We start from the raw sequence: 57,671 nt of genomic DNA, 5'->3' as shown, positions 1-57,671 counted from the left end.
ATCTTACATAATCTAAGCAAAATTTACTTATAGTTGGGAAAAACCAAGCAATAGCAAGTCCTATGCTTAAAAACGGAATAAATGGAACTTGAATGTTTTCTTTGCCTTTAAGTCTTAAATACATAAACACAGGTAAGGATACTAAAGCTCCTAAAAATATCGCAACAAAGCCTTCTAAAATGCCTAATAAAGCACCTATTAAAGCCATTATCTCAATATCAGCTTCTCCCATTACTTGAACGCATTCTTCTTCGCTTTTTGCCTTTATATTCATAATACTTTCAATTAAAGCTTTTAATAAATACGCCCCACCTGCAAACAACAAGGCATTTTTAAAGCTATCTAGTGAATGAGTATAAATTAATGCAAAAATAAGCGTAAGCATAAGCGTAAAGCTAGGAACTGCTAAATAACGAACATCAATAATACAAAGTGCAAAAAGTAAAGAAAAGCTAAGTGCTAAGAATATTGAATAAATAAAAGCATCAAGTGAATAAACATCAATGGTATATAAAAAAATAAAGCCAACAATAAGCTCAATTAATGGATATTGACAGCTTATTTTACTTTTGCAAAATCCACATTTGCCACCAAGCACAAGCCAAGAAATAACAGGAATATTATGATAAAATTTAAGTTTATTATTGCAAGCTGAGCAAGAGCTTGGTGGGTAAAATAAGCTTTTATTTTCTGGTAATCTTAAAATAAGCACATTTAAAAACGAGCCGAAAACAAGCCCAAAAACAAATATTAATATATCAAACTCCACCGAAATTCCTTTTACAAATTCTAAAATCATTTATTATTTTTCTTAATTCTGTATCGCTAAAATCAGGAAAAAGCGTAGGTGTAAAAACAAACTCAGCATAAGCACATTGCCAAAGCAAGAAATTTGAAATCCTAAAATGCCCACCTGTTCTAATGAGTAAATCAACATCTTCTTTAATATCTAAATGCTTAGTTAAATTTTCTTCATTAATTTCTTTATTAGAATTACTAAGCTTTTTAAAAGCTCTTATTAATTCGTCTTTTCCACCATAATTAATACCTAGATTAAAAACTAATCTTGAATTATTTTTAGTTTTTTCTTCAAATTCTAAAATCAATTCTTTAGTAACTTCATCTAAAACGCTAATATCTCCAAAGCTTACGAATTTAATTTGATTTTCTATAAAATTATTTAATTCACTGCTTAGATATTCTTTTAAAAGTTTAAAAATAAAATCAACTTCTTCTTTAGGTCTTTTCCAATTTTCAGTAGAAAACGCAAACAAGCTAAGTGATTTGATATTTTCTTCTATACAAACTTTTGCTAATTTTTCTATTGTTTTAGCACCTGCTTTGTGACCGAAACTTCTTAATAATCCTTGATTTTTAGCCCATCTTCCATTACCATCCATGATAATGGCTAAATGATTTAAATTATTCATAATTTTCCTTTAAAACTAAGGCTAAAAAAATCGTCTTTATAAGGTGAAATTTCCACATTGTTTGAATAATTTAAGCAGATTTCTTTAACTTTAGAAAAACTAGTTATTATTTTATTAGTATTTAAATTTAAACTTAATTTAGCAAAAACATCATAATAAATCGCTAATTCATTCTTTTTCTTCCTATACTCAATTAAAATAGGCTTATTTTCAAGTAAGCATGGAAGATACAAAATATCTTCATTTAATGCAAAAAGCATGGTTTTATAGCAATCATAATCAGCTTTTTTGTTAGTTTGAAGTAAAGAATTAATAAGAGTATATTTAAAATCATCTCTAAAAGCGATTTTTAACAACTCAAAACAATCATAATCAATATAAGCAAAAACCTTATCAGCTTGAAGATTTTTAAAAACTAATTTATCATAAATTTCAGCCAAATAATAAGTATTTGGCTCAAGCTCTATGCTTGATTTTGTTGTTAATTCTTTTTTACCGATTAATAATTTATAGCGATTAAACACCATCTTGTCTAAGACTTTAAATTTAATCGGCAAAACATCATTAAACATCAGCTTTTACTCTATCAAAAATAATTTTTGCTAAGTTTTCTTTAGTATCGTAAAATCCTTCGCTAATACCTGAATAATCGCAGAAAAATATTTCATTTTTACTTGAGCCAAATTGAGTATGTTCTCCTAAAATATTAAGACATAGCAAACTTAAACCCTTATTTACAAGAGCTTTTTTTGCATTCAAATAAGCTATTTTTTCATCACATTCAAGCTTAAAGCCTATTTTTTTACCTGTGAAATTATAATTAGCAACTAAATCTATATTAGGCTTAATTTTAATGCAAAGCTCATCGCTAAACTCATCTCTTTTTAGTTTTGTTTCTTGCTTAATCGGAATAAAATCACTAACAGCAGCACACATAAATAAATAATCAAATTCTTTATATTCTTGCATTAATTCCCAAAGCTCAGCACTAGTATCATAGCTTAATTGTGTGAAGTTTTCTTTATTAATAGCTTCGCATCTAGCTTTTAAATAAACAACATTAGCACCCCTTAAATAAGCTTGTTTAGCAAGTGCATCAGACATAGTTCCACTTGAATAATTTCCTACATTTCTAACTAAATCTATGCTCTCTCTAGTGCCACCACCTGTGATTAATATATTTTTTCCTATATAGAATTTATCTTTATAAATCTCTTTTAAAGTAGCTAAGAAAATATCTTTTGTATTAGCTAAAGCTCCTATTCCAAATTCCCCACACGCTAAAGTCTTAGAAATAGGCTTAATTATCTTAGCTCCACAACTTTTAAGATATTCTAAACTTTTTTGAGTTTGGCTTGATAAATACATATTAGTATTTGCTGCTGGTGCTATTATTAAAGGTTTATTTGATGCAATCAATGTGCTTAAAAATACATTATCACAAATACCATTTGCAAGTTTGTTTATACTATTTACGCTAGCAGGTGCAAAAACCACAACATCACAATCTTTAGAAAAAGCTATATGATTTTTATCATTTTCCCAGCTTTCATTATCACTTGTTAAAACGCTTTCACATAAAGCTTCATAAGATATAGGGTTTACAAATTTTAAAGCTCCATCGCTTAATAAAACTTTTACTTTAATATCAGCTTCTTTAAACATTGAAATAAGCTCAAAGCTTTTATAAAAGCTAATGCTACCACTAACGCATAATAATACTCTCATTAAAAATCCTTAAAATTATTAAAAATCACGCCCTTGCTACGCTCTAAAAATAAATCTTTTGCCACTAATTTCTTAGCATCTTTATTACTTATCGTGCTACCTGCTGCAATTAAAGTATCATCAGGAATACTAATAGGCGCTATTAGATTTGCATTTGAGCCTACGAAAACATTTTTACCGATTTTGCTTATATGTTTAGCCTTTCCATCGTAATTACAAATAATTACACCGCAGCCAATATTTACCCCACTACTAATCTCACAATCACCTAAATACGCTAAATGCCCTGCTTTTACTTCTTCAAGTTTTGCATTTTTACATTCTACGAAATTACCGATTTTACTTTCTTTTATAACGCATTTTGGACGAATTCTTGCCATTGGTCCTATGCTTGAGTTTTCTATTATGCTATTTTCTATAATACTATTTGCTAATATTTTTGAGTTTTTAATCTTAGAATTAGCTTTAATAACAACACCGCTTTCAATCTCACAATCATTACTAATCTCACAATCAAGTTCAATAAAAATACTTGATTTATTATGCATAATAACACCATTTATTAAAAGCTCATTTTTAATTCTATCTTGCATAATATTCTCAGCTAGTTCTAAATCTAGCTTATTATTAATTCCTAAAAACTCAAGCTCATCAAATACACATTCACAAAGCATTAAGCCATCATCAATTGCCATTTTTATAACATCTGTTATGTAGTATTCTTTTTGAGCGTTGTTATTATTTAGCTTTGGAATATATGTTTTTAATACATTTTTACTCATTTTATATATTCCTGCATTGCATAAAGTGCATTTTAGCTCTTCATCGTTTGCATCTTTTGTCTCTACTATTTTTGTGATTTTGTTATTTTCTTTAATTACTCTTCCATAAGCATTTTTTTCAAATTTATTAAAAGTGCTAAGAACAATATCTGCTTTTGTATTAGCTATTATTTCTAAGCTTTTTAGTGTAATTAATGGCATATCAGCATTTAAGATTAAAACCTCATCATTTTTTGGCTCATAAGAAATTAAAGCTCCACCTGTTCCTTTATGATTTGTCATATCTTGATAGATGTAATTTAGATTATTAAAGTCTTTTAAATGCTCTTTTATGTTTTCAGCTTGATGATGAAGTATTAGCGTTACATCATCTGCTAATTTTAAAGCATTTTCAACGATGATTTTTATTAAAGATTTTCCACAAATTGTATGCAAAGGCTTTGCAAGATTTGAATTCATTCTAGTTCCAAACCCAGCTGCTAAAATAACAACACTTTTTTTCATATTTTTCCTTTTGATTTTAAGAAAATGTTAGCAAGTTTTGGATAATATTTTTAAAAACTCTTTAAGGAAATCGGTGAAAAAATTACTGCTATTATGCTTATTTTCAGTGTTAATTTATGCTGAGGCACCACTTAGTGTGCCAACGCTAAATCTAAATCTAAGCGCACCCGAAAGCCCAAGCCAACTAGTAACAACGCTAAATGTAGTAATAGTTCTAACGATACTAGCACTTGCACCTAGCATAATATTTGTTTGTACTTCGTTTTTAAGGCTTATTATCGTGTTTTCATTTATGAGACAGGCAATGGGAACTCAAGCTATGCCACCAAATACGATTTTAATCTCGCTTGCACTTGTTATTACATTTTTTATAATGCAACCAGCAGCAAGTAAGTCTTACGAAATAGGAATAAAGCCTTATTTAGAAGAGCAAATCGGATATGAAGAAGCATTCGAGCTTAGCACTAAACCATTTAAAGAATTTATGCTAAAAAATACAAGGGAAAAAGATTTAGCACTATTTTATCGCTTAAGAAACCTAGAAAATCCTAAAAGCATAGATGATGTAAGCTTAGTTACTTTAGTTCCTGCTTTTATGATAAGCGAGTTAAAAACTGCATTTGAGATAGGGTTTTTATTATACTTGCCGTTTTTAGTGATTGATATGGTTGTATCATCAGTTCTTATGGCTATGGGTATGATGATGTTACCACCTGTAATGATATCCTTGCCATTTAAAATACTAATATTTGTATTGGTTGATGGTTGGAATCTATTAATAGGCAATTTGGTTAAAAGTTTTACTTAGGAAAAAATATGAAAAAATTATCTTTATCTTTACTAATGTCTTGCGCACTTTGTGCTGGTAATTTACAACTTATGCTAAAAAGCATAGAAAACAACGAGCAACTAAAAGCTAAAAATTACGAAACACAAAGCAAAGAAAAAACCTTTGAGAGCATAAAATACAAATATTACCCAAGCGTTAGCTTACAAGGTGGCTTTGTTTCTTTTGATTTGGATAAATACTTAGTAAATCCAAACAATATATTAAGCTCTAGTATTTCAGTTGATGCTTTAATATATGATGGCAAAAGAGAGCAAAATATAAAATTAAGCAAAAAAGATTATGAGCTAAACAAATTAGAAGAAGAAAAAATAAAAAATGAACTAGAATTAAAATTAGTAAGCTTATATTATTCTTACTTAGCACTAGCCCAAAATATTGAATATAAAAATAAGCATATTGAATATTTAAAAGCTAGTTTGAATAGATTAGAAAAATTAAATCAAGTAGGTTTAAGGCCTGATGATGAGCTAGAAATTTTTAGAGCAAAACTTGAATTAGTAAAAAACGAATTACAAAATTTAAATTATCAAAAAGATGAAATTTTAAGTAATATTTATCTAATTACAAACGAGCATTATAAACCTTTAAAAGGTAGTGCAGTTCTTTTAAATGATAAAGAAAACAATTCTTATGATGTAAGAATTAGTGCCTTAAAAGATGAAATGGGGGAGTTAAACAAAGAATTATCTTTAGCAGGTTTTAAACCTATAATTTTTGCTAAAAATATCACAGGACTTGGTAAAAACAATATAGGCTATGCAATTTATACTCCTTTTAATAGCAAGCTTACTGGAAGATTAAAAGATAAAATGTTTTCAAATGTATTATTTATAGGGTTTTCTTGGAATATTTTTGCTTTTGGAGCCGATAAAAAAGCTTATGAGAGCGCAAAACTCACTTCGCTTTCCGCTAAAGAACTTTATATGTTTAGTAAAAAAAATGCTAGTGAAAAAGAAAAATTATTAAATTTAAAGATTGATAATTTAAAAGAAGAAATAATTGCAAACGAAAAAGTATTACAAGCTAGCGAACTTGCTTTTAGCAGTATTGCTAAAAAATATGAAGCTGGACTTGTTAGCTATGTAGAATATTTAAACGCTTTAGAGAGTTCTCAAGGTGCTTTAGCAAAACTTAGCTTTGTTAAGGCAAAATTAGAAATAACAAAAGCAGAACTTTTGTATAATAAAGGTTTAAAAATTAGCGATTTTGTTATTGATTTATAGGAGTTAGTTTGAAAAAATTATTATTTTTATGTATAGCTTTTAATTTGTATGCTGAACCAATTTATGCAAGTTTTGATGTAGTGGCTCAAAAGAGTGCGAAATTATCAATGCAAGCACTTGGTATTGTAAATAAAATAAATGTAGAAATTGGACAATATGTAAAAAAAGGAGATGTTTTATTAGAGCTAGATCATAACTTAGAATTAGTTGGTTTAGAAGAAGCAAGAGTGCAACAAACCCTAGCAAGCAAAGCATTAAAACTAGCTACAAGCACACAGCAAAGATATCAACAAGTAAAATCAGTTCTAAACGAACAAACCTTAGATGAGATTAACTTTAAACAAAACGAAGCAGAACAAAGATTAAAATCAGCTAATATGGCTAGTAAAAAATACGAAACAATAATCTCTCAAAAAAAGCTTAAAGCTCCATTTAATGGCTTAATCACTGCAAAACTAATAGAATTAGGTGAAGGTGTAGCAAGTCCTGTTCAAGCACTTTTTATACTTGATTCTTATCCTGATGTTAAATTGCTTTTGAGTTTTGATGAAAAATATATAAATGAAGTAAAAGTAGGAGATACTTACGAGTATATAATTGATGGATTAAAAACAAGTGGAAAAATAAGTAAAGTTTATCCTAGCATAGATGTAAAAACTAGAAAGGTTTATGCTGAGGTTTTAGCAAAAGATTTAAAAATAGGCTCATTTGGTGAAGGCTATATAATTACAGGTAAATAAATGTTAAAGTTAGCGATAAATAGACCGATTACGATATTAATGGCGTTTTTAGGCTTGTTAATATTTGGAGTTATTTCAATTTTTACAATGCCAATTAACTTATATCCTAGTGTAGATATTCCTTTAGTAAAAATCACTACATTTGCAAATGCTGATTTAAGCTATGTAGAATCTCAAGTTACAAAAAAGATAGAAAATCAAATCTCAGGCGTTAGCCAAATAAAAAGAATCACTTCAAAAAGCTTTAATAATTTAAGCGTTATTGCTGTGGAATTTGAATTAGGAAAAGACCTTGAAATAGCAGTAAATGATATTCGTGAAAAAATATCAAAAATGAAATTAGAATTTACTCCAAGTGTAGAAAAAGTATCAAGTGATGCTGGTGCTGTTATGAGTATTTTCGTATCTTCAAAAGAACTAGATGATAATGCTTTAATGCAAATAATTGAAGATGATTTAGAAAACGACTTTCAACGCATAAAAGGCGTTGGTGAAGTTAAAATGGTAGGTTTTTTAAAAAATAATATAAAAATAGATTTGGACTTAGATGAGTTAAATAAATATCATTTGAATTCTTTAGATATTTTAAAACTTATCAAAATGCAAAACTTTAAAAGCTATTTAGGCAATATTGAAAACAAATCAAGAAATATAACTCTAAAAGGATATTTTGATTCAAATAACATAAAAGAATTAGAAGAATTAAGGGTTAGTCCGGGTGTATTTTTAAAAGATGTTGCTAAAATTAATACAGACTACAATACAAAAGAAAGCTTTGCTTATTTTAAAGGCGATAACGGGGTATTATTTGAGCTTAAAAAAATAGCAGGTCAAAACAGCTTAGAAGCAGTAAAAAATATCAAAAAAGCTTTGGTCGGTATAAAAGAATTTCATAAAGATATAGAATTTGAAATCGTATATGATAAATCAGAAAATATCTTAAAACACATAAAGCAAGTTGTTTTTGATATGTGTTTGGGTGTAGTTTTAACAATTTTAATTGTATTTTTATTTTTAAGAAATATTAGTGCAACTATCATTGCAAGTATTGCAATACCTACTTCAATCATATCAAGCTTTTTCTTAATATATTTATTTGGCTATGATTTAAATCGTTTAACTTTAATCGCTTTAACCCTATCAATAGGTATTTTCGTAGATGATGCTATCGTTGTTATAGAAAACATAAGCAAAAAAATCAAAACAGAAAAAAACGCTTTAATGGCTAGTTATGTTGGTATTAAAGAAATTGCCTTTTCGGTATTTAGCATTAGCGTTGTTTTACTTTGTGTATTTATTCCGATTTCATTTATGAATAGTATTTCAGGCTTATTTTTTAATGCTTTAGGAATGAGCGTTGCTTTTGGTGTAATTATTTCGTTTTTAGTTTGTGTGTTTTTAGTCCCTACTATAAGTGCTAGATTTTTAAATACAAACGAAAGCAAATTTCACGATAAAACAGAAATATATTTTCAAAAACTTGAACTTTGGTATGAAAATACTCTTGATACTATTTTAGATTATAAAAAGATTTTTATAGGAATAATCCTTGTTTTATGTGCTGTGTCGTTTTCTTTAGCACCAAAAATAGGACTTGATTTTTTACCTATGGAAGATGATAGCGAATTGCAAGTGCAAATTGAATCAAAAAAAGACCTATCAATAGAAGCTATGGAAGAATCATCATTAAATATCCTTAAAAAAATTAAAGAAAACAAAAATGTAGAATTTGCTTATGTTTTAATAGGATATGATGATGCAAAAGATAGAAAAAAAGCAAAAATTTATGTAAAACTAAAACCACTTAATCAAAGAGATATAAGACAAAAAGAAGTTGTAGCAAATCTAAGAAAAGATTTAGTATTTGATGATTTAAAAATAAAAGTTTTAGAAATACCTAAATTTGAAGGAGCGGGAGTTGATGAGCCTATACAATTTGTATTATTAGGTGATGATTTTGCTTCATTAATTAGTGCTAGTAGAAGAGCAAAAAATGTTTTAAGCGAATTGCAAGGCGTTGTTGATATTACTGATGATATTGATGCTTATGCTGATGTTTTAGCTGTTTTTGTAGATAAAGAAAAGGCAAGAAAACTAAATGTAAATACCCAAGAACTTGCCCAAGTAATTCAAACTTCTTTTGCAAATGTACATGCTGGAGTTTTAGATGATGTTAAGGGAAGTAAAGATATTTATTTACAACTTAGCAAACCACAAAAAGAAGATTTAAAAAGCTTAGAAAAAATCCAAATTAAAACAATGGATGGTAGGATAATAAGTCTATTAAGCATAGCAAATGTTAAGCTTATAAAAGATAGTAGTAGCATAAATAGACTTAACAAAACTCGCTCTGTAAGAATTACAGCAGGTGCTGATAAAATCTCTTTAGGCGAAGTTAAAGCTAAGCTTGAAAGTAATATGGATAAGATTTTGGGTAATTCAAATGTAAGCTATACCTTTACAGGCTTTATTGATTTATTGAAAGAAACAATAATAGGCTTTGCTATTGTTATGATTTTGGCATTTACTTTGATTTATTTAGTTCTTGCTGCACTTTATGAAAGCCTTATCGTTCCACTTGTTATTATGATTACTATGCCACTTGCTTTTGCTGGAGCTTGCGTGGGATTATTTATTACAGGAAATACATTCTCATTGTTTGTGTTGGTTGCATTAATATTATTGTTTGGAATGGTTGGTAAAAACGCTATTTTATTAATTGATGTTGCTAACAAACTATGCGATAATGGAATGGAAGTTAAACATGCTCTAAAAATAGCAGGCAAAAGCAGAATAAGAGCTATTTTAATGACAACAATAGCAATGATTTTTGCAATGCTTCCACTAGCTATTTCTCATGGAGCAGGATATGAGAGTAACTCTCCTATGGCAGTAGCGGTAATTAGCGGTCTAATAAGCTCTACAATACTTACTTTATTTGCAATTCCAGCAATTTATGAAGTTTGCTATAAACTAGATAGAAAACTAAAAAGCATTTATAAAAGAGATTTGATTTAGGTCTAATTCCTAAATCAAATTCTTAAACATTTTAAGCTTTTAAATCAAGGAATTTGAATTAGGAATTTAAAAATTATTTTTATCGAATTCCCATTTCAAATTCTTTGAAACTTTTTAAAATATTAAAGTTTTTTAGAAAATACCTTTTAAAATAGATTTGCAATTCCAGCAATTTATGAAGTTTGCTATAAACTAGATAGAAAACTAAAAAGCATTTATAAAAGAGATTTAATTTAGGTCTAATTCCTAAATCAAATTCTTAAACATTTTAAGCTTTTAAATCAAGGAATTTGAATTAGGAATTTAAAAATTATTTTTATCAAATTCCTATTTCAAATTCTTTGAAACTTTTTAAAATATTAAAGTTTTTTAGAAAATACCTTATAAAGCAAATCAATCTCATCATCTTCAAAAATAGATGAGGTTTTATGCTGTAAATAATCTTTCATTTTAAATTTATTGATTTTTACACTATTTTTACAGCCATTGCAATACATCAAAAAGCCTTCTCCAAGTAAAAAATAATCACTCAGCTCCTTGCCACATTCAACGCAATTTTGACTAAAATTAAGCCTTCCTTCATGCTCAATCATAAGCGAATAAGCGTCAAGGAAAACCCTTTTATAATCTTGAATTTCAAGTCTTTTGAGTATCCTAAGACACAAATTATAATAAAACTCTCCGCACTCTTGATTATCCTTTAAATGCTCGTATAAAAGAAAGCAAAAGTCCTGCCAAGCTTTAATGATTTCAACAGATTTTAAAGGCAAAGCTAGTTGCATTGTAGAATGAAGTTTAGGTAAAAACAAAGGTCTAATATCAAGCTCATAATCAATCATATTTCCGATTATTAAATGAGAATGTCTAACTCCATAAAATCTATAACATTTAATAAGCTCGTTATTATCAAGGATAAAGACTATTAAATCCTTATCCCTTACACTTATTGTATTTAAGATTATTCCTTGCAATAATTAGCACCTTCGTTTGCAAAGAATGTATCATAATGAATATTAAAAAATGCGTTTTCAAGGCTTTTGAATAATTTTGGATTTTGTGCTTCAAGACTTGCTAAAAGCTCTTTTGTTTCTGCTCTTGCGTGTGGCATTTTCACATCAAATCTCATAGCAGGACACGCTTCATCGCCTATTGTTTTAAGCCCATTTTTTATAGCATTTTCTCTTAGCATTCTTTCACGAACGAAAATTAAAGGGCGAATTACGGTAACCCCTTGAGCTGAAGTAAATTTCGCTGCAAGTGTTCTTAAAGCGCCGTTATAAGTAAAGTTCATAAAAAAGCTCTCAATAGCATCATCTAAATGATGACCTAGAGCTAATTTATTAAAGCCATTTTCTTTTGCGTAAGTATATAAATACCCTCTTCTCATACGAGAAAAGAACGAGCAAAAGCTTGAATTTTTACGGATTTTCTCACTTGAAATCTCGTAAATATTACTATCAATTATAGTATGTTTAATGCCTAAAATCTTGCAATAATTACTTAAATATTTATAATCTTCACCCATTCCATAACTAAGCGTTACAGCTTCAAAATCAAATTTAAAAGGAACAGCTCTTTGCATATGTTTTAGTAGCATTAATAAGCTTAAACTATCTTTTCCGCCGCTAAGACCTACTAAAACCTTATCGCCTTCTTCTATTAAGTCAAACTTATCACAAGCTCTTGCAACTTCTTTTATAAGTCTTTTACTAAGCTCATTTTTAAACAAATGTTCGCACATTTTTAAAACAAAATTAGCACTATTTTTTGCAGCTAGTTCTAAAAACTCATCAAAACTAACATCAGCATTTCCACTAGCATCATCACTAATCGCTCTTAATATCATACAAGGCACATTAAGGCTTTCGCAAACCAAAGCAACACTAGCTCCTTCCATCTCCACAGCATCTGCATTAAATGTATCTCTTATCCAAGTTTTTTTGTTTTCATCGCAAATAAATTGATCAGCTGTAGCTATGATTCCTTCTTTTACATTAAGATTTAATTCTTTTGCAACTTTTTTAGCGATATTATTTAACTTTTCGTTTGTTTTAATATAAACGCTTGTATCAGGCACAAAGCCAGGCTTATGGCCAAATGCAGTAATATCAACATCGTGCTGAACTAATTCATTAGCTATTAATAAATCTCCGATTTTTAGCTCAGGATTTAGCGAACCAGCAACGCCTGTAAATAATAAACAATCAGCCTTATATTTTTCTATCATAACACTTGCACTAATAGCTGCATTTACTTTACCTATTTTTGAGTTTGCAACAATTAGCTCATGCCCTGCATAGTCAATAAAATAATAATTATTATTTGCGTATTTGCTTTCTTTATATGAATACTCTTTTAAAATCGGTTCAATTTCTTCACGCATAGCACCTAGAATTGCTATTTTCATAATTTTTCCTTAATTGCTTTTATAAAATTATTTATATCATCTAAGCTTTTTATGCTTACGCTTTCTTTTTGTGTAATTTTTTTGTTTAAACCACATAATACATTGCTACCAAATTCTATAAAGCCATCAACACTACTTTCAAGCTCTAAAATACTTTGCTTATATAAAACAGGCTTAATTAATTGCTCTTTTATTGCTTGTTTTGCTTCATTTTGTGTGTTATAAGCAAGTTTTGTAGCATTTGAAATAACAGGAGTAAAATTATCATTAAACACTAAAAACTCTTCAAGTTTATTAGCTGCATTTTGCATTAAAGGACAATGACTTGCAACACTCATATTAAGCATCATTGCTCTTTTTGCACCAGCACTTTTAAAAAGCTCGGCACTCTCTTCTAAGTCTTTTTTAATCCCTGCAACCACGATTTGTCCATCGCAATTATAATTTGCTGCATAGATTTGTTTGTTTTCTGCATTTGCTTTATTGCAAATCATCTCAACATCACTATCATTTAAGCCAAGTATTACCATCATTGAAGCTGGATTTTCACTACTTGCGCACTCTTGCATAAATTTACCACGCATATTAACTAATTTTAAAGCATTTTTTAAATCAATTGCTTTATTTGCACAAAGAGCCGAAAACTCTCCTAAAGAATGACCTAGTGAAGGAGTGTTTTTCTTACTTAAAAATGCTGTGTGATTACTCTCTCTTAAAGAAATTTTATTTTCATCTAATAGTTTTTCAAAAACCTTATAATACATCATGCTATTTAGCAATATTGCAGGTTGAGTAAATTCACTTATATTTAATCTTTCATTTTCACTAAAAATTAATTCTTTAAAATCAATATCACAAAATTCGCTAACTTCATCATAAGTTTTTCTTACAAACTCAAAATTATCATACAAATCCTTTCCCATAAAAGCACTTTGTGAGCCTTGTCCTGGGTAAATAAAAGCGTAATTCATATTTTTTCCTTTTAATTTATTCTAAGCTAAATGACCAAAATTTTCTAATTAAAAATCTTATAAATATTAATAACAATACTAAAATCTGATTTAACAAGAAAACGATTATTACAAACAATAATCAAAACTAATAATGAAGATTTATAATAATCCTTGTCTTATTAAGCTAAGGCGACCAAGTCGCCTTAAAAAGTTATAGTTTAGCTAAACCTTAGCCCTAATTAACTTCTTCAGCAACCGCCGCCGTGGTGATGATGGTGTTCTTCTTCATCATGATCATGATGTCCGCAACTTCCATCGCCTTTGCATCCACCGTGTCCGTGATTTCCACAACCACAACCACCAGCTTGTGCTACTACACCACTTGCTAGTTCATCTTCTGTTGCCTCTCTTACTTCTTTAATGCTTACTGTAAATAATAAATCTTTTCCTGCATAAGGATGATTATAATCAATTACTACTGTATCATTTTTGATTTCTTTTACAACAACTCTTACAGTTGAACCATCTTCATTCTCGCCGAATAATTCTAATCCAACTTTAAGTTCAATTCCAGCGAATTGTTCTTTTGGTAATTCCTGAATCAAATTCTCATCGTATTCTTGCCATGCTTTATCTTTTGTAATTAAGATATCACTTTCATCGCCTTCATTTAATTTAGCGATTTCTTCTTCTAAAGCTTCTAATACTTGATTTCTTCCTAATAAAAATGAAATAGGATGAAAATCAGTATTGTTTTCTAACACTTCGTTAGTTTTAGCATCACGCAATATAAAATTAAGTGATACAACACTATCTTTTTGTATAGCCATACTTTATCCTTTCTATTAATTTATACTTTTTGCTTCACTTGAATTTGGAAATTGTTTTTTAAGTGCAGCATAAAAATTATTTGCCTTATCTAGCTCATTAATTGCTTTTAATGAATTAGCTGTGTTTAATAAAATTAAAGGCATATTAGGAGCTTTTACCCCTTGTGCGTTATATAAATCTGAACTTGTTTTATAATAATAAATTGCGTTATTATAATCTTTTTTTGCATAAGCTATTTGACCTAAATAAAAATTACATTGAGCAGGTTTATGTCTTGAGTTTGCTAATTCTTCAAATATTTTAGCAGCAGCATCATAGTTTTTACTATTAAATAAACTTATAGCGTTATCCATTTTTTGTGCTGGAGTTTGAGCTGTTACATTATTTGTGTTAAGCTCTATATTTGAAATTTTTGCAGCTTTACTCTCTCCTAAACTACCCACTAAATTAGTTAGTTCGCTTAAAGCCTTTTTTAATTGATTAATCGCATATCTTTGATTTTTTAATTCTTGTTTTATATCTGCAAGTTCTTTATCATAACTTTCTGATTTTTCTTTTGAGAATTTCTCAACTTCTAATAACTTACCTTCAAAATTGTAAGTTTTATTGTTTAAATCATCTATTACGCTTTGAATTCCTTCAATTCTCTCTAAAGCTTTGTTTGTTTTAAAATCAACGCCAGTGTAATCTTTGCTAAGAGTTTCAACCTTTTTTTTATTTTCTAACAATACTTTTTCGTTCTCTGTAAGTCCATAAGGTTCTTTAAGGTTTATATTGCCTGCATTAAAGGCTGAAGTTTCCGCATAAATAATAGGGGCTAAAGCCCCTAAAAATATTATTTTTTTTATCATTTATTAAAACTGAACTTTTGTTTCAGCTCTACGATTTTGAGCATCACATTCTTTAGTTTTATCATTGCAAACTGGGTTGTTTTCGCCATAGCTCTTAATTGTAATTCTTGAGCTATTTACGCCTTGAGCTTCTAAGCCATCTTTAACAGCTTTTGCTCTTTTTAAACCTAGAGCTTGGTTATATTCTTCACTACCCCACTCATCGCAGTTACCTTCAACAACGATATTTAAATCTTTACCATCGCCATTTAATAAACCAGCATTGTTTGATACTACGCCATACATATCTGAACGAATGTCGTATTTGTCAAAATCAAAATAAACTTTACCTAAAGAATTATTAATTCTATCTATCTTAGTATTAATATCTTCTTTTACATCTACATTGATTTCTGGAGCTGGCTCAACTTTTTTTGGAGCCTCAACTGTAGCCTTTTGACTACAACCAACAACTAAAGCTGCTAAAGCAACCGCATAAGCTAATTTTTTCATTATTATTCCTTTCAATTAAAAGTAAAGTAAATTATAGTTCTAAAAACTTTAAATTTATTTAATTACCAATCTAAAGTTGAAATTTTGCCAACTTTTAAAGGGAAATGATACACTTTATTCTCATCAAGTCTTAATATCCCTAAAGAACTTTGCATTCCTAGTAATTTTATAAACATAATTGTCTTTCCATCATTGCTAAAATTAGGAAATATATTTCTTCCATTTAATGTAAGTTGTCTTACGTATTGAGAATCAGTTGCCATTACATATAGATTAAAATCCCCTGATTTTTCACGACTTGAATAAACTATGTAATTATTAAATACACTAAATGCTGAATTGTTTTTACCATGATAAACTAATTGAGTAGCATTATTTTTATCAAGTCCTTGCATATATAAATTAGGATATGAACTTCTATCACTAACAAAAGCAAATGAATTATCTCCTAAAAACTTAGCGCTAACATCAATTCCTTTATAGTTCGTTAGTCTTTTACTAGCTTTTGTGTTTAAATCAAATAAAAATACTTCTGGCTGATCTTCTATGGTTTTAGTAATCAATGCCTTACTTCCATCTTTACTAATATCACTTAAAGCAAGCATTCCAACGCCTTGAGTAATCAATGTTTTTTGATTGTTTAATAAGTTATATTTATAAATACTTAAAGTATCTTTATTATAGTCTGTGTAATAAAAAGCATTTTGCTCTTCATTAGCCCATTTTGCAAATAAATTAAGTCCGCCTTGCATAATTATCTTTTGATAATTAAGAGTATAATCAGCGATTAAAATTTGGCTTTGTTTTGCAGCTATTTTTCTTGTTATTAAAATTTTTCTATTCATCCAATCTATATCTGCTATTTTTAAATCTTTTAGCATAGTTGATATTGCTTTATGAGATAAAAACACATAAGCATTTTTTGGATAAGAAAATTTATTTTCATATTTACTTACATTATTTTCACCTTTTAAAACAATAGTTAAATCATAATTATTTCCACTAGGAACTAAAGTATAATTTAACTCATAATTAGCATCTGCGCTATCTGTAACTTCAAATTTTGAACTTACTAAAACATCATTTTTAATCACCTTATCAAAATCAAAATTAACTAAACTACTAGTTGTAATTCTAATCTTAGGTAAAACCTGTTGTTCGCTTACTACATCCATAATAATATCGGCGCTTAAGCAAACTAAACTAAAAAATAATAAAACTATCTTTTTCATTTTATCTCCTTGATACTTAATACGACTGAAAGTCTTAAATTGCCACTATAATCTTGCTGATTTGGTGGGATACCTAAATTTTTATTTTGTTGATTAATTGTTTTTATAAAAACTCTTGCGTATTGTCTTAATACCGAACTTTCATTAAAACCATTATCATGAAGTTTGATTATACCATTTTTTGATATTGTAAATGCTACTTCAAAAAATTCTTTATCATTTATACCGCTACTATTTGCAGTAACTAAACTCCACACATTTTTTAAATAAGCATTCACTTTGCCAAAATATTCATCATAAATCCCTGCAACTTTTGCTGAAGTTGTTGTATTTTTTGAATTATTATTTGATTTAATTGTTGTGTTTGATAATTGATTTTGTAGTTTTTTTAATGCAGCTAATTGTTCATCGTTAAAAGTATTTTCTTGTTTTTTTACTTCTTTTTTAGTTTCTGTTTTAGCTACATTTAAATCACTAAACAAATCGCTAAAATCCGAATTCAAATTCTCTTTTTTTTCTTCTTCTTTTTGTGTTTCTTTTGCCGAATTTTCATTGCTATTATTTGCAATATTTTCGTTTATTTTGTTTGAAACTTCTTTTGTGTAATCTTGTTTTATTTCTTCGTTTATATTAGTATCTTCTTGAACGAATAAAATATTTATATCGCTATTTCCATATTTTACAATTTCATTATTTGAAGCAAATAGTTTAAGTAATAAAATTACAATTAATATGCTTAATATATAAATCAAACAAGATAATAAAAATGCTTTTGTTTTACTCATTTTGTTTGTAGAGAAATTTTTACAAAACCTGCTTTGCTAAAAGTAGTTAAAACTTGCATTAGCTTATCATAACTAATGTCTTTATCGCCTGCTATATAAACTATTTTTTCTTTATCTAATTGATTTTTAATTAAAGCAAAATTATCAAAAAAGCTAATATATGAATATTTCTTTTTGTTTAATACGATTTCATTATTTGTGATACTTACAAATATATCTTCTTTTTTTGCTTTGCTTACATTTGTTTTAGAGCCATTTGGAAGGTTTATGCTTTCATCATATTTTAAATTAGGTATTACTAACATTAAAATTACAATCAAAACAAGCATAACATCAACTAAAGGCGTTATGTTTAATTCTGGCTCTTCGTTTAAAAAATTATTTTTCATTGTTTAAAATCTTTATTTCACTCTCTAAAATATTTAAACATTCAAATACTTTTCTTTTAACAATTAAGTGAAAAGTATAAGCTAAAATCGCCGATATAATACCACTTGCAGTTGCTATTAAGGCATGACCTATTGGAGATGCAATTTGATTTATATCTGCATTACCATTTAAAGAAATTAAAGTAAAGTAAATTGAAACAACAGTTCCAAACAATCCTATGAAAGGCGAAGTGGTAGCTATAATGCTAAGCCAAGTAAGACCTTCGCTAAGGTTTTTCCCTGCTTCGTTATAGTATATTTCTAGCTTTGTTTTTGAACCTTCACAAGGTTTAAAATAAGATTCAAAAGATAAATCTTGGTTTTTTAATAACCTATCTAATGATTTTAATTCTTCTTGATAAAACTTTGAAATATTGCTTAAGCGATAAATAAAAATCGCTAAAGCAATAATAGAATAAAAAGCTAAAATCCCAACCGCTAATAAAGTAGCTAAGTCAAAATCTAAAATCAAATTCATTTAGAATCCAATCTCCCTAAAGTAGCTGCTAAAGTAGCTGAATTAGCACCAGCTGATTTTAATAATTCTTGTGCTTCTTCTAGTTTTTTCTTACTAATAGAGTTTTCTTTTCCGCCTAGATATACAGCACCTTGAGCTAAAATAACAACCCCATTTTCATCAACTTTTACATGGCCTGAATCAATAGCAATTAATTCTTTTGAACCATCACAATTTTCAACGCTAATTACTCCAGCTTGTAATAAAGAAATAATAGAAGCGTGGTTTGGTAATACACCAAACTCGCCTTCGCTTCCTGGAACTAAAACCGACTTAACTTCTGAATTAAAAATTTCTCCGTGCGGAGTAACTATTTCTAAAGTTAATTTATCCATATTAAGCCTTTAATTTTTCTGCTTTCTCTACAGCCTCTTCAATATTTCCTACCATATAGAACGCATTTTCTGGTAAATCATCATATTTACCTTCTAATATACCTTTAAATCCTGCTATTGTTTCTTCAAGGCTTATATATTTTCCAGGGCTTCCTGTGAAAACTTCTGCAACGAAGAATGGTTGAGATAGGAATTTTTCAATTTTTCTTGCTCTTTCAACAATTAATTTATCTTCTTCACTAAGCTCATCCATACCCAAAATAGCAATAATATCTTGTAGGTCTTTATACTTTTGTAATACACTTTGAACTCCACGAGCTACCTTATAATGCTCTTCACCGATGATTTGCGGGTCAAGCATTCTAGAAGTTGAATCAAGTGGGTCAACCGCAGGATAAATTCCTTTTTCTGCAATACTTCTATTTAAAACCGTTGTTGCATCTAAGTGAGCAAAAACAGTCGCAGGTGCAGGGTCTGTTAAGTCGTCTGCTGGAACATAAACTGCTTGAACTGAAGTAATTGAACCTTTTTTAGTTGATGTAATTCTTTCTTGGAATTTACCCATTTCACTTGCTAAAGTCGGTTGATAACCAACAGCTGATGGAATACGACCTAGTAGAGCTGACATTTCTGAACCTGATTGAGAAAATCTAAAGATATTATCAATAAACATTAAAACATCAAGTCCCATTTCATCTCTAAAGTATTCAGCCATTGTAAGACCAGTTAAAGCGATACGGTTTCTTGCCCCTGGTGGTTCATTCATTTGACCATAGCATAAGGCAACTTTGTCTAAAACATTACTTTCTTTCATTTCGTTATAAAGGTCATTACCTTCACGAGTTCTCTCACCAACACCAGCAAATACTGAATAACCACTATGTTTAAATGCAACGTTGTGAATTAATTCCATAATAATAACGGTTTTACCAACACCAGCACCACCGAATAATCCTACTTTACCACCTTTTGCATAAGGAGCAAGTAAATCTACTACTTTAATACCTGTTTCAAAAATTTCACTTTTTGTGCTTTGTTCTTCAAATTTAGGTGGTTCTCTATGAATTGCCCATTTTGTTTCATAATTTTCAGGAGTACCTTCGTCAATTAAATCTCCAACAACGTTGAAAATTCTACCTAATACTTTTTCACCAACAGGAACACTAATAGGAGCACCTAAACTAGTAGCTTTTGTTCCTCTTACTAAACCATCTGTCATATCCATAGCAATAGTTCTTACACGACCATCGCCTAAATGAGCAGCAACTTCTAATATTAAACGAATTTGCTTACCTTCTACCTCATAATTTACTTCAATTGCTTCGTTAATTTGCGGTAAGTAGTCGCTAAATTCAACATCTACAACAGGTCCTAATACCTGAGATATAAATCCTTGCATCTATTCTCCTATTCTTTCATTGATTCAACACCACTAATAATCTCAATTAATTCAGTGGTTATGCTTTCTTGTCTTGCTTTATTGTATGCTAAATTAAGTTCTTTTACTCTTGCTTTAGCATTATTAGTTGCATTATCCATTGCTTGCATTCTAGCACTATGCTCTGCAGCTAGACTATCAATTAATGAATAAAACATACTATACTCAATATAGCGTTTTAGTAGTTCTTCTAAAACTTCTTTTTCTTCCGGCTCAATTTCTAATAAAGAATTTGAATTCGGAATTTCAAAATTGTCTGATTCTACTGGCAATAAATTACATACTGATAATTCTTGAGAAATCATATTTTTATAACCATTATGAACTAAAACTATCTTATCAGTTTCGCAAGCAACAAAATCATTTATTGCTAGGTTTATAATTTCTCTTGCCTTTTCGTAATCAGGTGATGAGCTTACACCTGTGTATTTATCAAGAATTTCAATTTTTTGGAAATTAAAAAACTCAATACCTACTTTTCCTATCGCTCTTAATCTAGTTTTAATACCTTTTTCTTTATTTTCTTTAATAATTTTACTAACTTCTTTTAAAGTTTTTATATTAAAACCACCACATAAACCTTTATCCGAAGTAATAAAAATAACGTCCACAACTTTTATTTCATGCTTACCAAAAAATCTGCTATCTCTTGCCATATCAAACTGATTAAGCTTGTATGAAATCTCATGCATAACTTCTTGTAATTTATTAGCATACACCTTAGACTTTTTTGCTAATTCTTCTGCTTTTTTTAATTTAGCAGTTGAAACAAGCTTCATAGCATTTGTAGTCTTTTGTGTGTTATGAACGCTTTTTATCTTTCTTTTTATCTCTTTTAAATTTGCCATTATTAAAACCTACGCTTGTGCTGCTTTAAACTCATTTAATAAATTTTTAATCTTATCTTCTAAATCACTATCTAAAGCTTTTTTAGTTCTAATTTGTTCAAAAATTTCTGGAGATTTTGTTTCGATATAAGCATATAAATCATTTTCAAATTTATTAATCTTATCTACTGAAACATCATCTAAAAATCCTCTTGTTCCTGCATAAATTAAAACAATTTGTTTTTCAATAGCTAATGGGCTATATGGAGGTTGTTTTAATACTTCAACCATTCTTTGACCACGCTCTAATTGTTTTCTTGAACTCTCATCTAAATCACTTGCAAATTGTGCGAACGCTTGTAATTCACGATATTGTGCAAGGTCTAGTCTTAGTGTTCCTGAAACTTGCTTAGTAGCTTTAATCTGAGCTGAACCACCAACCCTTGATACTGATAAACCTACGTTAATAGCTGGACGAATACCTGAGTTAAATAAATCTGTTTCTAAGAAAATTTGTCCATCTGTAATTGAAATAACGTTTGTTGGAATATAAGCTGAAACGTCGCCTGCTTGAGTTTCAATAATAGGTAAAGCCGTTAGAGAACCTGCACCTAAAGCATCACTTAATTTTGAAGCTCTTTCTAACAATCTTGAGTGTAAGTAGAATACATCGCCCGGATATGCCTCACGTCCTGGAGGTCTGCGTAAAATCAAGCTCATTTCACGATAAGCTACTGCGTGCTTACTTAAATCATCATATACAATTAAAGCATGCTTACTATTATCTCTAAAATATTCACCCATAGTAACACCAGTATATGGTGCAAGATATTGAAGTGCAGCTGAATCACTTGCTGTTGCACTTACTACTATGGTATATTCCATTGCTCCGTGCTCTTCTAATTTTTTAACAACTTGAGCAACTGTGCTTTGTTTTTGTCCGATTGCAACATAAATACATACAACATTTTGACCTTTTTGATTGATTATTGTATCTACTGCTACTGTTGTTTTTCCTGTTTGTCTATCTCCGATAATTAATTCTCTTTGACCACGACCAATTGGAACAAGAGCATCGATTGCTTTAATACCTGTTTGTAATGGCTCATGAACGCTTTTTCTTGCCATAATACCTTTAGCTTTTTCTTCAACAAAAGCTGATTTTGTAGTATTAATAGGACCTTTTGCATCAATTGGCTCACCTAAAGCATTAACAACACGACCTATTAATTCTTCTCCAACAGGAACTTTTAATAATTGCTTTAATCTCTTAACAGAGCTTCCTTCTTTAATATTTGAAAAACTTCCTAAAACAACGACACCAACACTACTTTCTTCAAGGTTTAATGCCATACCTTTTTCGCCGTTTTCAAATTCTACCATTTCTCCTGCCATAACATTTTTTAATCCAAAAACATTAGCAACACCATCAGCTATTGAAATAACTTTACCAGTTTCTTCAATTTCTAAATTTAAATTAAAATTCTCAATTCTTTCTTTAATAATTGAGCTAATTTCATTTGCGTTAAAACTCACTGTTACTCCTCTTAAATTGCTTTCATTATATGTTGTTTGATTTTTTCTTTTAAAGACAATTCAGAAACTATTATTTCATAACCTAAATCTTCAATATAAATTTTGATTTCATTTTTATCATGAATAATATTTCTTAATTTAATATCTTTTTTGAAATAATTTGATAATTCTTTTTCATGTTTTGAAATATCACTATCGCTCATTTTATCTTTAGAATATATATCAGCATAATAAATATTGTTTTCTAAAGCTATTTTTTTAACTAATCTACTATAAAGACTAGGAATTTTATCTAATTTTGAATTGATACCTAATACTTTTAACAAATTAATTATTTCTTTTTTATTAGTATTGCAAATACTAGCTAAAAATTCAACTTTTTTATCCAAGCTAATACCTACTGCATTAATAATTACTAATGTATTTTTGTCTTCAAAAGCTTTAGCTAAAATCTCAAGTGCTTTTACGAAATCTTCTCTATCATTTCTTTGCATTATAATATCTACATACTTTTCCATTAGCTAACTTTCCTTGAAACAATATCTAATAAATCATTTTGTTTTAAATTAATATTAGAGTTTAAAAGCTCATCTAAAAGCTCATTTACAACTTCAGCTTTAGCTTTTTTCTCTTCAAATATTTTTTGCTCTTCATAAGATTTTTTCATATTTTCAATCTCATTTTCTGCATCTTTTAAAATATTTTCACTTAATTTAACAGCTTGCTCTTTAGCTAATACTATTAATTTATCTGCTTCATTATTTGCTATTTCAATTCTTTTAATAGCATCTTCTTTATTTTTCTTAGCTTCATCTAAACTTTTTTCTATACTAACTAGTCTATTTTTAATGTTGTCAATTCTATCGTTATATATTTTTTTTACATGTTTTGCAAGTAAAAAATACATAATTACTACAAATATTATAAAGTTTATTGTTCTAGGAAAAATATCACTCTCACTAGCTAATAAAAAAGTTGGTAATAAAATAAAAATCAATCTATTCATAAAACAACCTTAAATTTTCTCAATGCTAGTTTTTAAAGCATTTTCATATTGAGTTAAATCAGCTCTTAATTCATTTTTAAATTGAGTTTTTTTAACTTCAAGTTCGCTTAAAAATTTTTGATATTCTAAATCAAAACTAACCTTTTTTTCTTCTATAGCTTTAGAAGCTTTTTCTTTAGCTATAGCAACCTGCTCGCTTTTGATGGCTTGAGCTTTAGCTCTTGCATCAGCATAAATCTTAGCAATTAATGTTTCATTATTACTAGCATCTGTGTTATTTTGCTGGATTTTTGCTTCATCTTCTCTTATTCCATCATCTCTATTTTTCATAAAAGTGAGTAATGGTTTATATAAGATTGAATCTAAAATCCAAAACAATATTATAAACAAAGTAGCTGTTAATAACATCATTTTAAGATCTAAGTCATCAAACATACATTCTCCTTATTTTGATAAAAGTTTATATTAACATAAAAAAATCAAACAATATTTAAATTATAAGTTTTTTATAGCTTTTTCAATAAAATTTTTGGTCTTTTCTTGACTTAAATTTAATATAAGCTTACCATTTTGTAGTTTAAAGTCTATTTCAAATTCTTTTAATTTATTTAATAATTGTTCATCTAGTAAATGATTTAAACTTTTGCCTTTTAATTTATTTGCTAATTTTTCACAATCTCTTACATTAAGCTTTTGACCTATTACAGTATTTACTAAAATTTTTTCATCTTCTTTTTGTCCTGCAATAACTTTTGCATGGCCTGCACTTAATTTACCTTCAATAATTAATTTTTGTGTATCTTCACTAAGAGTTAAAAGTCTTAAAGTGTTTGCAATATTTGCTCTACTTTTTTGTATGCTTTGAGCTAGTTCTTCTTGAGTTATATTTCTTACTCTCATTAATTCTTTATAAGCTAAAGCTAATTCAATAGGATTTAAATCTTCTCTTTGTATGTTTTCTAGCAAAGCTAATTCTCTTGTTTTGCCTGAATCAATATTTGCAATAATAGCTCTTATCTTTGTTTCTTTAAGAGTTTTAAAAGCTCTTAATCTTCTTTCTCCTGCTATTAAAAAATATTTAGTAGTTTTTTCTAAAACTTCTCCATTTTCTTTTGCTTTTTCGCACAACTCATCTGCATCAATTACAACAATAGGCTGTAATAAACCATGATTTTTAATAGAAATTGCAAGCTCGTTTATGCTATCTTCGTTAAAATTTTTTCTTGGTTGATATGGATTTGGAGTAATTTCGTCTATATCAATTTCTTTTATTGAATCTAACTCACTATGAAATACTCCGCTCATCTCATCATCGTAAGCAAGCGAAATATCATCTAAAATACTACTAAAATCTGCACCTAAAGATTTTTTTGCCATTTTTTTATCCTATTAAAGAAGTTGCTAAGCTTTGATAAGCCACACAGCCTGGTGATTTTATATCATATAAAATTATAGGCTTTCCAAAACTAGGACTTTCTGCTAGTTTTACATTCCTAGGAATAATTACAATTTCACCATCTTTTTTAAATAATTTCTCACTAAAATGCTTTTTTAATTCCGTTACAATTTCTTTAGATAAATTGTTTTGCGGACTATACATAGTAGGTAAAATTCCTCTAATTTTTAGCTTTGAATTGAATGTTTTTTTGATTGTTTGTATAGTTCTTAAAATCAATACCAAACCTTCTAAAGCTAAATATTCACATTGAATAGGAATTATAACATCTGTGCTTGCTACAAGCGCATTAATAGTAATATTTCCTAATGATGGAGGAGAATCAATAATAACATAGTCATATTTATCTACAACACTAGCTAAAGCTTTTGATAAAATCTGTTTGCTTTGATTAGAGCCAAGTTCTTGTTCAAAACTTGTTAAAACAATATTTGATGGAGCTAAATCAAGTTTTGGCAAACTAGTCTTTAAAATAATTTCATCAAGAGTTTTTTTACCACTTAAAACATGATAAATATTAAAATCGCTCTTTTTACATCCACATCCTGTTGTAGCATTCCCTTGCGGATCCATATCTATAAGTAATACACTTTTTTCCGCAACTGCTAAAGATGCTGCTAGATTTACTGCTGTTGTTGTTTTTCCTACGCCACCCTTTTGGTTAGCAATCGTTATAATCTCACTCATCTTAAACTATATATCCTTTTATTATCTACTAAAATTGAGCCGTCTTCATATAATTTCGCATCTTCTAAAGAATGAACACCTTCATCACTTTTAAAATAAAAAGCTCTACTTAACTCAAAATCTCTTTTATAATACTCAAAAATTTCTTTCCAAGAATAACCATAACTAATTTTATCAAAAAAAGCTTTAAGCAAGTTTGAATAACTTATATTGATATCCAAAACTATCGCTTCATTTGGTGCATTAGTAATGTTTAAACCTAAACCACATACTAATTTATCTTTTACTTTTGAAGTTATTAAACCACCTATTTTTTTATTGGCTATATAAAAATCATTAGGCCATTTAATAAAAACTTTAGAATTATTTTCTTGTAAAACTAATTTCATAATCATTGAATAATATATGCTAGCAGATTGAATAGGTAAATCACTAGGAATATTATCGGAATAAAAAGAAATATATAAATTATTTTTAATATCTAAATTAAATTTAGAATAATCATCATAAAAAATAAAATCTACGTTAGAAAAATCATCATTTTTTACACTAGAATTTGAATTCGGAATTACAAAACCACCTTCACTATTCCAAACCCTATTACAAGAGCCAATTCCATTTGTTTGCATAAGAGCTGCAATAGCAAAAGATTTTTCATTAAAACCTTTTTTAATTGCCGCTATAAGCTCAGTTTGAGTTGAGCTTATTGTCTTAGCTAGGGCAAACTTAAACAAGTTTATCCCCTTCTTTTAATCTTTTACCATTTAAATATACATTTGCATCTAGGGATTTTTTGCCAGCTTCTTGTAGCTTTAATATCTTTAATGAACCTTTTTTGCAAGTTAAAATAAAATAATTTTTACCTATTTCTTTAATAACACCTTCATCATTAAAGCTTTCGTATTCATTTAAAATCAACTCATTAAATTTTAAACCATTTTCTAAAAACACATTAGGCCAATCATAAAATGCTAAAAATTTTTGATAAATTTCTTTTGCATCCTTTAATTCAATAAGCCCATCTTGTTTTTTGATAATTTTTGTATGAGTTGCTAAGCTATCATCTTGTTTAATAGCTTTAAAATTACTTGGATTTTCAAGTAATTCAAGCAACATTTTTGCTGATAATTTTGACATTTTATCAAACACAATAGGTGAAGTTAAATCTTTGATATTTAATTCTTGCTGATACAAAATATCACCTGTATCAAGCCCTACATCCATATTCATAAGAGTTACTCCGCTTATTTCATCTGCATTTAAAATCGCACTTTGAATTGGAGAAGCTCCCCTATAATAAGGCAATAAACTAGCATGTGTATTAATACAAGGTGCTATATCTAAAATATCTTTAGGTAGTATCTTACCATAAGCTGCAACTATTATAAAATCAGGTTTTTTACTTTTAATTAGTTCAAAAACTTCTACATTGTTTTTTAAAGTTTTAGGTTGGATTAATTCTAAGCCTAGTTTTAAAGCAACTTCTTTTACAGGACTAGGAGTTAATATTTTTTTTCTTCCAACTTCTTTATCTGTTTGCGTTAAAACTAAACTTATATTATGAATTTTTGCTAATTCTTCTAAAATAAATGCCGAAAATTCGGGCGTTCCCATAAATACAATATTTTTTTTCATGATATACCTAAAAGTTAAGATTTGTTATTCAAATAACATTTTTGATAAAGATAATTTTAGTTCTTTTATACCATCATTTGTAACTGAAGATATTTTTGTAACAAAAACTAAATTATCATATCTTTTTAAATATTCATTTAAAAGTTCAATTTCCTGATCTAAATTCTCTTTTGCAACATCACATCTAGTAATTGCAACTGCAAATTTAAAATCATTTAATCCGTAAGTTTCTAATTCTTTATATAAGTTAATAAATTGTTCTTTAACACTCATTTGCTTAAAACTATCTAGCATAAATAATAAGCACTTAGATCTTGAAATATGTTTTAAAAACTCAAAACCAAGCCCTTTACCTTCGCTAGCACCTTCTATTATTCCAGGAATATCAGCCATTACAAATGAGTAGTCGTTAACATCAACAACTCCTAATTTTGGAGTTAAGGTAGTAAATTCATAATCAGCTATCTCAGGCTTTGCATTACTTACAATGCTAATTAAAGTAGATTTACCAACATTTGGATAACCTACCAAGCCAACATCAGCGATTAGTTTTAATTCAAGTCTTGCTTCTATACTCTCACCTTTTTTACCAGGCTGTGCATAAGTTGGTCTTTGATTTACTGCACTCTTAAAATGTCTATTTCCAAGACCACCAAGACCACCTTTTAGTAAAACAATTTGCTCTCCTAAAGTAGTAAAATCATGCAATATTTCATTATTTTCTAAATTAATGATTTGAGTTCCAATAGGAACCTTAATTTCTAAATTAGCACCTTTTTTACCATTTTTATTTCTTGGTAAACCACCATCGCCATTATCAGCTTTTAAATGAGTTTTACCTTTAAAATGAGCTAAAGTATGAAGATTGTTATCACATATTATTACAACATCTCCACCACGGCCACCATCTCCACCATCAGGACCACCTAGCGGGACATGTTTTTCACGGCGAAATGAGCTAGCACCCGCTCCGCCGTTTCCAGAGCTTAGCCTAATTTTTATACTATCAACAAACATTATTCCAAGCTCCTTTTATATTAATTAAACTGCAGGATATACAGATACTTTTTTGCGGTTTTTGTCTTTTCTTTCAAATTTAACAAAACCATCAACTAAAGCAAAAATTGTATGGTCTCTTCCCATTCCAACATTTGCTCCTGCGTGTGTTGCAGTTCCTCTTTGGCGAATAATAATATTACCAGCTCTTACGAACTCGCCACCAAATTTCTTAACACCTAGACGTCTACCTATCGAGTCTCTATTATTTTGAGTTGAACCTTGACCTTTCTTGTGTGCCATTGTATTTCTCCTTACGCTTTAATTTCTTTTACTACTACACGAGTAAATTGTCTTCTAAAACCTCTTTTTAGTTTAGAATCTTTTCTTCTTCTTTTCTTAAAAATTACAACTTTTTTATCTTTACCTTCGTTAATAACTTCAAGAACAACTTTAGCTCCACTAACAAAAGGTGTGCCTATTTTTAATTCTTTATCGTTAATAGCTAAAACTTCTGTAACTTCTACGATAGACTTTTTTTCTGCTTCAAAGCGATCTAACTTTAACTCGTCGCCAACACTTACTTTATACTGCTTACCGCTATGTTTAAAAATAGCATACATATTTCATCCTTTTTGATTTAGTAAGTCCCATTAAGCACTTTAAAATTTTAAAGATTTATAAGCTTAAATGAGTTGTAAAAAGCGAATACTATCAAAAAATCATTAATTTTTATTTAAAATTTTATTTTTTTTGCTACACTTATAGGAATTTTTAATTAAAAAGGAAATTAGTTATGGGTTTTGAAGGTAGAAATGAACTAGTTAATTCTAGTATTAGTTATTTTGAAAAATACACACATAAATTTATAAATAATATTCAGACGCATTATAGAAGCGAAGGCAAATTTTTATCAAAAGAATGTGAAGAAGCCTATGAAGAGCTTTTCTCAATGCTTTTAACAAAAGATTTTGATACTGAAAGAGGTAAAGAAATTGCTAAAACTAAAGATTTTAACAAGGCTTGTTTTTTTGAATTCTTACTAAAAACTTATATTGATTACTCAAAGCATGTGTTAAGCAATAATTTAAATCATAAATTAGTTACAAATTTAGCTTTTGCATTAGAAAGATATGGTTCTATTTTTTGCACAATTTGCCATGATTCATCAACTGCACAAAGCTCTATTAATGTATTTTCAGCTAGTAGCTCAGGTGGATTTTTTATCCATGAAAACTTCATAGATACATTTAAAAAGATGATTTCGGTAGGAGAAAAACTAGAGTTTTTAAATCTTTACAATGGTGTTCCTGTGAGAACTTATGGAGAAATACTACAAGTTGAAGATGCTAGTATAGTAGTAAAAGTTGATTTAATGCAAATACTAGCAATGAAAGAAGAAGATTGTGCTTATATTATTCAAAATCAATATTTACAAAAAAATATAAAAGCAAACATACTATCAGTAAATATAGTAAATTGCACAGTAACTCTAAACAATTTTGAAAGCCAACCATATATGCATGCTTTAAAAAGAGCATATCCTAGGGTTCATCCTAATGAATTTACAAAAATTGCTCTAACTCACGAAGATGGAAGAGTGGCAAATGGAAAACTATTTGATATTTCAGAAGGCGGAATTGGTGTTGTATCTAATGAAGATGTAGGATTTAAGAGTGGAGATATTTTATCATCTTATATACACTTACATATGCCATATTCAAATGAAGCAGTTGAATTTAATTTAAAATTTAAACTTGTTGTTTTAATCGTATATCAAAATGCTTATAGATATTGTTTAGAAATTCTACCAAATCAAGAAGATGCTAAAAAAATTCAAGAATTTGCAAGCAGAAGAGTAGATGAAACATTAGTAGAGCTAAAAAATCAATTAAGCCTTTATAAAAGAGATTAATAATGGGTCTTGATGTATTTATAATAGATTTATTTACTAACCATAACTTAATTTATATGTTAATTGCCTATTTAATAGGCTCTATTCCTTTTGGATTAATATACGCAAAACAATTTGCAAAAGTAAATATAAAAGAATCAGGCTCAAAAAGTATAGGTGCAACTAATGTATTAAGAGTGGTAAAACAAGTAAATCCTAAACTAGCTAAAAAATTAGCAATAGCAACAATGCTAAGCGATTTTTTAAAAGCAATGTTACCTATTGCTTTTGCACTAATAAATGATGTTAATATTGCTACAATTTGGGCTATGGCAGTTCTTAGTGTTATAGGACATTGTTATAGTATTTATCTAGGTTTTGATGGTGGTAAAGGAGTAGCTAGTGGAGCAGGTGCATTAATATTACTTGTTCCTTATTCTGTAATAATAGGACTAATTTGCTGGCTTATCATAGGTAAAGTATTTAAAATATCAAGCTTAGCTTCATTAATAGGGTTTAGTATAGGTGTAATAAGTGCTGAGTTTTTATATGCTGATCTTAGTATTAATTCTCATGCACCGCTTTATTTGATATTATTTTTTATTTTTTATAAACACATACCTAATATTAAAAGATTGATTTTAAAAGACGAATGCAAAGTCATATAATAATCAAAATTGATTTTAAATGTATAATAGGCTTATTAGAGTTTGAAAGATTAGAAAAACAAAAAATAAGCCTAGAAATAGATGCTAAGGCTGATAGATTTTTGGACTATGCAAAAGTAGCGAAATTATCAAAAAAATATCTAAAAGCAAAGAAATTCCACACATTAGAAAAGGCAAATAAAAAACTTGCTAAAAAAATTAAAAATAAATTTCCACAATTAAAAAAGATTAAAATAAAAATTAAAAAACTAGAAATTATGAAAAATGCAACTTTAGGTGCTAAATACAAAAAAAAATATTAAATTAAGTTTAAAAAAACTTGAATGTTTGCTTAAATTGTGTTAGCATTCCCTTAATTTTACTTTAAGGAAAAAAAATGCGTATTTTAGTTGTAGAAGATGAAATATCTTTAAATAAGACTTTAGCCGAAGGCTTAACTGAATACGGCTATCAAATAGATTCTTGTGAGAATTGCAATGATGCTGCTTATTATGTAGGAATTAGAAATTATGATTTGGTTTTAACTGATTGGATGTTGCCTGATGGAGATGGAACTGATTTAATTCATATTGTAAAACAAAAATCTTCAAGAACTTCAGTTATCATTCTATCAGCAAAAGATGATAAAGAAAGCGAAATAACAGCATTAAAAGCAGGTGCTGATGATTATATTAAAAAGCCATTTGATTTTGATGTTTTATTAGCTAGAATTGAAGCTAGACTTAGATTTGGTGGCTCAAATACAATTAAAATTGACAATCTTGAAATTGATCCAGATGAAGAAAAAATCACATACAAAGGTAAAGAAATAGAACTAAAAGGAAAACCTTTTGAAGTATTAACTCACCTTGCAAGACATTCAGATCAAATAGTTTCAAAAGAGCAATTATTAGACGCTATTTGGGAAGAACCTGAATTAGTAACCCCTAATGTAATTGAAGTTGCAATCAATCAAATTAGACAAAAAATGGATAAGCCTTTAGGGATTTCAACTATTGAAACAATTAGAAGAAGAGGCTATAGATTTTGCTTTCCCAAAAAAGCATAAGAAATAAGTTTTTCTTACAACTAGCATCAACTATTACGGTGCTAGTTGTTATTTTTTCAATTTTGTCTTATCAGATTCTAAAGATTAATATTATGCAAAATGAATTTGATAATCTCATAAAAAACGCAATAAGTATAATAGAAGTAAATAATAATTCTGATTTTATAATATTTAAAGATTATAAAATCATTCATTTAGATAAAAAAAACGCAAAGCCTAATTTTAAAATAGTCAATGAAAATGATAAAAAAATCCTAATTCTTACTCATCCATATAATGAATTAGGAGATTATATAATCTTAAAAAAAGATATAACTCAATCAATAAAAATACTTGATACTATATTTATAAGCTTGTTTTTAATAATTATTATTGCTATTAGTTTGATTATTTTTTATTCTTTATTTTTATCAAGAATACTTTCAATGCACTTAAAAGAATTAAGTGTAAAAATAAGTAGATTTGATGATAATTTTACTAATAGACTTGATACTAAAAACTATCCATTAGAATTTAAAGACATTATCAATAGCATAAATCATCTAATTACTAGAATACAAAATTATAACACTTCACAAAAAGAGCTTTTTATAGGAATTGCACACGAATTAAAAACCCCATTAGCAGTAATAAAAGCAAAAAATGATGTAACTCTAATAAAGCCAAGAGATAGTGAGTATTACATTAATACAATAAAAAATTCAAATGAAAGCATAGATAATATAAACAAAATCATAAATGAAATTCTAAAAATAGGACGATTAGAAGGTGCTCAATTTGAAGAACCTGATGAAATAGACTTAATTGAGTATATAAAAAATGAAAGCAAAAATTTTAGTCTTTTAGGCGCAAAAACAAGCCAACGCATAGAATTAAATCTAAGCCCAAACGAGCTTCGCATTAAAATACAAAAAACACTATTTTCACAAATTTTACAAAATTTTATACAAAATGCTTTTAAATTTTCAAGAGAAGATACAATAATAACAATTACGACTTTTATCAAAGATTCTACATTTTATTTATATGTAGATGATATGGGTTGTGGAATTAGCGAAGATAAAGATTATTTCGCACCTTTTAAACGATTTGGAAATAAAGAAGGTGTAGGATTAGGGCTTTATTTATCAAAATCAGCAGCAACAGCCCTAAAAGCTGAAATAAAACTTGAAAACAGAAAAGATATGCAAGGAACAAGAGCTATTTTTTCAATGAAAATCAAAAAAAATTAAGAGAGAAATATGGCAAAAAAAACAGCAATTATTGACTTAGGTTCAAATGGCATTAGAATGGCGATTTATGAAAAAACTTCAAGATATGGATTTTATATATTAAACGAGCAAAAAGTAAAATTTCGCCTAGCTCAAGGTGCTTACGAACAAGATAATATACTTTTAGAAAAACAAATCAAAAAAGCTTATGAAATCATAAAATATTTTAAAAATCAAGCCCTTAATTTTAAATGTAATAAAATTTATTGCATAGGCACATCAGCCCTAAGAGATGCAGTAAATAAAGATGAATTAGTAAATCTACTAAAAAAAGATTTAAAGTTAAATATAAAAACAATAAGTGGCGAAGAAGAAGCATATTTAAGTGGTTTTGGTGCAATTAATCTACTTCCAAAACTTGAAGAAAGAGCAATCTGCCTTGATATAGGTGGAGGAAGTGCTGAGCTTTGTCTTTGTGAAAATCAAAAAATAATAAAAACATTCTCGCTTGATTTAGGAACAGTTAGGCTAAAAGATTTGTTTAAAGATAAGTTTAATAAACTAGAAAAACACATAGATGCGTATTTAGATAAAATCCCGCAAGATTTTAAAGCCTCAACCCTAATTACAATAGGTGGCTCTTTAAGAGCAATTAGCAATGCAATTATGGAAAAAAACGACTATCCATTAAATCAAGTTCATGCTTTTTCGTATCAAGCTAATGATGAGATTGATTTTATAGACAAAATTATAAATTGTAAAAATCAAGAACTAAGCTCGCTAGGTATTAAAAAAGAACGCCACGATACCATAAAAATGGGTGCATTAGTCTTTTATAAAATCATTAAAAAACTTCAAATAAAAAACATAATAACAAGTGGTGCAGGAGTAAGAGAAGGCGTATTTTTAAAGGATTTATTCAAGCATCACAAAGGCTTTCCTGTTAATTTTAACCCTAGTTTAAAGAGTTTAGAAGATAGATTAGTTAAGTTTAAATCAAGCTCTTTAGTTAGTAATGTAAATAAACTTTTTAATGTTTTAGAAGATATTCATTATGTAGATAAAAAATATCAAAAACACCTCAATTATGCTGCAAGACTCATTGAAAGTGGCTTATTACTAAGCTTTTATTCAAACCACAAACATAGTGCTTATTGCATATTGAGTGGATTAAATTTTTGTATAAAGCATGAAGATAAGGCATTAATAGCAACGATTATTGAACAACACGGCAAAAAAATAAACTATGAAAATCTCAAATTAAACAAGCTCTTACCAGATGAAAACACAATAAGCTGGCTTAATTTCATATTAGCATTTTGTAATACTTTAAACAAAGGTAAAGAAAACGAACTTTGCAACTTTACTTACAAAAACAAAACTTTATATATAGAAAAGAAAACAAACAATTTCATCATCCAAGAAGCAATCAAAAAAATAAGCAAACCAAAAAGCTTTAATATTTATATAAATGATGAAGAAATTTAACACTATTTTAGTTGAAAGAATTTGAATTAGGAATTTAGCTTTTAATCTTAAAAGCTTACGATAATTAATCCAAATTCCTATTTCAAATTCCACGAAAATTAACAAGAATTTGAATTAGGAATTTAGCTTAAAGAATTAAGATATTTTAAAATCGTTACAATTATATCTTCATCGCTTTTACTAGGTGCTTTTAGAATAATTCTTTCATCGTTTTCTTTTAATAATTTTATATTTTGCTCGTAGTTACTAACTTCAATAAAATTATTTTTAATACATAAAATCTTAATCGCCATAAGTGAAAAATAATTCTTAGTATAGCTATCAAACTTACCAAATCTATCATTAAAACTATCTTCTAAAGCACTAAGTTCAGCTAAATTTTCGCACTCATTTACCTTTCTATATAGCGATAATCTTAACTTATCATTTGGCACCAAATAATCACTTATATAAGCATTTACTAATAGTTTTTGCTCGTATTTTATCTCTTTTGTAACATTGCCTTTGCTTAAGCGATTGATTTCAGCTTCAAGCATTTTTATATATAAAGCATAGCCGAGTTGTTCTATATGTCCGCTTTGCTCAGCTCCTAATAAATTTCCACCGCCTCTTATTTCCAAATCCATTTGCGCTAGCGTGCTACCACTTCCAAGATATGAATTACTTGCTAGACTTAAAAGCCGTTTTTTTGAATCTTCGCTAAGATTTTCTTCATTATCTACTAGAAAATAGCAAAATCCTTGAATCTTACTACGCCCTACTCTACCACGAAGTTGGTGTAAATCTGCTATTCCAAAATGATTTGATTTTTCTACTATTATGGTATTTGCATTAGCTAAATCAATTCCGCTTTCTACAATGCTAGTGCATAATAATAAATCATATTTTTTATCTTCATAAGCAAAAAGCTTTTCTTCTGCTTCATTTGCAGGAATTTTTGAATGCAATACTAAAATCCTAAGATTAGGATATAGATTCTCTAAATAACGCTTTTTATGCTCAATTGAAGCGATGTGATTGTGAATATAAAAAATCTGTCCGCCTCGCCTTAATTCTCTAGCAATAACCTCTTTAATCAAAGCATCATCATAAGGTTTTACAAAGGTTCTAACATCTAGCCTATCATTTGGCGGAGTTAGGATTTGCGAATATGTTTTAAGCGTGCTTAAAGCTTGATTTAGAGTTCTTGGAATTGGAGTTGCACTCATGCTTAATTGATGAGCTTTTATGCTTATATCTTTTAATTTTTCTTTTTGTTTTACGCCAAATTTATGCTCTTCATCAATTACTATTAATCCTACATCGTCAATCGCTAAAGATAAAAGCGAGTGAGTGCCTATTATAACCTTAGGCTCTTTTGTATTCATAATGGCTTTTTTAGTATTTGAAAATCTATCAAGCCTAAATACATTTATCCCAAAAGGCTCTAAGCGATTTTTTAAGGTCTTATAATGCTGAGAACATAAAAGCGTAGTTGGAACGAAAAATAAAGCATTCAAGCCGCTTTTAACACAAGCAAATATTGCATGCATAGCAACTTCAGTTTTACCAAAACCAACATCAGCACTAAGTAGCCTATCCATAGGAGTTGTTTTTGCTAATTCAGCAAAAATTTCATCTAATGCTTTTTCTTGATCGCTTGTTAGACTAAACCCTGCACTAGCTTTAAAAAGCTCATATTCTAAAGGCTTTTTAATAGCTTTTGTTACGATTAATTGTCTTTTTGCTGCAAGTTCAGTTATCGCACCTGCTATTGCTAGAAGTTTTGTTTTTAACTTTTCTTTTAATTTTACAAAGGTATTTTTGCCTAATTTATCAAGCTCAGGAATAGAACTTGAAATATATTTATCAAGCAAATAAAGTGAACTAGTAGGTAGCAATAATTTATTTTCATTTTGATATTCAATCACAATAAATTCTTGCTTTTTGCCTTCATTTTCTATTAGCTCAAGCCCTAAAAATCTACCTACTCCATAACGCTCATGAACTACATAATCATTTTTAATTAATTCATCTAAAATTATGCTAGATTTATATTTTTTCTCTTTTTTATAGTATTTATTAAGGCTTATTATTAATTCATCATCGCTTTTAATATTTACAATTTCGTTTGAAATAATTTTTTCTACATTAGACCCAAGCTTAAATTCTAAAAATTTATTTTCATTACTTGCTAGAAGTTTTATTTTTTTATTTTCGTTTAATTTAAAAAAATCATTGCTAGGAATAAAGACCATATCTTGATATTTTAATGCTTTGCTAATTACATTTCCTATTTCAAATTCTTTAATACAAACATAAGAAAAATCCAAATAATTATGCAATTTTAAATACCAATAAAATACGCTCTCATAGTCTTTAAAACTATCATCAGAGTTTTTTATATCATCGTTAATTTTTTCAAATTCATCTTCGCTAACTCTTGAAATTATCGGTAAAATTAAGCATTTTTCTAATTCTTCTTTAAAGCTAAGTCCTGTGGCTGCATCAAAAAACTTAACGCTTTCAACCTCATCATCAAATAAAACAATCCTAATAGGATTTTCATATTTTAAAGAAAAAATATCTATTTTTTCATGCCCTATACAAAACTCCCCTGGGCTTTGCACGATATCTACTAAAGTATAGTTTAATCTTAAAAGCTCTTTTGCTAGATTTTTTAAATTAATTCTACTAGCAAATTCAATTTCTAAACATTTTAAATTTTCTTTTGTAGGTAAAGGCTTTTTGATAGTATTAATAGGAATTATTAAAATCTTTTCATCTTGATAATCATAATAATCACTCAAAACCTTTGAAATATCAAAAAGCTCCATTGTAAATGAGCGTAAATCATCGCCTACATCAGCTCTAAAATCAGGCATAATAAAGCTTTTTTTGTTTAAAAACTCGGCTACACTTGCAAGACTTTTTGCCTCATTTAAATCTTCACAAACTACTATTTTTGGGCTATTTTTTAATAAATATTCATATAATTTTGCTTGCATAAGCTTTTAAAAACCTTTCTACCAAAACAAAAGAGCCAAATACAGCATAAAATTTATTATCATCTAACTTATTAAAATCACTATATTTTATATCTAGCTCTTTACAAATGCCTTTTACATCAGCTAATGCTCTATGTGAGCTTTCGTAATTAAAAATCAAAACTTCATCAATGCAAGGCTTTAGAATTTGTAATATATCTTTTACATCTTTATTAGCAAAAAAATTAGCTATTAAACTAACTTTGCCATTAAAATGCTTTTGTAATTCCGATTTCAAATTCTTTGCAGCTGCGCCGTTGTGCCCTACATCAATGATTATATTTTTTGCTAGTTTTTCACATCTAGCTCTTAAATCTAATTTAATAGCTTTTCCTATATAAAAATGATTAAGTAATTCAAAATAAGCAAGCTGAGCTAAGCTAAAATTATGCTTTAAAAACTCGCTTTCATCAAGACATAATTTAGAATAATCGTATTTTAAAAAACTTGCTTTTACACCTTTTTGAATGACTGCCTTTCTTATCATTTCATTATCATTTGCAAATACATTTACATTTTGCATTGCTTTGATTTTTGTTCTATAAATATCATCTAAATTAGAGCCTAAAATATCAGCGTGGTCAATACTAATAGGAGTAAATACACATAAATCTCTTTTAAAAATACTTGTAGCATCGTATTCACCGCCAAGTCCAGCTTCAAGCACTACGAAATCACACTCAGCAAAAACAATAGGTGCTAAAAAGCATAAATATTCAAAATAACTAAGGCTTTCTTTTGTGTTAAGCTCTTTTAATTTACTTTGCAATATTTGATGGGCAATATCAAGATTAATTTCTAATGGATTTGAGTTTTCATATATGCTAAAACGCTCTTTATAAGAAAATATATGTGGGCTTATAAAATGCCCTACTCTATAGCCACTATTACTAAGCATTAAAGCAAGGTATCTTCCAGTGCTTCCCTTACCGTTAGTGCCTAGGATTTGAACTACTTTTTGAGTGTAATCAAATCCTAATAAATGTTTAAATCTATGAGCTTTAAAAAGGTCAAACTTCTCGTAAAATTCAGCTAAATTATCTAAATAGCTTGTAAGGTTATTTTCTGCTTGCACTTTTTATATTGTTTCTGCCTGCATCTTTTGCAGCATATAAAAGCTTATCAACAGCTTCAATAAACTGCTCTTGAGTATCATAACTCTTTCTATCACTTACACCGCCACTTACTCTTATACTAATTGTTTTACCTTTACATAAGAACTTTTGCTCTGATACTAAAACTCTAATTTTTTCTGCAAATTTCACAGCATCATCAATAGAAGCATGAGGTAAAATTACCATAAATTCTTCTCCGCCATATCTTCCTGCACAATCTAGTTTTCTTATATTATTTAAAATAATATTTCCTAAATTAGCAAGTATTGTATCGCCTGCTGCGTGTCCATAAGTATCATTAATAACTTTAAAGTGGTCTATATCAAAAAAAGCTATTGAGTAATTAATATTATATCTACCATAAGACTCTTCTGCTAATTTTAATTGCTCTTCTAATTGTCTTTTATTTGCAAGTTGAGTTAAAAAGTCTACTTGAGTTTCTTCTCTTAGTTTATTAATTTCTTGCTCTAACCCTTGAACTTTAATTTTTAATTCACCTAGAGTATCGGCATCTTGTTTTGTTTTTTCTTTTAAGTCTATAATTTCTTTTTCAAAAGTAGCAACGATAGCGATTAATTTTTCTTTAATTACTTGCATTGCCCTATCTTCTGCTTTAATGCTTTCTATTTCTTTTTTAATCTCTTGAACTTTTACTTGAGAATTAGTTGCCATATTTAAAATATTAACTATTTTATCGCTGATTTGCTCTAAAACATCATTTAATACTTTATTTGAACTTGAAATCTCTGCTCTATCTATATCAATTCTTTTTTTAATCAAATCTTTAAATTGTTCAGCAATTTGCTTTGCTCCTAAGATTTGTGGCTCTGCACTTATGCTCTCACAAAATTGATTAATTTCTTCATTTACATAATTTGCAATAGATGGAGTAAGCGAATAAGCCACTGATGGAGCTAAATTTTCGCAAATTGAATCAGCATTACTCTTTTCTAATTTTGATGCTAATTCATCTAAAATCTCTTTAAAATCATCTCTTGCATTTAAGCCTAAATGCTGAATTTTGTTATTTAATTCAAATTGATCATCTTCTACATTGATCCAATCGTTTTTTAAATCTTCTAAAGTTCTTATATTAATGCTATTTAATTTATTTAAAGATTCTTCACTTAGATGCTTTGTAGCTTTATTTGGTATTTTTGATAATATTGAAAATAATTTTCTGCATAAAATACTATAATTTGTAATGATTTTTTTATCCGTATTATCTTCTTTAATACCATTTGCTTTTGATATTAAAAATACCACCAATTCTTCTAAGCTTTTAACATTTCTACCTTTTACATCTTGAGCTAACATAGGGTTTAATTTAGCAATATAGCTTTGGATTTTATCACTATTTTGAGAAGTTCTTCCGTATTTTTTCGCTACTTCATCAAATACTTCTGAATAATTTTCAGGAGTCAATAAAAGATTTCTTTTAGTAAGCTCTACGATAGTTTCTTTAGCAATTACATTAATATTAATAGACATGTTTACTCTTTATAAATTTTTTCTCAATACTAACAAAACAAAATTAATTATTAACTACATAATAACCTTTAAAGCAAATTCGTTAAACGCCTTTTGGCTAGCTTGATTAATCGCTCTACTTTTTTGCTCATCACTTAAAACACTAATTTGATTTGTATTAAAAATATGCTCGCCTGAAGTTATGATTTTTTTATTTTTTCCATCTTTATAAGTTACATTAAATTCTAATCTAATAATAGCCTTATAACTCTTAGCATATCCAAACTCATCGTAATATAAAGCGATAAAATCACTACTCAAAATCCTTAAAACAATTTTGCTATCAGCATATTTACTAATGCTTTTATGCATATAATGTTCTAAATAATTTGTAAAATTATCGCTTAGCGTAATACTATCTTTAGGCTCAGCTTTATTAATTATAGTAACTACATTAACGCTTTCACCTAAAGAAGAGCTTGTGGCTTTGTTTAACGGAGCATAACCACAAGCACAAAAAAATAAAACAAAAATTAAAAATATATTTTTCATTTAATTACAATATTAATTAATTTATTAGGAATATAAATTTCTTTTACTATTGTTTTTTCTTCTAGCCACTTGCTTACTTTTTCTTTAGCTAAAGCTAAAATTTCATCATTACTTGCACTCGCACCTACTTCAATTTCAGCTCTATTTTTACCATTTACACTAATTCCAAGCTTAATTGTATCACTTACGAAAACTTCTTCTTTTATTTCATAGTTTTTAATGTTTTTTCTATTAAATAATTTTTCGCTTAACTCACTTGCAATATGCGGAATAATAGGCTCAAGAATGCTTAAAATTATAGCAAAACCTTCACTTAATACCATATCATCATCTGCGTTATTTAAAGCATTTAAGCTTTCCATACAAGCAGCTATTAAAGTATTGAACGCATAAGTTTTATTAAATACATCATCAGCCTTTTTTAAAGCTTCATACACTTTAAGTCTTGCAAATTTATTCTCTTTGCTAAGATTTGCATGATTAATATTTGAAAAATCAACTACATTAATACCACTTGCTTTATCATAAAGTCTATTTAAGAATCTATAAGCACCCTCAACCGCACTATCATTCCACTCAAGTTCTTTTTGTGGTGGTGCAGCAAATAAAATGAAAAGCCTTGCAGTATCAGCTCCGTATTTTTCAATAATTAAATCAGGATCAACGGTATTGCCTTTACTCTTACTCATCTTAGCACCATCTTTTAATACCATTCCTTGAGTAAGTAAGCGCTCAAATGGTTCATTTACATTTAAATATCCTAAATCTCTTAAAGCTTTTTGGAAAAATCTAGCATAAAGTAAATGTAAAATCGCATGCTCAATTCCGCCGATATATTGATCTACATTCATCCAATATTTTGCTTCTTCATCAATTGCTTTTGTATTCCAATTAGCGGGATTACTCGCAAATCTTGCAAAATACCAAGAGCTTTGAAAGAAAGTATCCATGGTATCGCTCTCCCTAATAGCGTCTTTGCCACATTTAGGGCATTTGCATTGTTTAAATGTAGGGTGTTTTTCTAATGGATTTCCTTCGCCATCTATAACTACATCTTCAGGCAATGCAACAGGTAAATTACGCTCTAAAACATTACCACAATCTTTACATTTTACAATAGGAATTGGAGCACCCCAGTAGCGTTGGCGAGAAATCCCCCAATCTCTTAGCTTGTAATTAATAATCTTTTTACCTATTTTTAGGCTTTCAAAATCTTTTGCAATTTGCTCTCTTGCACTTGCACTATCAAGCCCTGTGTATTTATCTGAATCAAATAAAACTCCATATTCAGTAAAAGGCTCATTGTGTGAAATACTATCTTTATTAATTACATATTTAATATTTAAATTATATTTTTTAGCAAACTCATAATCTCTTTCATCATGAGCAGGAACTGCCATAACAGCACCACTACCATAATCAGCTAATACAAAATTAGCAACCCATACAGGTAGTTTTTCTTTTGTTAGTGGATGAATTGCATAAATTCCTAAAAATACACCTTCTTTTTCGCTTTGCGCTCTTGCTTTTGCACTCATATTTTGCATTGATTTGATTTTTGCCTTATCTTCATCGCTAATTAAATCACTATCTAAAACTTTTTTAGTTATTTCATGCTCAGGTGCTAAAGCAAAATAAGAAAGCCCATAAATAGTATCAGCACGGGTAGTAAATACGCTAAATTTTAAACCATCTAGCTCTTTATTATCGCTGCTAATTCCTAATTCAAATTCCAAGCCATCACTTTTACCTATCCAGTTTTCTTGCATGGTTAAAACTTGATTTGGCCATTTATCTTCTAAATATTTTAAATCTTTTAATAATTCTTCTGCATACTCAGTAATTTTTACATAATAGCCATTCATAGATTTTTGAATAACTTCATGACCACATCTCCAGCATTTACCATCTTCAACTTGTTCATTTGCTAAAACGGTTTTATCATGATCACACCAATTCACATTAGCTTTTTTAGTATAAATAAGACCTGCTTCATACATTTTAGAAAATATTTCTTGCTCAAATTTAGTATAAATTTCATCACTTGTAGCAAGTAATCTAGTCTTAGAAAACGAAAAACCCAAAGAATAAAGCTCTTTTTTCATATAATCAATATTTTCATAAGTCCATTTTTTTGGATGAAGTCCGTATTTTATAGCTGCATTTTCAGCAGGCATTCCAAAGCTATCAAAACCTAGTGGGTGTAAAACATTGTAACCTGCAATTCTATAATGTCTTGCTAAAGCATCGCCTATTGCATAGTTTCTTACATGCCCCATGTGGATTTTACCACTTGGATATGGAAACATTGATAGAATATATTTTTTTTCTTTACTAAAATCTGTGCTTGGCTCGTAATAATTTTCTTTATCCCAAATCTCTTGCCATTTTTTTTCTATTTCTTTTGCGTTATACATAATCAATCCTTAGAATTCATCTTTATTTTTTATAGCTTCAATTAATACTAAAATTAATGTAAATACGTTAGATATTACAGCACCTATTGTCATGCTATAAACTAAACTACTCATACTCATTCCATAAACTTGAGTTAAAACAAAAGCAATAATCAAATGCACATCAGTTACAAGCGAACTTGCAAAAATTTCTGTGCTTAAAATATTTCTAACCCCAATTTTTAAAAAAGTAGATATTAGGTTAATACTCGCAGCTATAAATAAAGCCACTGGACTTTGATAATATAAAAATCCAGCAGTAGTAGTTAAACTCATTAATGTAAAAAATATATGAATTACTCTTCCAAAATCCATTATAATTGTCCTTTTTCATACATTGCACGAAGGCGCTCTTTTTCTTCTTTTTTTCTAATTTTATCAAGCTCTTTTTCTCTATAATTACTAACGCTAAAATTAAACCACATTAAAAGTGGGCTAGCAACGAAAATTGAGCTTAGAGTTCCTGCAATTACACCAACTATTAAAGCAAGTGAAAACCCATGAATCATATCTCCACCATAAAAGAATAAAATTAAAACCGTAAAAAGAGTAGTTCCTGATGTAAGGGTAGTTCTTGATAAGGTTGCTGATACACTTTCGTTTATTATGCTACCAATATCAGTGCTTTTGCTTTCTTTTATATTTTCACGAATTCTATCAAAAATAATAATTGTATCATTTAGCGAATATCCTAAAACGGTCAAAATTGCTGCTAAAGTATCAAGATTTACATCTATTTGAAATAATGAAATTGCTCCCATTACAATAACAATATCGTGAATTTCACTAATAATTGCAGCCATAGCAAAACGCCATTCAAATCTTACTGCAATATAAACTAAAATAAGTGCAAATGAAACCAAAATTGCCATTAAGCCCTTTTGTCTTAATTCTCCACCTACTTTTGGTCCAACAATATCAACACGCCTTAATTCTATATCACCAGTTTTTTCAAGCATTTTTACAATGCTATCACCTATATCTTTTCCTAAACTATCACTTGAAGCTGAAAACCTAATGACTATCTCGCTAGCACTTCCAAACTCAGTAACACTAGCACCTTTTAAAGCTTCATTTTGATTTAAAATATTGCGAATTTCATCTAAAGGAGCATTTTTGTCATTATATTTAATTTGAACTAAAGTTCCACCACTAAAGTCAATTCCATAATTTAGACCTTGTGTAAATAATAAAATAATTGAACCTAAAACTAAAACTAAAGATAAGCCAATAGATGCAAATCTAAGTTTCATAAAATCATAAATTTTTCTACTTGTAAATACTTGCATCACACTCTCCTATAACCAAACCAAAGTCTTGTATTACCACTTTTTTCAATACGATTCGCAAATAAATCAAATAAAGCATGAGTTCCAATAATTGCTGTAATCATTGATGCAATTATTCCTATACTCATAGTTACTGCAAAGCCTTTTATAGCTCCAGTTCCATAAGCATATAAAGCAGCACTTGTAATTAAAGTAGTTAAGTTAGAGTCTAAAATAGCACTCATAGCATTATGATAGCCATTATTTATAGCATCTTTTAAATTAACCCCATCTCTAATTAATTCTCTAATACGCTCATTAATAATAACGTTCGCATCAACAGCCATACCAACGGTTAAAACAATACCTGCCATTCCAGGAAGTGTTAGTGTAGCTCCAAAAAGCGCCATAACAGCTACTAATAAGAATATATTTGAAATTAAGGCAATATTGGCAAATAAACCACTAATTCCATAATAAACTCCCATAAATACAACTATCATTAAAAATACGCCTAATAAAGCCACTAAACTTTGCTCTATACTATCAGCACCTAAGCTAGGTCCTACACTTCTTTTTTCTAATAATTTTACAGGTGCAAGTAAAGCTCCACTTCTTAAAGCAATTGCTAAATCATGTGCTTCTTCAACGCTGAAATTTCCACTAATTTGACCACTTCCACCGCCTATTCTTTCATTAATTCTAGGTGCTGAATAAACTTTACCATCTAAAACAATAGCTAATTGATGGCCTACTTTTTTGCCTGTAAAGTCTCCAAATATTTTTGCACCTTCTGAATTAAGCGTAAAATTAATCACAGGTTGAGCAGTCTTATCCGAAAAGCCAACTCTAGCATCAATTAGCATTGAGCCATCTAAAATAGGCAGTTCTTTTAAAACATACTTAATAGTTTTGTCTTTTACATCAGGTAATATTATATCGCCATAACTAGCAGCTTCTTCTGCTGTTAAGATATTTCCTTGATCTCTTTTAGCTTTATCTACTTCCATTAATTGTAAATGCGCTGCTTTTGCGATTAAATCTTTTGCTCTTTGTTCATCTTCTGCAGTTTTTATGCCTGGAATTTCAACTAGAATTTTATCTTCTCCTTGTTTTGCAACAGTTGGCTCTGAAAGACCAAATAAATCAAGTCTATTTCTAATAGTTTCTACTGCTTGATCTATTGCAAATTTTGCAGTTTGTATCTCTTCTTCAGGAGTTAATTTAATCTCATAAAAAGCATTATTAATTTCTACTTTTAAGCCTTTTAATTCTTTTAAAATTTTATCTACTTTAACAGCATCATCTTTATCTAATATTTCAAAATGTATTACACCATCACCACTTTTAAATCCATCAGTTAAAATATTTTCTTTATTAAAAGAATAATTAATACTTGAAGCGATTGATTTTACTTTTGATTTGATAGCTTCATTTGTCTCCACGCCTAAAAGCATATGAAGACCACCTTGCAAGTCAAGACCTAAATTAATCTTAGGTCCTTTCGTTGCAAAAAAGCTTGGCATACTTAGTAATACGCCAAAAAGTGTAACAAATATTAAAACATAAAAGCGATATGTAATGCTTTTTGTTTTTTGATTACGCATTATTTGAAGCTTTCTCTATTTTATCTTCATACTTTCTAGCTACGAAATTTTTGTCTAATTTCGCAACAACATCATCATTAATTCTAATTTTTAAATAATCTTCTTCAGCCTTTACAACTTCTACGATTAAACCGCCATTTGTAACTATTTTATCGCCTTTTGTAAGCGCATTTAACATTTCTTTATGTGCTTTTGCTTGTTTTTGTTGTGGGCGAATAATCAAAAAATAAAAAATCGCAAATAATACGATTAAAGGTAAGAATTGAATTAACGCATTTTGTTCCATAAAATATCCTTTAAAAATTGAAATAACGGACATTCTACAAAAAAAGATTTAATCTAAAGTTCTTACAATAAGGCTAGTAGGTAAATTAAATTCATTAATTAATTTAATTTCAAGCTCTCTCATTTCTCCATTATCAACTTCGTGATCATAACCTAATAAATGAAGCATTCCGTGAATAAATAACAAAGAAACCTCATCTTCTAAACTATGACCTAATTCATTTGCTTTTTCTTGTGCTAATTGCATATTTATAACCAAAGAGCCTAAGAAATTAGTATCTAAAAAAGTGTTATCATGTGGAAAGCTTAAAACATCGGTAGTTTTATCAATATTTCTTGTATTGTTATTAATTTCTTGCATTTCATCGTTATTTGTTAAGACTAGTTCAATGTCTTTAGAACTTAAACGATTTGCTAGTTTTTCAAGGTAGGTAATTTCTTCTAAGTTGTCGTATAAAATCATGATATTTTGCCCCAAAAAGGGGCTTAGAATTATTTATCTCTAATGTTTAACTCGTTAATTAATTTAACATAAACATCGTATTTTGTAGCTTTTAAATATTTTAAAAGTCTTTTTCTTTGACCAACTAATTTTAATAGTCCTAGTCTTGATGAAAAGTCTTTCTTAAATACTTTTAAGTGTTCTGTTAAAACTGCAATTCTTTCTGTAAGTAAAGCAATTTGAACTTCAGACGAACCTGTGTCGCCACCAAATCTTGCATATTTGCTGATAATTTCAGCTTTTCTTGCCGAATCCAAAGCCATTTTGACCTCCAAATTGGTGTAAATTAAAAGGCGTGATTATAAAATAAATTGATTAATAAGTTTATTAATTTTTAATAATATAATTAAGTTTTTATTTTATGGGGTGCGTTTAGCTGAGATTAGACCCATTGAACTTGGACAGGTAATGCTGATTAAGGAGTATTTATGATTTTACTTTTATCTTCACTTATTTTTAGTTTAATTTTTTCTTATTTTACAAATAGTGATATTTTAAATTTCTTTGCTTTATTTAGTGGAATTGCTTATGTTTTGTTTATGGGAGTAAAGAATAAATTTTGTTTTATTATAGGTGTATTTAATGCCTTAATTTACGCTTATATTGCATATTTGAATAAACTTTTTGGAGAAGTTTATCTTTATTTATTTTGCTATTTTCCTATGATGATTTATGGGTTTTTTTCTTGGAAAAAAGATGTGTGTATAAGTAAATTAAGCCCTTTTAAATCAATCTTAATATTTATATTAATTATTTTTATTTCTTATATTTATTCTTTTCATTTAAAAGATTTAGACTCAAGGTTTGTTTATCTTGAAAGCTTTATATTTGCAAGTGGGCTTATAGCAACTATTTTAAGCTTAAAAAAAATAATAAATCATTATATTTATATAAGCATTTCAAATATTGTTTCAATTTATATTTGGACAAGGCTTTATCTTGAAAATTCTAGCAATTTAGCAATGCTTGTGCTTATGATTTTGTTTTTTGTATTAGGAGTTTATTATTTATTTTCTTGGAAAAAGGATATAAAATGAATTGCGTAATCCTTGCTAATGGTGAGTTTTGTACTCACAAAATACCGCTAAATTATCTTAAAAATGCTGATTTTTTAATAGCTTGTGATGGGGCTGCAAATGAGCTTTTAAGATTAAAAATTGAGCCTAATGTAATAATAGGAGATTTAGATAGCTTTAAAAACACAAATACAAAAGCAAAAATAATTAAAGTAAAAAACCAAAACACAAATGATTTAACAAAAGCTTATAAATACGCTCTAACAATGGATTTTAATAATATTTATATACTTGGAGCTGGTGGCAAAAGAGATGATCATTTTATTGCAAATATTGCTCTTTTATTTCAATATTTTAAATTAAAAAATCGCTCTAAAAACAAGGTTAATTTAAAAATGATTACAAATTATGGAGAGTTTTTTATAAAAAACTCAAGTTTTACTTGCAATACTTATAAAGGTCAGCAAATATCATTATTTTGCCTTGATAAAAAAGCCAAATTTAGCTCAAAGAATTTAAAATATGAACTAAATAATTTTTCTTTTAAATACCTAAATATAGGCACATTAAACGAAGCTTTAAAAAATACTTTTAGTATAGAAAACCACGATAATAAAGAGCTTTTAGTCTATTTAAATTTTCTTTAAAAATAAAAGAATTTAAAATAGGAATTTAGAAATTAAATTTAACTTAATATAATCTTAGATTTTAAAATTAAAAACAAGGAATGATATGAGAAAAATAATATTATTATTTATTACTTTTTTTACACTTTTAGCTAATGATAATTTTAAAAATTTTTATCCTGATTTTAATGCAGTTAAAATCACTTTTAATAGCAAATATGATTTTTTTAAAAAAGGTGAAGGTGTTATAAATAATACAAAATATCCAATCTATACAAAAAATCCTGAATTAATAATAGAATCAATTTATAAAAATAACAAAACCTTTGATATGTCTAAAATAAGACAATATCAAATATCTTACAAAGTAAAACTTACAAATCTTACAAGAAATAACAATACTTATGAAAAAACAAATGAAATAGACTTAGAAAGCAAAAAGAACTTATTAGATTATATAAATATGAGCAAAATGGAATTTTTTATAAGAGATTTTAAGCTAAATACTAGCGATATAATGCTTGTAGAAATTGAAATAGAAAATATCTATGATAGCAATAATCTAGCAATGTTTTTTAATACTATAAATAAACCAAAAATCGCTTTTATTTATGATGAAATAGGAGAGAGTAAAAAATTAGTTTTTGGAAGTATATGGAAGATTAAAAATACTGAGCCAAAACCTGGCGAAGAGCTAAGACCAATGCTAAGCGAACTTGATAGTGGTAAGGCTGCAATTGCTAATGAGGCATATACAAGAGTAGTTGGCGATGATGTTTATATAGGATTAATTCAAACTGCAACAAAAAATAAAATTAAGTTTTTCTCAAATACTGATAGTGTAAATCATAGTTCAGGGCAAAGTAATAAAATAATTATTTATAAAAAATGTGATTTTTCAGGCTGTTTGAAAGATTATGTTGTAAATCCTGATGGAGCTGATGGAAATGGACTTCCTACTGGAGATTATGTAATTGAGTTTATAAATACAACCGTAGGAAAGCACGATATTTGCTATCAAGAAATAAATGCACAAGGAAGAGCTAGGTCTATGCCTGTATGTAGAGCTTTTATGATAAGACCTTCGGCAATTAAATTAGAAGATATTGAAGTAAATGTTGATGATAGTTTTCAAACAAATATTCCTACAAGCAAAATAAAAGCAACAATTTATGATACTCAAAATAGAATTTTAAAAGTTGGTAATTTAGGTGTAAAACTTGCTAAATTAAAAGTTTTAAACTCTTTTGGCACTGAATATGAGTTTGATTTAGAAAATATAAACTTTAATAAAGTTAGCAAAACTAACCCTGCTATGATTAATTCTTTAGGAGAATTAGAGCTTAAAATCGCATATCCATTCTCAAATCAAGGCAAAATAACCTTTAAAGAAAATGATTTCGTAGGAAGCGATATAGCTAATGGAAAATGCCATTTAAATGGCTATTCTGATGTAGTTAATTCTCATGGCAAAATCTCTTGCAATGTTAGAATAAATGAAATTAACATAGATTTTAAAAGCAATACAACAAAAGTATTAGAAGATATTAAAACTTCAAATAATCTTTCAGATGCAGTTTTATTTAGTGATGAAGTTATAGGACAAAGTGAAGCGGATTTAGGCAAATGCGTTGGATTAAATTGTGATTTTACTCATTCTCTTGAGCTTCCTATTATTGTTAAAAATCACGGAATAAACGATAGTTCTAAGTTAGTTTATAAGTATTTTCCTAATGATATTAATATAGAATTTAATTTAGGATTTTTAGATAATAACGACATAAATGCTGCTAAAAGATATAGAATTTATTCTAATAAATTAAAAGAAAAATCAATAAACATAAGTAATCAAAATATAAAAATGAATTTTGTTGCCACAAAAAGTGTTCTAAATAGAGCCTATGATAGCAAATTAGATGAATTAAATAAAAGTGTAAATATTACTCATAATAAATTAAGCAATATTGCTAAAAATTATTTAGCTAAAGAAAAAGATTTAGAATTTATAACAAAAATCGGCTATACAAAATTTTATGAAACAAATAACTATTCTCCAACGAACAAAGCTGTATCAAATCCTATGGCAAATGAATTTAGCATAGATAAAACAAGCGAAATTAAAATAGATGGAGTTAGTAATTTGCTAAATCAAGACTATTCTTTCATATTTGCAAACGCTAGTTATAAAGATTTAAAAGCACCAAAAAATGCTAAATATATCAAACTACAAGCAAAGGATTTAAATACGCATTATGTTGATAAAACGGGCAGATTAAAAGAATTATATAATACAAAAAGCTCTTTAGGACATTATTATTTAGAAAGCCTAGTAAATATCATAAATGCAATTACATTTAAAAGCGATTATAATTCTAGAATAGATAAGCTTTCAAACGGAGAAGTATTAATTGAACTTGATAAAAACAAACAAAATAATGAATATGTAAAAGATTTAATTAGAACTTATTCAACTAATGTGATTAGTTCAAATTCAAGTTTTAGTATTGAGTTTAGAAATTAAACTCAATACTTAAATAATCTCTACATTCTTAACTCTTGCAAAACTATCACTTTTTGCAAGACTTAATCTAATTATGCTATCTTGCTTAGCTAATAAGCTATGTTTTATACCACTTGCTAATTTTATACTCATTAATTCTTTTAGATTTATTACCTTAGATTCTACACTAAAATCAATCTCACCTTTTAAAACCTGAACAACGATAACGCCATTTGCACTATGTTCTTTCATAATCTTATCTTTTGGTAAAATTATTTGTATTTCTTTGTTTGTTTCATCATCATAAATAGGTGTGATTTTTAGCTCATTTGCATTGCCTTGCCAGTCTTTAATCTCATAAATTGTATTGAACTTCATAATATCTCCTTTAAGAATATATTACTACTTTTTTTATAATTAGGACTTGATTTATCTTAATTCTTTTAAGACTATTTCTGGGATTAAATCTTTCATACATTTATGATGTTTAAGCGGACAAACTCTTTTTGCACAAGGAGAACAAGGTAGTTTTAATGAAAATAATTTTCCGTTTTTACAATATGGATAAGTTTGGTAAATATTAGTAGGTCCAAAAAACGCTAATACATTTACATTATAACTTGCCCCTAAATGCATAATCCCACTATCATTTGCTAGTAAATAATCAAGGCTAGATACTGCAAGACATAATTTTTTTATATCTGTTTTTCCGCATAAATTAATTGCTTTTATATTATATTTTTTAAGCTCTTCTTCAATGATATTACAAATATCACTTTCGTTTTTTGTGCCAAAAAGAATTATTTTATGGTCTTTAAAAGTGCTTGCAATTTGTGCGAAATAACTAGGTTCATAGCACTTAGCAGCTCCATATTTTGCACCTGCGGCTATGCCTAATAATTTTTTTGTTTTTAATTTTTTATAAGGGATTTGAGTGTTTAGATTATCGTCTAAATTAAGTTCTTTTAATAAATTAAAATATTTTAAAACTTGATGAGTATTATCGCTTTTATTAGCGTTAAAATAAAACTTCTTTTTAGCCTTTAGCATAAATAAAAGCACCTTAGATGAAATGCTTGCTTTAAAGCTAATTCCTAAATCAAATTCCTGTTTTAAATTCTTTATTTGTTTTAGCCTTTCGCCCTTTTTTTCTACTATTATTTCGCCTAAGTTTTTATAAATTTCACAGGCTATAAAACTTCCATAAAAAGTAATTTTTGCATTAGGAAATTTTTTTATAAGCGCATTGATTGCACCTGCTGCCATTATCGCATCACCAAGCCAGTTTGGTAAATATATAAATATTTTCAATACTCATCCTCATAAAATGTTTTAAATCTTTTGTGAAACCAAAAATACTCGCTAGGATTTTTCTCCCACATTTTTTTGGTGCATTCAAGTTGATAAAAGCTAAGCTCTTCTATGCTTAATTCTTTTGCATTTAATGGCTTAAAAAACTCTATGCAATATCCATCATTAATCTCATAAATATAAACAGGTAACAAATACGCTTCACATCTTTTAGCAACCATACTTGCAGCATTGCTTTGAGTTACCTTTTTGCCATATAGTAAAAACTCACTGCTTTCTTTAATATGTGCATCTTGATCGCTTACAATTCCAACTAATTCATGATTATTTAAAGCTTTTATCATAGGTCTTAAAGCATTTGTTTTTTCTATTAATTTTATTCCGAATTTTTCTCTATATTTTGTAAGAATTGCATTGATTTTAGGACTTGCTAAAGCACGACCTATAATATTAATTTTACAATTATATTTAATCGCAACTGCAGCAGGAAGAATCTCCCAATAACCATAATGAGCTGTAGTAAATACTATCTTTTCGCCCCTATCTAAAAGCTCTTTTAAATATTCATCGTTTTTAAATAATTTTATTTGTTTTAATAAATTTTCTTTGCTTATGTTTTGGTTTTTTACCATTGATAAAATATAGTAAGCAAACTTTTTATAAACTCTTTTTGTAAGTTCTAAACTTTGTGGATGCTTTGCTAATTTGCAAAAATATTCTAAGTTTTTTAAAATTATTGCTCTATGTTTTTTGTTTAATTTAAAAGCTATAAAACCTATAAAATTTGCAAATATTTTTAATAATTTATTTGGTATTAATTTTAATAAAAAATTAAAAAAATAAAATGTGAAAATATATAAATACTCTTTCAATTATTTACCACCTTTTCTATGATTTTTACAACTTCTTTTGTATCAACATCACTAAATTTATAAAAATAATGCTGAATATCAAATGGGCTTATTAATCTACTCGCTGGTTTTTTATCACTTTCGTTTAAAAAGGTGATATTAGGACGATTTAAAACCACTGCAATATGGGTTGTCCCACTATCATTTCCTATTATTAGCTTTGCGTATTTGCTTAAAAATACTAATTCGCTTAAAGATATTTTAGGCAAAACAATCGCATTAGAGCATTTTAAAGCAATTTCTTTAGCTCTATTTAGCTCATATTCATTGCCCCAAGCAAGCAAGAATTTAAAATCGGAATTTGAACAAATACTAATTAATTTTTCTAAAGGAAGCATTTTATTAATCTTACTTGAGCCATTGTGTAAAAGTATGAAATCATCTTTTATAAAAGGCTTTATTTTTTCTAATAAAGCATTCGTTTTTTCTTCATTATAAATTAAAACATCGCTTGATTTAATCTCTTTTATTTTTAAATCTTTTAAAGCAAATTTACTAAGCTCAAGACTTCTTTTATATACATTTTCTAAATACTCACAATCGCAATGATTTTTATAAAAATGAAAAGCCAATTTTTCTCTTAAGCCGTTTTTAGCATAGCCATAAGAATTAGAGCTTAAATAATTTGCAATAAAAGCCGATTTAATTCTTCCTTGATAATCAATGCTAATATCATAAGTTTTTTTAAGATTTTTAATTTGTTTTAATGCTTTTAATGGAGATTTTTTTAAAGGCAAAGAATAAACATTATCAAACCAAACCAAGCCTTCTAATAAAAAATAAAATCTTGAATCAACAAAAAAATCAATTCTAGCATCAGGATAAGCTTGTCTAATATAATTTATATGCCATAACATATGAAAAATATCGCCCATTGCACTTAGTCTAATTATTGCTATTTTCACCTAAATCCTTTGTAATTACGCTTTCAAATTCCTTAATCGCTGCTTCATTTGAAAATTGTAATTTTATTTCAATTCTACGGCTTGCTTGTTTATCTTCTACGCCATCTTTATATTTTAATTCATTATAGCTTTTGCCGACTGCAGTTAGTAATTTTTCTAGCCTTTTATCTTTATAAAATGAATTAATAAACTTCATAATCTCTAAGGCTCTTTTTTGAGATAATTCAAGATTATAAGTAAATCCGCCTACGCTATCTGTGTGCCCTTCAATAATAATGCTATCAATATTAGCTAAGATTTCAGGTGAGCTTAAAATCGCATCAAAATAATTACTCAAAGTCTTTTTAAGTTCAGCTTTAGCTTCATCTTTTATATTAAACTCTGCACTATCAAACAAAATATTAGCATTTAAACTTATGCTTCCTGAATTAAGATTGATTAAAATATCATTAGATAATTTATTTTGCAAGGCTTGAATTAGCCTTGTTTTATTGTTTTTTAATTTATTATATTCAAGCTTAAAATTACTAAGTTCATTTGCTAATTCATTTAATTTATTATCTTTATCTTTAATCTTAAGCTCATTATCTTCTAGGCTTTTTAAAAGTATTAAAATCTTTGCATCTTTTTCATCAATATTTTTTAATAATTCATCTTTATTTTTTGTATTTTCATCAAGAGTAAATAAAAGCTCTTTTATATATTCATCTGCTTCTTTATTTTTGTTTAATTCGTCGTTTAAAACAATGTTTAACCTTGATAATTCTTGATTTAGACTGCTTAATAATTCATCTTTGCTAATAATTAAAGCCTTTGATTCATCTAAATGTTTTTGCTCGTTTTTAAGCTCATTTTGAGTAAAAATATACTTTAAAACAATAGCACTTAATAGCAAAATAAAGACAAATAAAAGCCCAGCCATTAAATCAGCATAAACTATCCAAAAATTATTATTATCTTTATTACACATTATGCAATTTATCTAATACTTGATTAGCCTCTTTGCTAAGATTTTCAATATCAGCCTTTAGTTCATCAACTATTTTAAACTCGTGCTTTTCTTCTAAATATGCGTCTTTAAAATCTAGCAATTTATTTTCTAATTCATCTTTTATTTTTGAAAAATCATTTACACTTTTTTCTATTCTATTCTTAAACTCATCTAATTTTTTTTGCAATTCTTCATTGTTTTTATTGCTTAAATCAAGCGATTTTTGAGCTAAACTTGTATGAACTAGAGCAATTTTTTCATAAGATTTAAATAATTCTGAAAATGTTAATAATTTTTCTTGATGAAGCTTGCTTAATTCTTTGAAAAACTCATTATCATAAAGCTTGTTTAATAAAGCATTATTACTTATAAACAAGTCAGTATTTTTCTTAATAGTTAGCCTTTGTAATTCTTCTTTACTCCAAAAATATTTTTTAGAATTAAACTTATAATTTTCTTTAAAATCGTTAATTTTTGCTAAGCCTAATCTTGAATAAAACATCCACCAAATAGTAAGAAAAATCCCATAAATTGAAACATAAAAAGCAGTAGCAATTCCACCTAATAATAAGGTAATTTCTCCTTCTAAAGCAAAAGAATTCTCAACCTTAAAATTTGGCATTGATATAGCAATACTAATAAAAGTCCCTAAAATCCCTAACATAGGAAAAACTGCACTTGCAATATATCCAAATGAAAGCGGTTTTAACTTATGTAAATAAATATCAAAAAACTCATCAAAACTAGCATTTACCTTACTTACTTCATCAATTTTTAAAGAATTTTCTTTTATATAATCTTTTAAATCGCTTTCAAAAATATCTGAATTTTTTTTGATTTTTGCATGCACGCAATACTCGTTTTGTGGTGCAAAAAACATAGCAAATAAAAGCAATACCCCACACATTATAATAGTATGAAGTGGCATAGTAAGTTGTAAAATATTTAAATAAGCCAAAACAGCTAACAAAAAAACTAAAGATGGTAAAAAGATTAAAATCAAAAAAGAAGAAAATACACTTTTCTTCTTTTTATTTGTTAAATTACGCAAATTAATTCCTATTAATACAATTTAACTCGCTAAATGCTTGCATTAAGCGTTCTTGCATAGATTTTTCACCTGCAAGTAGCCACATTCTTGGATCATAATATTTTTTATTTGGCTTATCTTCACCTTCAGGGTTTCCGATTTGTCCTTGTAAATATCCATGATTTTTAGCTTCGTATTCACGAACACCATCCCAAAACGCCCACTGAGTATCGGTATCTATATTCATTTTGATTACACCATAGCTAATAGCTTCTGTGATTTTTTCTGCTTCACTACCACTTCCTCCGTGAAATACGAAATTAAGTGGCTTTTGTCCTTTTGCTAAATATTCTTGACAATTATGCAAAATCACTGGCTCAAGTCTTACATTGCCTGGTTTATAAACACCATGAACATTACCAAAACTTGCTGCTATTGTATAATTTGTTCCGATTTTGCTAAGCTCATTATGAGCTTTTGCAACATCACTTGGTTGAGTATAAAGTCTAGCATTGTCAATATTTGTATTATCAACGCCATCTTCTTCACCACCAGTGCAACCTAATTCAATTTCTATACCAATTTCTAAAGCGTTAAATTTCTTGAAATATTCACATGATATTTCAATATTTTCTTCTAAACTTTCTTCGCTTAAATCAAGCATATGAGAGCTAAATAAAGGTTTTTTATGAATTGCATAAAATTCTTCATTAGCCTTAATTAAATCATCTATCCAAGGTAAAAGCTTTTTAGCAGCATGATCGGTATGCAAAATTGCTACAACTCCATAAGCAGCTGCAACTTCATGAACATATTTAGCACCCGCAATAGCTCCTAAAGTAGCAGCATTTGGACAATCTTTACCTGCAAAAAAACTAGCTCCTCCATTACTAAATTGAATAATAATAGGAGAATTAGCAGCCTTAGCTGCTTTTAATGCGGCGTTTATAGAATTAGTCCCTACCACATTTACCGCAGGAATTGCAAAATTATTTTCTTTTGCATACGCATACACACGCTCTAAGTCTTTACCATAAATTACGCCAGGTTTTACTAAATCTAAAACACCCATTTTTATTCCTTATTTAACTTGTAAGCCTGAAT

62 protein-coding genes, 1 pseudogene and 1 riboswitch (3 of these 64 running past the window's edge) are annotated in these 57,671 nt (G+C 28.1%); of the genes and pseudogenes, 13 read left to right on the top strand and 50 right to left on the bottom strand.

Going from position 1 to position 57,671, the window contains the following annotated elements; genetic code table 11:
- Positions 1-2, bottom strand: partial view of an LptF/LptG family permease gene (locus tag AVANS_RS02110; RefSeq protein ID WP_239818009.1) — a 2-nt sliver only. 1,000 nt of this gene lie to the left of the window's left edge; a 2-nt sliver of its 1,002-nt coding sequence is all that appears in the window; the start codon is cut by the window's left edge — 2 of its three bases fall inside, at positions 1-2; its stop codon lies beyond the left edge, outside the window.
- Positions 1-769, bottom strand: partial view of an A24 family peptidase gene (locus AVANS_RS02105; RefSeq protein ID WP_239818008.1) — the 5' portion only. Its footprint begins 2 nt before the window's first position; 769 of the gene's 771 nt are visible here — the first part of the coding sequence; its start codon is at positions 767-769; its stop codon straddles the left edge of the window (only 1 of its three bases is visible, at position 1). The genes AVANS_RS02110 and AVANS_RS02105 overlap by 4 nt, the downstream gene beginning before the upstream one ends.
- Positions 759-1,430, bottom strand: coding sequence for a polyprenyl diphosphate synthase (gene uppS / locus AVANS_RS02100; protein ID WP_239818007.1), 672 nt, complete (start codon positions 1,428-1,430; stop codon positions 759-761). Before uppS ends, AVANS_RS02105 begins: the two co-directional genes overlap by 11 nt.
- Positions 1,427-2,002, bottom strand: a complete 576-nt coding sequence (locus AVANS_RS02095) for a hypothetical protein (protein ID WP_239818006.1) — start codon at positions 2,000-2,002, stop codon at positions 1,427-1,429. The genes uppS and AVANS_RS02095 overlap by 4 nt, the downstream gene beginning before the upstream one ends.
- Positions 1,995-3,158: a bifunctional phosphopantothenoylcysteine decarboxylase/phosphopantothenate--cysteine ligase CoaBC gene (coaBC, locus tag AVANS_RS02090; protein ID WP_239818005.1), complete on the bottom strand. Its 1,164-nt coding sequence runs from the start codon at positions 3,156-3,158 to the stop codon at positions 1,995-1,997. The genes AVANS_RS02095 and coaBC overlap by 8 nt, the downstream gene beginning before the upstream one ends.
- The gene (glmU, locus tag AVANS_RS02085; RefSeq protein ID WP_239818004.1) at positions 3,158-4,444 is read right to left on the bottom strand and encodes a bifunctional UDP-N-acetylglucosamine diphosphorylase/glucosamine-1-phosphate N-acetyltransferase GlmU; all 1,287 of its coding nucleotides are present in this window, start codon (positions 4,442-4,444) and stop codon (positions 3,158-3,160) included. The genes coaBC and glmU overlap by 1 nt, the downstream gene beginning before the upstream one ends.
- Positions 4,445-4,517: 73 nt before the next feature.
- On the opposite strand from glmU, the gene fliP reads away from it, so the two are divergent.
- From fliP to AVANS_RS02065, 4 genes are read left to right on the top strand one after another with little or no spacing between them, the layout of a single operon-like run.
- On the top strand, positions 4,518-5,252 hold the full coding sequence (fliP, locus tag AVANS_RS02080) for a flagellar type III secretion system pore protein FliP (RefSeq protein WP_239818003.1): 735 nt from the start codon (positions 4,518-4,520) through the stop codon (positions 5,250-5,252).
- Positions 5,253-5,260: 8 nt separating this feature from the next.
- Positions 5,261-6,517, top strand: coding sequence for a TolC family protein (locus tag AVANS_RS02075; RefSeq protein WP_239818002.1), 1,257 nt, complete (start codon positions 5,261-5,263; stop codon positions 6,515-6,517).
- A gap of 8 nt (positions 6,518-6,525) precedes the next feature.
- Positions 6,526-7,257 (top strand): efflux RND transporter periplasmic adaptor subunit, encoded by a 732-nt coding sequence (locus AVANS_RS02070; protein WP_239818001.1) that lies wholly within the window; start codon positions 6,526-6,528, stop codon positions 7,255-7,257.
- Positions 7,258-10,275, top strand: a complete 3,018-nt coding sequence (locus AVANS_RS02065; protein ID WP_239818000.1) for an efflux RND transporter permease subunit — start codon at positions 7,258-7,260, stop codon at positions 10,273-10,275.
- A 359-nt stretch (positions 10,276-10,634) separates the two neighbouring features.
- Here AVANS_RS02065 and recO read toward each other — a convergent pair whose 3' ends face one another.
- From recO to rplU, 25 genes and pseudogenes are all read right to left on the bottom strand, one after another.
- Positions 10,635-11,246: a recombination protein RecO gene (recO, locus tag AVANS_RS02060; RefSeq protein WP_239817999.1), complete on the bottom strand. Its 612-nt coding sequence runs from the start codon at positions 11,244-11,246 to the stop codon at positions 10,635-10,637.
- Positions 11,234-12,016, bottom strand: coding sequence for an ATP-binding protein (locus AVANS_RS02055; RefSeq protein ID WP_239818525.1), 783 nt, complete (start codon positions 12,014-12,016; stop codon positions 11,234-11,236). Before AVANS_RS02055 ends, recO begins: the two co-directional genes overlap by 13 nt.
- Positions 12,002-12,682, bottom strand: a pseudogene (locus tag AVANS_RS02050) (5'-methylthioadenosine/adenosylhomocysteine nucleosidase); the annotation flags it as partial. The pseudogene AVANS_RS02050 and the gene AVANS_RS02055, both read right to left, overlap by 15 nt.
- Complete coding sequence (locus AVANS_RS02045) at positions 12,679-13,653, bottom strand: ACP S-malonyltransferase (RefSeq protein ID WP_239817998.1); 975 nt, start codon at positions 13,651-13,653, stop codon at positions 12,679-12,681. The pseudogene AVANS_RS02050 and the gene AVANS_RS02045, both read right to left, overlap by 4 nt.
- 230 nt (positions 13,654-13,883) lie before the next feature.
- On the bottom strand, positions 13,884-14,465 hold the full coding sequence (locus AVANS_RS02040; RefSeq protein ID WP_239817997.1) for a peptidylprolyl isomerase: 582 nt from the start codon (positions 14,463-14,465) through the stop codon (positions 13,884-13,886).
- Positions 14,466-14,480: 15 nt separating this feature from the next.
- Positions 14,481-15,317: a tetratricopeptide repeat protein gene (locus AVANS_RS02035; protein ID WP_239817996.1), complete on the bottom strand. Its 837-nt coding sequence runs from the start codon at positions 15,315-15,317 to the stop codon at positions 14,481-14,483.
- Positions 15,318-15,320: 3 nt separating this feature from the next.
- Positions 15,321-15,809 carry an OmpA family protein gene (locus tag AVANS_RS02030; protein WP_239817995.1) on the bottom strand — a complete coding sequence of 163 codons (489 nt, stop codon included), beginning with the start codon at positions 15,807-15,809 and terminating at the stop codon, positions 15,321-15,323.
- Between the two features lie 62 nt (positions 15,810-15,871).
- Positions 15,872-17,041 carry a Tol-Pal system protein TolB gene (gene tolB / locus AVANS_RS02025; RefSeq protein WP_239817994.1) on the bottom strand — a complete coding sequence of 390 codons (1,170 nt, stop codon included), beginning with the start codon at positions 17,039-17,041 and terminating at the stop codon, positions 15,872-15,874.
- A complete protein-coding gene (locus AVANS_RS02020; RefSeq protein ID WP_239817993.1) occupies positions 17,038-17,826 on the bottom strand; it encodes a hypothetical protein in 789 nt (262 codons plus the stop codon). Before AVANS_RS02020 ends, tolB begins: the two co-directional genes overlap by 4 nt.
- The gene (locus tag AVANS_RS02015; protein WP_239817992.1) at positions 17,823-18,215 is read right to left on the bottom strand and encodes a biopolymer transporter ExbD; all 393 of its coding nucleotides are present in this window, start codon (positions 18,213-18,215) and stop codon (positions 17,823-17,825) included. Before AVANS_RS02015 ends, AVANS_RS02020 begins: the two co-directional genes overlap by 4 nt.
- On the bottom strand, positions 18,205-18,732 hold the full coding sequence (locus tag AVANS_RS02010; protein ID WP_239817991.1) for a MotA/TolQ/ExbB proton channel family protein: 528 nt from the start codon (positions 18,730-18,732) through the stop codon (positions 18,205-18,207). The genes AVANS_RS02015 and AVANS_RS02010 overlap by 11 nt, the downstream gene beginning before the upstream one ends.
- The gene (atpC, locus tag AVANS_RS02005) at positions 18,729-19,106 is read right to left on the bottom strand and encodes an ATP synthase F1 subunit epsilon (protein ID WP_239817990.1); all 378 of its coding nucleotides are present in this window, start codon (positions 19,104-19,106) and stop codon (positions 18,729-18,731) included. The genes AVANS_RS02010 and atpC overlap by 4 nt, the downstream gene beginning before the upstream one ends.
- A gap of 1 nt (position 19,107) precedes the next feature.
- Complete coding sequence (atpD, locus tag AVANS_RS02000) at positions 19,108-20,505, bottom strand: F0F1 ATP synthase subunit beta (protein ID WP_239817989.1); 1,398 nt, start codon at positions 20,503-20,505, stop codon at positions 19,108-19,110.
- A gap of 8 nt (positions 20,506-20,513) precedes the next feature.
- Complete coding sequence (gene atpG, locus AVANS_RS01995; RefSeq protein WP_239817988.1) at positions 20,514-21,392, bottom strand: ATP synthase F1 subunit gamma; 879 nt, start codon at positions 21,390-21,392, stop codon at positions 20,514-20,516.
- A 9-nt stretch (positions 21,393-21,401) separates the two neighbouring features.
- On the bottom strand, positions 21,402-22,907 hold the full coding sequence (gene atpA, locus AVANS_RS01990; protein ID WP_239817987.1) for a F0F1 ATP synthase subunit alpha: 1,506 nt from the start codon (positions 22,905-22,907) through the stop codon (positions 21,402-21,404).
- Positions 22,908-22,918: 11 nt separating this feature from the next.
- Positions 22,919-23,425: a F0F1 ATP synthase subunit delta gene (locus AVANS_RS01985; protein ID WP_239817986.1), complete on the bottom strand. Its 507-nt coding sequence runs from the start codon at positions 23,423-23,425 to the stop codon at positions 22,919-22,921.
- Entirely contained in the window at positions 23,425-23,913 is a 489-nt protein-coding gene (locus AVANS_RS01980) for a F0F1 ATP synthase subunit B (RefSeq protein WP_239817985.1), read from the bottom strand. Before AVANS_RS01980 ends, AVANS_RS01985 begins: the two co-directional genes overlap by 1 nt.
- Positions 23,914-23,922: 9 nt before the next feature.
- A complete protein-coding gene (locus AVANS_RS01975) occupies positions 23,923-24,348 on the bottom strand; it encodes a F0F1 ATP synthase subunit B' (RefSeq protein WP_239817984.1) in 426 nt (141 codons plus the stop codon).
- A 60-nt stretch (positions 24,349-24,408) separates the two neighbouring features.
- Positions 24,409-25,290 carry a ParB/RepB/Spo0J family partition protein gene (locus AVANS_RS01970; RefSeq protein ID WP_239817983.1) on the bottom strand — a complete coding sequence of 294 codons (882 nt, stop codon included), beginning with the start codon at positions 25,288-25,290 and terminating at the stop codon, positions 24,409-24,411.
- A 4-nt stretch (positions 25,291-25,294) separates the two neighbouring features.
- Positions 25,295-26,056, bottom strand: a complete 762-nt coding sequence (locus AVANS_RS01965) for a ParA family protein (protein ID WP_239817982.1) — start codon at positions 26,054-26,056, stop codon at positions 25,295-25,297.
- Positions 26,053-26,790, bottom strand: coding sequence for a biotin--[acetyl-CoA-carboxylase] ligase (locus AVANS_RS01960; protein ID WP_239817981.1), 738 nt, complete (start codon positions 26,788-26,790; stop codon positions 26,053-26,055). Before AVANS_RS01960 ends, AVANS_RS01965 begins: the two co-directional genes overlap by 4 nt.
- Complete coding sequence (fmt, locus tag AVANS_RS01955; protein ID WP_239817980.1) at positions 26,783-27,691, bottom strand: methionyl-tRNA formyltransferase; 909 nt, start codon at positions 27,689-27,691, stop codon at positions 26,783-26,785. Before fmt ends, AVANS_RS01960 begins: the two co-directional genes overlap by 8 nt.
- Before the next feature lie 24 nt (positions 27,692-27,715).
- Positions 27,716-28,708, bottom strand: a complete 993-nt coding sequence (gene obgE / locus AVANS_RS01950; protein ID WP_239817979.1) for a GTPase ObgE — start codon at positions 28,706-28,708, stop codon at positions 27,716-27,718.
- Positions 28,709-28,732: 24 nt separating this feature from the next.
- On the bottom strand, positions 28,733-28,990 hold the full coding sequence (gene rpmA / locus AVANS_RS01945; RefSeq protein WP_214117382.1) for a 50S ribosomal protein L27: 258 nt from the start codon (positions 28,988-28,990) through the stop codon (positions 28,733-28,735).
- Positions 28,991-29,001: 11 nt separating this feature from the next.
- The gene (gene rplU / locus AVANS_RS01940) at positions 29,002-29,310 is read right to left on the bottom strand and encodes a 50S ribosomal protein L21 (protein WP_239817978.1); all 309 of its coding nucleotides are present in this window, start codon (positions 29,308-29,310) and stop codon (positions 29,002-29,004) included.
- Between the two features lie 173 nt (positions 29,311-29,483).
- On the opposite strand from rplU, the gene AVANS_RS01935 reads away from it, so the two are divergent.
- The 6 genes from AVANS_RS01935 to AVANS_RS01910 all read left to right on the top strand — a co-directional run bounded on the left by AVANS_RS01935 (position 29,484) and on the right by AVANS_RS01910 (position 34,996).
- On the top strand, positions 29,484-30,602 hold the full coding sequence (locus AVANS_RS01935; RefSeq protein ID WP_239817977.1) for a PilZ domain-containing protein: 1,119 nt from the start codon (positions 29,484-29,486) through the stop codon (positions 30,600-30,602).
- Positions 30,603-30,658: 56 nt separating this feature from the next.
- Complete coding sequence (gene plsY, locus AVANS_RS01930) at positions 30,659-31,249, top strand: glycerol-3-phosphate 1-O-acyltransferase PlsY (RefSeq protein ID WP_239818524.1); 591 nt, start codon at positions 30,659-30,661, stop codon at positions 31,247-31,249.
- Entirely contained in the window at positions 31,234-31,551 is a 318-nt protein-coding gene (locus tag AVANS_RS01925; protein WP_239817976.1) for a dihydroneopterin aldolase, read from the top strand. Before plsY ends, AVANS_RS01925 begins: the two co-directional genes overlap by 16 nt.
- Before the next feature lie 74 nt (positions 31,552-31,625).
- Positions 31,626-32,297: a homeostatic response regulator transcription factor HsrA gene (gene hsrA / locus AVANS_RS01920; protein WP_239817975.1), complete on the top strand. Its 672-nt coding sequence runs from the start codon at positions 31,626-31,628 to the stop codon at positions 32,295-32,297.
- Positions 32,298-32,389: 92 nt separating this feature from the next.
- Complete coding sequence (locus AVANS_RS01915; RefSeq protein ID WP_239817974.1) at positions 32,390-33,529, top strand: HAMP domain-containing sensor histidine kinase; 1,140 nt, start codon at positions 32,390-32,392, stop codon at positions 33,527-33,529.
- A 9-nt stretch (positions 33,530-33,538) separates the two neighbouring features.
- Complete coding sequence (locus AVANS_RS01910; RefSeq protein WP_239817973.1) at positions 33,539-34,996, top strand: Ppx/GppA phosphatase family protein; 1,458 nt, start codon at positions 33,539-33,541, stop codon at positions 34,994-34,996.
- Positions 34,997-35,118: 122 nt separating this feature from the next.
- Here AVANS_RS01910 and AVANS_RS01905 read toward each other — a convergent pair whose 3' ends face one another.
- Genes AVANS_RS01905 through rpsO form a run of 11 tightly spaced genes read right to left on the bottom strand, consistent with a single transcriptional unit; the run spans position 35,119 to position 47,540 of the window.
- On the bottom strand, positions 35,119-37,983 hold the full coding sequence (locus AVANS_RS01905) for a DEAD/DEAH box helicase (protein ID WP_239817972.1): 2,865 nt from the start codon (positions 37,981-37,983) through the stop codon (positions 35,119-35,121).
- Entirely contained in the window at positions 37,964-39,097 is a 1,134-nt protein-coding gene (locus tag AVANS_RS01900; RefSeq protein ID WP_239817971.1) for a Mur ligase family protein, read from the bottom strand. The genes AVANS_RS01905 and AVANS_RS01900 overlap by 20 nt, the downstream gene beginning before the upstream one ends.
- The gene (locus tag AVANS_RS01895; RefSeq protein WP_239817970.1) at positions 39,081-40,628 is read right to left on the bottom strand and encodes a GGDEF domain-containing protein; all 1,548 of its coding nucleotides are present in this window, start codon (positions 40,626-40,628) and stop codon (positions 39,081-39,083) included. Before AVANS_RS01895 ends, AVANS_RS01900 begins: the two co-directional genes overlap by 17 nt.
- A gap of 54 nt (positions 40,629-40,682) precedes the next feature.
- Positions 40,683-41,159 (bottom strand): LPS assembly lipoprotein LptE, encoded by a 477-nt coding sequence (locus AVANS_RS01890; protein ID WP_239817969.1) that lies wholly within the window; start codon positions 41,157-41,159, stop codon positions 40,683-40,685.
- On the bottom strand, positions 41,156-43,576 hold the full coding sequence (leuS, locus tag AVANS_RS01885; protein WP_239817968.1) for a leucine--tRNA ligase: 2,421 nt from the start codon (positions 43,574-43,576) through the stop codon (positions 41,156-41,158). Before leuS ends, AVANS_RS01890 begins: the two co-directional genes overlap by 4 nt.
- A 9-nt stretch (positions 43,577-43,585) precedes the next feature.
- On the bottom strand, positions 43,586-43,930 hold the full coding sequence (locus tag AVANS_RS01880) for a DUF6394 family protein (protein WP_239817967.1): 345 nt from the start codon (positions 43,928-43,930) through the stop codon (positions 43,586-43,588).
- Positions 43,930-44,904: a protein translocase subunit SecF gene (gene secF, locus AVANS_RS01875; RefSeq protein ID WP_239817966.1), complete on the bottom strand. Its 975-nt coding sequence runs from the start codon at positions 44,902-44,904 to the stop codon at positions 43,930-43,932. The genes AVANS_RS01880 and secF overlap by 1 nt, the downstream gene beginning before the upstream one ends.
- On the bottom strand, positions 44,904-46,490 hold the full coding sequence (gene secD / locus AVANS_RS01870) for a protein translocase subunit SecD (RefSeq protein ID WP_239817965.1): 1,587 nt from the start codon (positions 46,488-46,490) through the stop codon (positions 44,904-44,906). Before secD ends, secF begins: the two co-directional genes overlap by 1 nt.
- Complete coding sequence (gene yajC, locus AVANS_RS01865; protein ID WP_239817964.1) at positions 46,483-46,776, bottom strand: preprotein translocase subunit YajC; 294 nt, start codon at positions 46,774-46,776, stop codon at positions 46,483-46,485. Before yajC ends, secD begins: the two co-directional genes overlap by 8 nt.
- A gap of 48 nt (positions 46,777-46,824) precedes the next feature.
- Positions 46,825-47,238, bottom strand: a complete 414-nt coding sequence (gene ybeY / locus AVANS_RS01860) for an rRNA maturation RNase YbeY (RefSeq protein WP_239817963.1) — start codon at positions 47,236-47,238, stop codon at positions 46,825-46,827.
- 29 nt (positions 47,239-47,267) lie between these two features.
- Positions 47,268-47,540, bottom strand: a complete 273-nt coding sequence (gene rpsO / locus AVANS_RS01855; RefSeq protein ID WP_239817962.1) for a 30S ribosomal protein S15 — start codon at positions 47,538-47,540, stop codon at positions 47,268-47,270.
- Positions 47,541-47,629: 89 nt separating this feature from the next.
- A riboswitch (TPP riboswitch) is annotated at positions 47,630-47,717 on the top strand.
- Here rpsO and pnuC point away from each other — a divergent pair.
- The 3 genes from pnuC (at position 47,706) to AVANS_RS01840 (ending at position 51,440) form a co-directional block, all read left to right on the top strand.
- Positions 47,706-48,314 (top strand): nicotinamide riboside transporter PnuC, encoded by a 609-nt coding sequence (gene pnuC / locus AVANS_RS01850; protein WP_239817961.1) that lies wholly within the window; start codon positions 47,706-47,708, stop codon positions 48,312-48,314. (Overlaps the previous riboswitch by 12 nt.)
- Positions 48,311-48,940: a thiamine diphosphokinase gene (locus AVANS_RS01845; RefSeq protein WP_239817960.1), complete on the top strand. Its 630-nt coding sequence runs from the start codon at positions 48,311-48,313 to the stop codon at positions 48,938-48,940. The genes pnuC and AVANS_RS01845 overlap by 4 nt, the downstream gene beginning before the upstream one ends.
- Before the next feature lie 85 nt (positions 48,941-49,025).
- Complete coding sequence (locus AVANS_RS01840) at positions 49,026-51,440, top strand: hypothetical protein (protein ID WP_239817959.1); 2,415 nt, start codon at positions 49,026-49,028, stop codon at positions 51,438-51,440.
- 9 nt (positions 51,441-51,449) lie between these two features.
- On the opposite strand, the gene AVANS_RS01835 is transcribed toward AVANS_RS01840, so the two are convergent.
- The 8 genes in view from AVANS_RS01835 to AVANS_RS01800 are tightly spaced (at most 51 nt apart) and all read right to left on the bottom strand, a layout consistent with a single transcriptional unit that may run on beyond the window.
- Positions 51,450-51,797 (bottom strand): cupin domain-containing protein, encoded by a 348-nt coding sequence (locus AVANS_RS01835; protein WP_239817958.1) that lies wholly within the window; start codon positions 51,795-51,797, stop codon positions 51,450-51,452.
- A 51-nt stretch (positions 51,798-51,848) separates the two neighbouring features.
- The gene (locus AVANS_RS01830) at positions 51,849-52,730 is read right to left on the bottom strand and encodes a glycosyltransferase family 9 protein (protein ID WP_239817957.1); all 882 of its coding nucleotides are present in this window, start codon (positions 52,728-52,730) and stop codon (positions 51,849-51,851) included.
- The gene (locus AVANS_RS01825; protein WP_239817956.1) at positions 52,727-53,602 is read right to left on the bottom strand and encodes a lipid A biosynthesis lauroyl acyltransferase; all 876 of its coding nucleotides are present in this window, start codon (positions 53,600-53,602) and stop codon (positions 52,727-52,729) included. The genes AVANS_RS01830 and AVANS_RS01825 overlap by 4 nt, the downstream gene beginning before the upstream one ends.
- Positions 53,599-54,546: a glycosyltransferase family 9 protein gene (locus tag AVANS_RS01820; RefSeq protein WP_239817955.1), complete on the bottom strand. Its 948-nt coding sequence runs from the start codon at positions 54,544-54,546 to the stop codon at positions 53,599-53,601. Before AVANS_RS01820 ends, AVANS_RS01825 begins: the two co-directional genes overlap by 4 nt.
- Positions 54,527-55,516, bottom strand: a complete 990-nt coding sequence (locus AVANS_RS01815; RefSeq protein ID WP_239817954.1) for an OmpA family protein — start codon at positions 55,514-55,516, stop codon at positions 54,527-54,529. The genes AVANS_RS01820 and AVANS_RS01815 overlap by 20 nt, the downstream gene beginning before the upstream one ends.
- Positions 55,509-56,588 carry a MotA/TolQ/ExbB proton channel family protein gene (locus AVANS_RS01810; protein WP_239817953.1) on the bottom strand — a complete coding sequence of 360 codons (1,080 nt, stop codon included), beginning with the start codon at positions 56,586-56,588 and terminating at the stop codon, positions 55,509-55,511. The genes AVANS_RS01815 and AVANS_RS01810 overlap by 8 nt, the downstream gene beginning before the upstream one ends.
- Position 56,589: 1 nt before the next feature.
- Complete coding sequence (gene fbaA, locus AVANS_RS01805; protein WP_239817952.1) at positions 56,590-57,639, bottom strand: class II fructose-bisphosphate aldolase; 1,050 nt, start codon at positions 57,637-57,639, stop codon at positions 56,590-56,592.
- A gap of 9 nt (positions 57,640-57,648) precedes the next feature.
- Positions 57,649-57,671, bottom strand: the end of a protein-coding gene (locus AVANS_RS01800; RefSeq protein WP_239817951.1) for a peptidylprolyl isomerase. Its footprint extends 787 nt past the window's final position; only the last 23 of its 810 coding nucleotides appear in the window; its start codon lies beyond the right edge, outside the window; it ends in the stop codon at positions 57,649-57,651.

The organism is Campylobacter sp. RM5004, from assembly GCF_022369455.1.
Classification (GTDB): Bacteria; Campylobacterota; Campylobacteria; order Campylobacterales; family Campylobacteraceae; genus Campylobacter_E.
Note: the sequence above shows the minus strand (reverse complement) of the source record. Positions and strands in the feature narration are given on the sequence as shown.

Excerpts from the sequence above, each read along its gene's own strand:
- uppS (WP_239818007.1), bottom strand. The coding sequence starts at position 1,430 with ATGAATAATTTAAATCATTTAGCCATTATCATGGATGGTAATGGAAGA.
- AVANS_RS02095 (WP_239818006.1), bottom strand. The coding sequence starts at position 2,002 with ATGTTTAATGATGTTTTGCCGATTAAATTTAAAGTCTTAGACAAGATG.
- coaBC (WP_239818005.1), bottom strand. The coding sequence starts at position 3,158 with ATGAGAGTATTATTATGCGTTAGTGGTAGCATTAGCTTTTATAAAAGC.
- glmU (WP_239818004.1), bottom strand. The coding sequence starts at position 4,444 with ATGAAAAAAAGTGTTGTTATTTTAGCAGCTGGGTTTGGAACTAGAATG.
- AVANS_RS02075 (WP_239818002.1), top strand. The coding sequence starts at position 5,261 with ATGAAAAAATTATCTTTATCTTTACTAATGTCTTGCGCACTTTGTGCT.
- AVANS_RS02065 (WP_239818000.1), top strand. The coding sequence starts at position 7,258 with ATGTTAAAGTTAGCGATAAATAGACCGATTACGATATTAATGGCGTTT.
- AVANS_RS02055 (WP_239818525.1), bottom strand. The coding sequence starts at position 12,016 with ATGTGCGAACATTTGTTTAAAAATGAGCTTAGTAAAAGACTTATAAAA.
- AVANS_RS02045 (WP_239817998.1), bottom strand. The coding sequence starts at position 13,653 with ATGAATTACGCTTTTATTTACCCAGGACAAGGCTCACAAAGTGCTTTT.
- AVANS_RS02040 (WP_239817997.1), bottom strand. The coding sequence starts at position 14,465 with ATGGCTATACAAAAAGATAGTGTTGTATCACTTAATTTTATATTGCGT.
- AVANS_RS02035 (WP_239817996.1), bottom strand. The coding sequence starts at position 15,317 with ATGATAAAAAAAATAATATTTTTAGGGGCTTTAGCCCCTATTATTTAT.
- AVANS_RS02030 (WP_239817995.1), bottom strand. The coding sequence starts at position 15,809 with ATGAAAAAATTAGCTTATGCGGTTGCTTTAGCAGCTTTAGTTGTTGGT.
- tolB (WP_239817994.1), bottom strand. The coding sequence starts at position 17,041 with ATGAAAAAGATAGTTTTATTATTTTTTAGTTTAGTTTGCTTAAGCGCC.
- AVANS_RS02020 (WP_239817993.1), bottom strand. The coding sequence starts at position 17,826 with ATGAGTAAAACAAAAGCATTTTTATTATCTTGTTTGATTTATATATTA.
- AVANS_RS02015 (WP_239817992.1), bottom strand. The coding sequence starts at position 18,215 with ATGAAAAATAATTTTTTAAACGAAGAGCCAGAATTAAACATAACGCCT.
- AVANS_RS02010 (WP_239817991.1), bottom strand. The coding sequence starts at position 18,732 with ATGAATTTGATTTTAGATTTTGACTTAGCTACTTTATTAGCGGTTGGG.
- atpC (WP_239817990.1), bottom strand. The coding sequence starts at position 19,106 with ATGGATAAATTAACTTTAGAAATAGTTACTCCGCACGGAGAAATTTTT.
- atpD (WP_239817989.1), bottom strand. The coding sequence starts at position 20,505 with ATGCAAGGATTTATATCTCAGGTATTAGGACCTGTTGTAGATGTTGAA.
- atpG (WP_239817988.1), bottom strand. The coding sequence starts at position 21,392 with ATGGCAAATTTAAAAGAGATAAAAAGAAAGATAAAAAGCGTTCATAAC.
- AVANS_RS01985 (WP_239817986.1), bottom strand. The coding sequence starts at position 23,425 with ATGGAAAAGTATGTAGATATTATAATGCAAAGAAATGATAGAGAAGAT.
- AVANS_RS01980 (WP_239817985.1), bottom strand. The coding sequence starts at position 23,913 with ATGAATAGATTGATTTTTATTTTATTACCAACTTTTTTATTAGCTAGT.
- AVANS_RS01975 (WP_239817984.1), bottom strand. The coding sequence starts at position 24,348 with ATGTTTGATGACTTAGATCTTAAAATGATGTTATTAACAGCTACTTTG.
- AVANS_RS01970 (WP_239817983.1), bottom strand. The coding sequence starts at position 25,290 with ATGGCAAAAAAATCTTTAGGTGCAGATTTTAGTAGTATTTTAGATGAT.
- AVANS_RS01965 (WP_239817982.1), bottom strand. The coding sequence starts at position 26,056 with ATGAGTGAGATTATAACGATTGCTAACCAAAAGGGTGGCGTAGGAAAA.
- fmt (WP_239817980.1), bottom strand. The coding sequence starts at position 27,691 with ATGAAAAAAAATATTGTATTTATGGGAACGCCCGAATTTTCGGCATTT.
- obgE (WP_239817979.1), bottom strand. The coding sequence starts at position 28,708 with ATGTTTGTTGATAGTATAAAAATTAGGCTAAGCTCTGGAAACGGCGGA.
- rpmA (WP_214117382.1), bottom strand. The coding sequence starts at position 28,990 with ATGGCACACAAGAAAGGTCAAGGTTCAACTCAAAATAATAGAGACTCG.
- rplU (WP_239817978.1), bottom strand. The coding sequence starts at position 29,310 with ATGTATGCTATTTTTAAACATAGCGGTAAGCAGTATAAAGTAAGTGTT.
- AVANS_RS01935 (WP_239817977.1), top strand. The coding sequence starts at position 29,484 with ATGGGTTTTGAAGGTAGAAATGAACTAGTTAATTCTAGTATTAGTTAT.
- plsY (WP_239818524.1), top strand. The coding sequence starts at position 30,659 with ATGTTAATTGCCTATTTAATAGGCTCTATTCCTTTTGGATTAATATAC.
- AVANS_RS01925 (WP_239817976.1), top strand. The coding sequence starts at position 31,234 with ATGCAAAGTCATATAATAATCAAAATTGATTTTAAATGTATAATAGGC.
- hsrA (WP_239817975.1), top strand. The coding sequence starts at position 31,626 with ATGCGTATTTTAGTTGTAGAAGATGAAATATCTTTAAATAAGACTTTA.
- AVANS_RS01915 (WP_239817974.1), top strand. The coding sequence starts at position 32,390 with ATGCAAAATGAATTTGATAATCTCATAAAAAACGCAATAAGTATAATA.
- AVANS_RS01910 (WP_239817973.1), top strand. The coding sequence starts at position 33,539 with ATGGCAAAAAAAACAGCAATTATTGACTTAGGTTCAAATGGCATTAGA.
- AVANS_RS01905 (WP_239817972.1), bottom strand. The coding sequence starts at position 37,983 with ATGCAAGCAAAATTATATGAATATTTATTAAAAAATAGCCCAAAAATA.
- AVANS_RS01895 (WP_239817970.1), bottom strand. The coding sequence starts at position 40,628 with ATGTCTATTAATATTAATGTAATTGCTAAAGAAACTATCGTAGAGCTT.
- AVANS_RS01890 (WP_239817969.1), bottom strand. The coding sequence starts at position 41,159 with ATGAAAAATATATTTTTAATTTTTGTTTTATTTTTTTGTGCTTGTGGT.
- leuS (WP_239817968.1), bottom strand. The coding sequence starts at position 43,576 with ATGTATAACGCAAAAGAAATAGAAAAAAAATGGCAAGAGATTTGGGAT.
- AVANS_RS01880 (WP_239817967.1), bottom strand. The coding sequence starts at position 43,930 with ATGGATTTTGGAAGAGTAATTCATATATTTTTTACATTAATGAGTTTA.
- secF (WP_239817966.1), bottom strand. The coding sequence starts at position 44,904 with ATGCAAGTATTTACAAGTAGAAAAATTTATGATTTTATGAAACTTAGA.
- secD (WP_239817965.1), bottom strand. The coding sequence starts at position 46,490 with ATGCGTAATCAAAAAACAAAAAGCATTACATATCGCTTTTATGTTTTA.
- yajC (WP_239817964.1), bottom strand. The coding sequence starts at position 46,776 with ATGGAACAAAATGCGTTAATTCAATTCTTACCTTTAATCGTATTATTT.
- ybeY (WP_239817963.1), bottom strand. The coding sequence starts at position 47,238 with ATGATTTTATACGACAACTTAGAAGAAATTACCTACCTTGAAAAACTA.
- rpsO (WP_239817962.1), bottom strand. The coding sequence starts at position 47,540 with ATGGCTTTGGATTCGGCAAGAAAAGCTGAAATTATCAGCAAATATGCA.
- pnuC (WP_239817961.1), top strand. The coding sequence starts at position 47,706 with ATGATTTTACTTTTATCTTCACTTATTTTTAGTTTAATTTTTTCTTAT.
- AVANS_RS01845 (WP_239817960.1), top strand. The coding sequence starts at position 48,311 with ATGAATTGCGTAATCCTTGCTAATGGTGAGTTTTGTACTCACAAAATA.
- AVANS_RS01840 (WP_239817959.1), top strand. The coding sequence starts at position 49,026 with ATGAGAAAAATAATATTATTATTTATTACTTTTTTTACACTTTTAGCT.
- AVANS_RS01835 (WP_239817958.1), bottom strand. The coding sequence starts at position 51,797 with ATGAAGTTCAATACAATTTATGAGATTAAAGACTGGCAAGGCAATGCA.
- AVANS_RS01815 (WP_239817954.1), bottom strand. The coding sequence starts at position 55,516 with ATGTGTAATAAAGATAATAATAATTTTTGGATAGTTTATGCTGATTTA.
- fbaA (WP_239817952.1), bottom strand. The coding sequence starts at position 57,639 with ATGGGTGTTTTAGATTTAGTAAAACCTGGCGTAATTTATGGTAAAGAC.